This window comes from Aeromonas sp. QDB23, from assembly GCF_027707745.1.
Taxonomy (GTDB): domain Bacteria; phylum Pseudomonadota; class Gammaproteobacteria; order Enterobacterales; family Aeromonadaceae; genus Aeromonas; species Aeromonas allosaccharophila.
Map to the genome: position 1 here is coordinate 1 of NZ_JAPCJA010000032.1, position 56,151 is coordinate 56,151.

Sequence of the window (56,151 nt, forward strand, 5' to 3'; positions counted from 1 at the left end):
CTCCTGCATGGAGACGCGATTAGATCACAGACGATCTGCCTGTTCAAATTTCATTAACAAAGTGCGATCCCGCCCTGCTGGCACCCGCCACCCCGAAGGCGGCGGTAAAGGCCTCGGCGCGGCTGCCGAACAGATCTTTCTTGCCCGCAACGATGGCCACGGTGCGATCCGGGTGCTCACTGAAGATCACCTTCATGTCGCTACCAGTCAGGTTCGCCAGATCGCCGTTACGGGCAATGAAGTTGATGCACCCTTCCACCTTGTTGAGCGGCACCACCCAGGCAGGACCAAAGCTGTCGGCGGTGGCGGGCGTCTTGCTCTTGTCATCCCACCCGGTATTCAGGCCGCTGTCAGCGGTAGCGTTGCAGGCATCTTTGTTCCAAAGATGCAGGCTGTGGCTGTCAAAGGGCGTTTTGGCCCCTTTGGCTGCCGACTGGGTATCCACCAGTGCAATGACCACCTGATTGTCGCCGGCAACCAGCAACTCCTTCGGGGGATCCATCTTGGGCAGACGGGCAACAGGCCCATCAGTGACTTCAGGCGTAGGCGGTGTAGGGGGGACGGGTTTCACACCGGAGGGATCAGAGCTGTTGTCATTACAGCCAGACAAAAGCGCGAGCAGTGAGGCTGTTACCAGCGCCACTTTGGTCTTTTTCATATCCATATTTTTATAATTCCCGCTGTAGTTAGTCTCGATAGTCGAGCACCCGGTCATTGCCAGGCGGTGCCATATTAATCAGCGGCAATCGATTCAAATGTGAGCGGAAGGGCAAAAAAACCATCCAGTTTCAACAAGATAACGTTTTCAGATTGAAACTTCGATCCGGCTCACAGACCTCGCGGCCATTTGGCCTCATATCTGGAAAACGGCAGTCACGGGGTCAGAAAAGCAATGTCTGATCAAGTGGATAGACAAGGAGTAAACAATGAAACGGATTGAAGAGCAGGCACAACGACTCGATCAGGAGTATCAGGCGATCGGGCAGCTGTTCGACCAGTTCTGCCAGCAGGCGGGCGCCCTGGCCGAGCAGTATCACTTCTTCAACTGGCCCGATTATGAAGACTCGCCCCCGCTGAGCCGCGCCTTCACCCTGCTGGGGGAACCCCGCGAACTGCGGCTGCGCTGTCAGCCCGGTGAGCGCTCCGCCCTTCATGGCCTGATCCAGGTGGTCTCGGAGGATGGCACTATCGATGCCAGCCTCGGGTTTCGCGCCGATGGTCAGCTGCTGCTGGAGTCGGGCAAGCTGCTGGACAACCCGCCCGGACTGCTGCTCAAGCTGCTGCTCGGCGCAGTGTGGCAACACAAGCCCCAGGAGGAGCTCACCGGGCAACCGCACTGACATCAGGGAGCCAACGGCACTGAAACCAAGGGGGCCAACGGCCCCCGCTATTTATCCTATTCGCTGGCGATCTCGATGGTCACATGCACCAGCTCTTCATGGATCGCCAGCCGCTCGCGGATCTGCTGCGCCGGCAACGGATTGACCATCAGCAGAGAGAGCACACAGGCATACTGCTGCTGCCCTACCCGCCAGACATGCAGATCGCGGATATCGGTGCCCGGCAGTTCGGCGATGACCTCGCGGATCTCCGCCACCAGCGGGGTATCCATCTCGGCATCCAGCAGCACCCGACCGGAGTCGCGCAGCAGACCCCAGGCCCATACCGCCACCAGTCCGGCGCCGACTATGCCCATCAGCGGGTCGAGCCAGTCTGCCCCCCACAACATGCCCCCCACCAGCGCCAGGATCGCCAGCACCGAGGTGGCTGCATCCGCCAGTACGTGGATATAGGCGGCGCGCAGGTTGAGATCCTGATGACCGTGGTGATCATCATGGTCATGATGATGATCGTGGTCGTGATGATCATGATGGTGGTCATGCCCATGGCCGTGGTGGTGATGGCCATGATCATCCTTGAGCAACCAGGCACAGGCGAGGTTCACCAACAGCCCCACCAGCGCGATGGCGATCGCCTGTTGATAGTGGATCGGACTGGGATCGAGCAGCCGGAACACCGACTCGAACAGCATCAACCCGGCCACCCCCACCAGCAACAGGGCGCTGATGAAGCCACCCAGCACCTCGATCTTCCAGGTGCCGAAGCTGAATCTGTGGTCGCGAGCAAAGTGGCGAGCGGCGCGATAGGCCAGCACCGAGAGACCGAGCGCAAGCGCGTGGGAGCTCATGTGCCAGCCATCCGCCAGCAGTGCCATGGAGTTGTAGAACCAGCCGCCGCCAATCTCCGCCACCATCATGATGACGGTCAGCAATACGGCCCAGCGGGTCTTCTGTTCGGCCAGCGGATTGCCCTGGTGGATGACGGGTTGATGGCAGTGGGATTGAGCGAGGGATGACATGGATTTCTCCTGAGAGCGATGATGCAATATACTATACCCCAGTATAGTTTTATTGATCGAGAGGATCCGTCATGTCCCACACCATTCACGACAAGAAGAAGCTGCTGGCACGGGTGCGCCGCATCAAGGGACAGACCGGTGCGCTGGAGAGCGCGCTGGAGCAGGAGAGCGACTGCGCCGCCATTTTGCAGCAGATCGCCGCCATCCGCGGCGCCGTCAACGGCTTGATGCTGGAGGTGCTGGAGGGACATATGCGCGAGCATCTCGGCGCCCCCGATGCCACCCCGACCGAGCGATTGGAGGATCTGGATCAGGTGGTCAGCGTCCTGCGATCCTATTTGAAGTGATCAAGGTGGCACTGCCTGCCAGTGGCACCATCCCTTCAGGCTCGACTAGCGTCGGGCTTGAGCCACCGTCAGCTTTGCGCCATGATGTCCAGCCCGGCTGACCGCCGGTTTTACTGGACAGTCAATTTCAAGGATCCCCCATGTTTGAACACGTCGATGCCTATGCTGGCGACCCCATCCTGACGCTAGTCGAGACCTTCCACAAAGACACCCGCGAGCAGAAGGTGAACCTGGGGATCGGCCTCTATTACGACGAGCAGGGGCGCATTCCGCTGCTGCCGTCGGTGCAGCAGGCCGAAGCCCAGCGCGCCGCCGCCCCTGCCCCGCGCCCCTACCAGCCGATGGAAGGCGCCGCCAACTACCGCACCGCAGTGCAACACCTGCTGTTTGGTGCCGACCATGAAGCGGTCAAGGCGGGACGTATCGCCACCATCCAGACCATCGGCGGCTCAGGCGCGCTGAAGATCGGCGCCGATCTGCTCAAGCGCTACTTCCCGACCTCCGAGGTATGGGTCAGCAACCCGACCTGGGACAACCACAAGGCGATGTTCGAGGGGGCCGGCATCAAGGTGCACGACTACCCCTACTACGATGCGGCCACCGGCGGCGTACAGTTCGATGCAATGATCGACTGCCTGAGCGTCCTGCCAGCAAAAAGCATCGTGCTGCTGCACCCCTGCTGCCACAACCCGACCGGGGTGGATCTCTCCCGCGCCCAGTGGGATCGGGTGATCGCGCTGGTGGTCGAGAAGAATCTCATTCCTTTCATGGACATCGCCTATCAGGGCTTCGGCGACGGGCTGGAAGAGGATGCCTATGCCATTCGCGCCATGGTGGCTGCGGGGGTCAGCTTCTTCGTCAGCAACTCGTTTTCCAAGAACCTCTCCTTCTACGGCGAGCGCTGCGGCGGCCTGTCGGTCATCTGCAAAGATGCCGAAGAGGCAAGCCGGGTACTGGGCCAGATGAAGGCCACCGTGCGTCGCAACTACTCCAGCCCGCCCACCCACGGTGGCCAGATCACCGCGGCGGTGATGAGCCAGCCGGAGCTGCACGCCCTGTGGGTTGACGAGGTGACCGGGATGCGCACCCGCATCAAGGCGATGCGCGAGAAGCTGTTCGAGGTGCTGAGCGCCAAGGTGCCGGGCCGTGATTTCAGCTACTTCATCAACCAGCGCGGCATGTTCAGCTACACCGGCTTCACGCCGGAGCAAGTTGATCGCCTGCGCGAGGAGTTCGCCGTCTATCTGGTGCGCTCCGGTCGCATGTGCGTGGCGGGCCTCAACAGCCGCAACGTCGACTACGTGGCCGATGCCATGGCCGCGGTGCTCCAGGGCTAATCCGCACCAGCCCCGCTTCGGCGGGGCTTTTTGTCTGTTTCATTCGCTTGTGGAGTCTTTATGGATCTGATCGCTCTCTCTCGGCTGGGAGGTCGCCATCTGGTCACCCTGCACCTGCTGCTCGACAACCAGAGCGTCACCCGCACCGCCGAGCGGCTCTGCACCACCCCCTCCACCGTCAGCAAGACCCTCAACCAGCTGCGGGATCTGCTGGGGGATCAACTGCTCTATCGCCAGGGCAACCAGCTGCTGCTCACCCCCATGGCAGAGCGGCTGGCCCCGACCCTGCACCGGCTGCTGGGGGAGCTGAACGGCCTCACCCGCCAGAACGCCTTCAACCCGCAGCAGTGGCAGGGCAGCTTGCGACTGGGGTTGCGCGAGAGCGTGATGACCTGGCCGGTGGGCCCCATTCTGGGTCAGCTGATGAAAGAGGTGCCGGGCATGGTGCCGGAGATCTGGAACAAGGATGAGCAGGGGCTGGAGGCGCTGGCAGCGGGCAAACTCGACTTCGTGATCCTGCCACATGACCAGAGCCAGCCATTGCCGCGCCAGCCGGGGCTGGTGTGGGAGACCCTGCGGGAAGAAAAACTGGTCTGCCTGCTGCGCAAAGATCACCCGGCGCTGGCCAAGCCCTGGGATCTCGATGCCTACCTGAGCTGGCGCCATATCGCCATCCGGGATCAGGAGCTGGCCAACCCCTTCTTCGAGCAGAGCCTGGCCCAGCAGCAGGTACGTCGCCAGATTGGCGCCACCCTGCCCGATTTTGCCAGCGCGGCGGCCCTGCTGCCCCAGACCGACCTGATCCTCACCGCCATCGGTGGCTGGGCAGCCTGCATGGCCAATCAGCCGGATCTGGTACTGCGTCCGGCACCGTTCGATTACGGTAAGGTGAGCCACAGTCTGGTCTGGTATGGCCCGGCCGGAGACGGTTCGGCCCGTCACTGGTTCCGCCAGCGGATCCTGCAACTGGGTCGCGAATTGATTGAGCCCTGAGCCGGGCGACAGAGAGAAGAAGTTGATGTTTCGCCGCGGCGAAACATCAACGGCATTGAGGGATCAGGGGCGTTTGGTATAGATGGGGCTGGGGAAGGAGGCGACGTTGCTGCCCAGCTCCGTGATGCGAGCCGCCCCCTGCTTTCTGACCTGATCGATGCGCAGCACCTGATGCATGGGGATCAGGGTGTGGCGCACATCGGCAAATTCGCTCTTTAGCTTCTCGTGGCCGGGATCGACGATAAGCGCCGTGTGGTTGTCCCAGACAAAGTCGGCAATCTCGATAAAACCGAACAGCGAGCCCTGATTGACTTCGCGCACATACACTTCGTAGCGCTCGCTGTGGCAAATAAACTGAACCCGATATAACGCCTTGCTTTCACTCATGATTATCTGTCATTGAGGGGGAAGAAGATGGCCATTATTCTAGCCGCCGTTCTCGCCCCCTCCAATAGACAGAAATCACAGTTACGGCCTTTCCATACCGCTCCTCACGCCATAACGGTCACCGGATGACGCAGCCACTCAGCGCATCAGGGCTGGCAGTGAGACCGGCCCCAATCCTGCTGCGCGCAAGCGGCTGGCCAGCTGTTCCAGCTCGGTTTGGCTAGCCTCTGGCCATTGCGCCGCCTCCCCACGTACTCCGTGGTGGCGAAAGCCGTTGAGGCGAATGGGCACAGGCCCAAGCCGCTGCAAAAACGTGGCGAGATCTGCGTCCAGCTCACCATTCGCATCCAGAAAATCGCTCTTGCCCGGCACGTGGAGCAGCCGCAGTTCCGTCAGCTTGCCGTGGCTTGCCAGCAGTTGCAGCGACCCCAGTACCCGCTCGCGACCATAGCCGGTCAGCGAGTGATGCACCGAGTCGCGCCACCCCTTGAGATCGAGCATGGCGCCGTCGAGCACCGGCAGCAGCCGCTGCCAGCCGGTTTCGGCCAGCGAGCCGTTACTGTCGAGCAGGCAAGTGAGATGGGTCAGATCCGGCGCGCCCTTGATGGCGGCAAACAGCGCAACCACGAAGGGGAGCTGGGTGGTCGCCTCACCACCGGAGACGGTAATTCCGCTCAGCAGCGGGCCGTAGCGACGCAGCAGGACCAGCACCTCGGCCACCGTCATGGTGGCGGTCTTGGGATTGGCGCTGCGGGGGCAGGCATCCAGACAAGCATCGCAATCGGTGCAGAGCGCCGCCTGCCAGCGCACGTTGCGTTTGCCAGGGGGGGCCTCATCCAGAGAGAGGGCACCGCTCGGACAGACCGCAAGGCAGTCACCGCAATCGTCGCACAGCCCTATGGTGTGCGGGTTGTGGCAGCCGGGGCAGCGAAAGTTGCAACCCTGCAGAAACAGCACCAGCCGGTTGCCCGGCCCGTCGACACAGGAGAACGGCAGCACCCTGCTTACCAGGGCGCTGCGTGTTGGCAAAACATCAGCCATCAGGGCGAACTCAATACTCGCCGATGGTCGATTCGTGGGCGACCACTCGCGGTGCCCGCTGCCGGATGGCGGTCACTTCACTCGCCTCGGCACCGAGACAGGTGGTCTGCAACCGCGACCCTTCTTCTGCGAAGCGAGCCACGTCGCTCTTGCGGATCATGTAGCCGGTCACCCGCACCAGATCGCTGTCGGCCACGTTGGCGGTGAACTCGCGCATACCGATGGCGAGCGCCCCTTTGCAGAGCTGCAGCAGTGCCTGCGGGTTCTGGCGGATGGTGGGATCCAGGGTCAGGATCTCGCTGATCCCCGAATGGTAATAAGTGTGGTGCGGTGCCAGTGCCAGCACATGGCTGGCCGGATCCGGCTCATGCCCGTAGGGAATGCGCACCCCGGGGGTCACCGCCACATCGATGCTGAGGCCACCCTGTGAGTGCAGCAGGGCGCGACCACCCCAGGCATGGGTTTGCGGCGTCGCAGTGACATATTCCGAGAGCTGGGCCGAGATGCGATAGCCAAGCTGGTTCGCCTCCTCGCCGTGGCCGTAGCGATCCGGCAGGTTCTCTTTATCCATCAGGATATTGACCGCTTCCGCCATGCCGTAGATACCGAACATGGGGACGAAACGATCCTCATCCAGCAGCCCCTCTTTCACCAGGAAGCTGTCGAAGAAACCGGACTCCTGATGCAGGAAAGCGGCTCGCGCCTCGATCAACTGGGAGGCCAGGCGGCAGTAGTGGGGCAGCAGGCAGCCGAGGAAATCATCGATCCCCTGACACTGCTCGGCGACCCGCTTGAGGGAGATGCGCACCAGGGTGTTGGCGCCACCGGCCTGCGGCAGGGCGTTGTAGCAGCTGACGATGCCAAAACCACGCTGGTCGAAGGTATCGCGGTGGATCGGGTAGTTGGCGATGTGCGGCTTGCTGCACTCGGCGATGTTCTTCACCGCTTGCAGCAGCAGGCTGTCCGGGGTCTGCTCCGGATCGTGGAAGAAGGTGAGGTTCGGTGCCACCTGCTTGAGCTCGTTGTCGATGCGCAGGATCAGGCGGCAGATGCGGTTGTCATCCGGCCCGATGTTGACGTGCATGAAGGCGTCCGGCAGCACCCTGTCCAGATAGACCCAGAACCCCTTCAGCTTGCGATAGAGGGTCTCGTCATCCAGTTCGCCGACGAACGGCAGCAACAGATGGTCGAGCCGACCCAGCCAGACCGGCATGCCGGTAACGGAGGGGACATGGTGATAGAGGATGCGCAGGGCGTTGAGCGCCTCGTCGAAATCCTGCGGCGCCGCCAGCTCCAGCCAGGCAGAGCCCTGACTCAGGAATTTTTCATAGTCCGGCAGCACATAGCGCGGCTTGTAGGGGGCATGCCCTTCGAACATGTCGCAGATAAATCCCAGCTCCATCGCCTCGGCGACTGCGGCAGGCAGGTCGGGGTAGGGCAACGCATTCTCGGCGGCCAGCGCCAGCGCATGGCTCTTCTGGGCAGCAGAGAGATGGGGATCGCGCACGATGCGCTGACAGGTTTCGGTCAAAGACATGGGACACTCCTTCACGGACAGAGCCCATATCCTCACCGTTTGCAGGCTTTTTTTGAAGTGACATTCACAACAATACGAATGTCTCAAAAAGACATCCGCAATAGACGATCACACCCCAAACAGAACGGGGGCCTTGTCTGCCGACAAGGCCCCCGTTGTGCGGATCAGGGCTCGATGATGATGGGCGTGCCCGGTTCGATGGCGCTCCACACCTCGTCCAGCTCGTGGTTGAGCATGGCGATACAGCCGTTGGTCCAGTTGGAGGGCTGAACCCTGCGGTTGCCAATGCTGTTGCGCTGGCCGTGGATCATGATCATGCCACCCGGACGCACACCCAGCTCATTGGCTCGCTTGATGTCATCCAGGTTCGGATAGTTGATATGGATGGCTTTGTAGTAGCCGGAATTGGTCTTCTTGTAATCGAGGGTGTAGCGCCCTTCCGGCGTACGCTGATCCCCTTCCTGCTGCTTGTGCCCCTTGGGCGCCGGGCCCAGTGCAATCCAGTAGCGTTTCACCTCTTTGCCATCCTTCATCAGGGTCAGGCTATAGGTCGACTTCTTGACTATCACCATGTCGGCAGACAGGTTGGCAAAACTCAGTGCGGGCCAAAGCCCCAACAAACACAGTAATACGGCTCTCATTCCATCCCTCGACAAGCCTCTGGTGCGGGCTTTTCTTGTTACCAGATCATCTGAACTATGCCCGCCGAGCGGCGAGCGAGCGCCATGATATTGGATCGCCATCAATACTCAATATGCCCGGTAAAACATATCTTGCAACTGCGGCGACACCGGCCCTGAGCGCCGTCATCTGACATTGGTAATTAACAGTTAAAACAACAAGATACAAAATATTATCGCGCTGGCACCCGGGGCAATGATCGGCGAAGATAACACTCCACTCCCCGACAGGTTTATGCCATGCGATCTTCGTGCCGCCTCGCCACCCTGCTGTTCTCTTCGCTACTGTGCTCGCCGCTGCTGCTCTGGCTGCCCGCCAGTGTTGCCGCCGATGCTCTCTGGCTGCGCGAGCCTGCCCTCTCCCCCGATGGCAAGCAGCTTGCCTTCACCTGGCAGGGGCGCATTTTTGTCGCCAGTGCCGAGGGCGGCCCCGCTACAGCGCTCACCGGCAGCGACTACCTGAGCCAGCGGCCAGTCTGGTCGCCGGATGGCAAACGGCTCGCCTTTGCCGCCAATCTCTACGGCAACGAGGATGTGTTCGTGGTACCCGCCAGCGGCGGCGAGATGGTGCGCCTCACCCGCGATTCGCGCACCGATCTGCCGCAAGCCTTCAGCGCCGATGGCAAACGGCTGCTGCTGAGCAGCCAGCGGCCGGGGTCCCCCGATGCCGACCATTTTGTCGCGGAAGGCTACCAATGGGGCGAGCTCTACTGGACTCCGATCAGCGGCGGCACCTTGCAGGCCGATCTGCCGCTGCCTGCGACCCTGGCTCGCCCGCACGGGAAGTTGCTCGCCTATCAGATGCCCGCGGCGGATCAACCCTTTCGCAAGCATCAGCACTCCTTCGCGGTGCCCCGCCTCTGGCTGTTTGATGGCAAGCAGCACAAGCAGCTGACCGAAGATCGGGTCGCCGCCACCGATCCGGTCTGGAGCGACCAGGGGGATACCCTCTTTTACCTGAGCGAGCGCAGCGGCGATTTCAACGTCTGGCGCCGGGATCTCGCCAGTGGCAAGGAGCAGCAGCTGACCCACTATCAGGGCCATCCGGTGCGGGGGCTCAGCGCTTCCCGAGCCGGGGATCTGGTCTGGTCATGGCTGGGTGAACTCTATCGCCTCGATGCCGGTAGCAACGAGCCACGCAAGCTGATCCTCACCCCGCAAGTGGCGAGCGCACCGGATGAGGCGAGCGAGGCCCTGACCCTGGCAGACGAAGCGCTGGTCAGCGAAGAGGCGGACGAGCTGATCCTGGTGAGCGAGGGCAACCTGTTTGCCGTCGACCCCGAGCGGGAGCGGGTGCGCCAGCTAACCCGCGATCCGAGCGAGCAATCCAGCCCCCTCTTCGCCGAGCAGGGGCGCGCCCTCATCTATCTGTCCGAGCAGCGGGGGCACGCCGCCCTCTATCGCCTGCGCAAGGGGGATCCGGATCTGCTGTTCAGCGATCCGGGTACCCTGACCGAGAGCCTGCTGCTGGGCATTCCCGGCAAGGGGATCAGCCGTCCGGTGCTCTCCCCCGACGGCAAGCAGCTCGCCTTCGTGGTGGATGGCCAGGCCATCCATCTGCTGGATCTGGCGAGCAACAAGCAGCGGGAGCTGGTGCCTGCCAGCTTCAACCCGTCGCGCCACGAGGTGCATCTCGCCTTTGCTCCCGACTCCCGCCATCTGGCGATCACCTTCCGCCCCGATGCGGCAGAGCAGGAGATCGCGGTGATCGATACGGCCAATCCCAAGGCCAAACCGGTCAATGTCAGCCTCAACGGCTATCAGGATGGGCAACCTAGCTGGAGTCAGGATGGCGCCATTCTCTACTGGCAATCGACCCGGTTTGGCGCATTGGGGCCCGATGGCGAGCCCCTCGTCACCAACCTGCTCGGCATTTACAGCAGCCGCGCCGCCAGAGCCGATGCGATTGCCGAACTGGAGCCGCCGAAAGGGGGATACGGCTTTGAGAGCGATCGCCTCAACCATCGGGAAGCGCTGCTGTTGCAACCCTCCGGCACCCTGCTCGCCAGCCGCATCATCGGCGACCAGCTGATCTATCTGGTGGAGGAGATGGGGGTCAACAGCGAGAGCGAGATCAAGGGCTACAGCCTGGATCTGCGCAAAGGCAAAACCAGCGAACTGTTTGGTGAACAGCCCGGCCCCGCGCTGGCAAGCCTCAACCAACAAGGCACCCTCGCCACCCTGGTGCGGGATGGGGAGATCACCCGCATCCACCTCGACTCCGGCGAAGCCACCAGCGCCCCCTTCGCCTTGCAGCCCACCGGCCGCTGGCAGGCACGCATGACCGCCGCCTTCGATCAGATCGCCCGGCTCACCCGGGATGAGTTCTATCTGGACGATATGAACGGGGTGAACTGGGACAGCTATGTCGCCGCTTACCGCCGCCTGCTGCCGGGCATCGGCAACCCGCGGGACTTTGGCAACCTGCTGGCGGAGCTGGCTGGTGAGCTCAATGTCTCCCACACCTGGGGCAACGGCCCCGCCCCCTTCCCGCGGATGGCGGACGAGACCGCCAGCCTTGGCGGCTACTGGCAGGATGGCGAGCAAGGAGTGATGCTCACTGCCCTGCTCTCTGGCGGCCCGCTGGATCAGGAGAGCGATATCGCCCCGGGCGCCCGCCTGCTCGCCATCAACGGCAGCCCGATTGCCAATCTGGCCGAGCTGGATCAGGCCCTCAACCATCAGGCCGGTGCTAGGCTCGCCCTCACCTTCCAGCTGGCGGGCAACAAGCAAACTGACGAGGTGGTGCTCACCGCCATCGACAAGCAGCAGGAGTACCAGCTGCAACAGGCTAGCTGGATTGAGAAACGGCGGGAGCAGGTGGCCAGGCTGAGTGGAGGACGGGTCGGCTACGTCTATCTGCCAGCGATGAATAGCGAGGTCTACGATGCGGTGGTGGCGGATGCCCTCGGCAGACAGCGCAATCGCGACGCGCTGATCGTCGATGTCCGCTTCAACAGCGGCGGCTATCTCGCCAATACCCTGGTGGAATTTCTGACCGGCAGTGGCAGCACCAAGGGGATGGCCAGCAGTTGGCCCCGTCAGGGCAAGGGTGAAACCGACGCCGCCACCCGCCAGTGGACCAAGCCGTCGGTGGTGTTGGTGAACGCCGCCAGCTACTCGGAAGGCTCCGCCTTCCCCGAGTACTACCGCGCCCTCAAGGTCGGCCCCATCGTCGGCGATCCGGTGCCCGGCACCGGCACCATGGTCTACAACCACGACTCCCGGCTGATCCCTGGGCTCGCCTACGGCATTCCGACCCTGGGGCTGCGCAAACCGGACGGCACCTTCTACGAAAATCAGGAGCTGATCCCGGACGTTCAGGTGCCACTCACCCCCGCCGACATGGTGGCCGGGCGCGACCCGCAGCTGGAGGCGGCGGTACAAGCCGCCCTCAAGCAGTTGCCAGCCAGCACCCAATAACTGCGCTCAACGAAAGCGAAACAGCTCGCGATGCAGATGCCCGTCCGGCAACAGCCGGGTCAGGGCATCTGCCATCCCCTCCGGCCCACAAAACCACACCTGCTCGGGGGCATCCTGCGCGATGCGGGCCAGATCCAGCCGCCCGGCAGCCTTGTCCAGATGCAGCTGATAGCGCACGCCGGTGCGATGACAGAGCTCGGCCAACCGCCGGTGGTAGACGGCGCCTGCCAGATCCGGCGCACACTGGATCAGGGTGATCCCCTCGCTGCGCTCTCCACGGGCAGCCAACCCCTCCAGCCAGGCCACAAACGGCGTGATGCCGATCCCGGCCCCCAGCCAGAGGGCTCGCCCTCCTCCCTGCGGCGCGACAAAGGCGCCATAGGGCCCGGTCACCACCACCCCATCCCCGGCGCGCGCCTTTGCCACCAGCTGACGGGTATGATCCCCGAGCGCCCGCACCGCGATCACCAGCTGGCGCCGATCCGCTGACACCCGCACCAGGGTAAAGGGGTGCGGCCCCTCCTTGGCGTCAAACTCGAAGAAGGCAAACTGGCCTAGGCGGTAATGGGCGAGCGGCCGCTCCAGCTGCATGGTCAGCTCGCAGGTCTGATCCGCCAGCGCCCGCACCGCAATGACCCGGCCCGGATGGCGATCCCGCGCCCCTACCTGCCCCAACAGGGAGTAGAGGGCGCCAATGGCACCTATCCCGCCGACCAGCCAGATCGACACCCCCACCGGGGTCATGACCCCCACCTGAGGTAACAAGCAGAGCCCGTGACACCAGCCCGCCAGATAGATGAGCGGGGCCAGCCGGTGGATCAGTCGAAAACGGCCATAACTCACCAGCGCCAGCAAACTCAGCACCACCAGCGCGATCAGCAGATAGAAACTCCACTCCCCCAGGGTATTGCCAAGGGCATGGAGCGAGATGCCATTGCCTGCTCCGGCACCCACTTCGGCAGCGCTGGCTCCACGCCGCGCGGGACGACTCAGCCAACCTGCCGAGACCGCCCACTTGGGGGCCTCCACCAGCAGCCAGTGGGCGGTCAGCGCCAATGCACCGCCGATGGCCGTCTGACGGTGCAATCGCAACATCCGATCCAGACCGCCACACCAGAGCTCCAGCTGCGGCAAGCGCAGCGCCAGCAACAGCGAAATCGCCATATAGGTCATCCCCAGCAGGCCGGTCAGCAACAACATCTCATGGCGCCAGGGCCACACCCCGTTGGCATCCCCCGCATAACCCAGCCACCAGACCCCGACCGCCAGCAGTGGCAACAGCCACCAAACCCGTTTATCCGTCATAACATTCTCCCTGGTTCCATCGCTGCAGGGCCCCATCTCCCTGCTCATGGCGCCATTACACTCCCATCCGGTCACAAGACTTTGCCTGAGGGGGAAGGTTGTGTGGCAATGTGTGACAAACGGAAACAAAAGAGGGGCCGACTGGCCCCTTATGATCACGCTTGCTGGCTTGCCTCTCTTCATAGGAGATGGCGCACAATCCACCTCCGCTGTGATTGACGACCTGCCAGCAAAAGGAATCAAATGGGGACACTGCATATCTGCGGCGGAAAACCTGCAGCCCACTCTTCCGGACAAGGAGCCCCCCTTGCTTGCATCCACCGAACAACGCTTCTGCCCCAGCTGTCAGCGCGAGACCACCCATGTCGTGGTGCTGGTCGACAAATCCTTTGGCAAACAACCGACACCGGAGCAAAAGCGCAAAGCGTTTATCAAGGACTTCATTACCGGCTGGGCGGCGGGCCCCTTTCTGGCCAACATGGATCGCTTTGAACGCCACGCCATCTGTGAAAAATGCGGAAATAAAGTCATTGATGAATGACCAATAATGACCAAAAAAGACACGTTACCGTGTACTGCCCGCCTCGCAGTGAGTGACCGGTAATAAAACAGAAAGGGGCCAACCGGCCCCTTATGATGACTTTGTCGCGGTGGATCGCTTTCGCATCAAGCGATACAGCAGCTTGTTGTATTTCGCCCAGGAGTGGATCAGCAGGAAGATGCCGAACAGCAGGGCCAGAAACAGTTGCCCCACCTCGACGGCATCCAGCGAGCCGATAAAGCTCTGATTCTCTTCCGTCTCCAGATAGTTGAGCCAGGGTTGCAGCGCCAGAAACAACCAGCCACTCCAGGTCACCAGCAGAAGCAACAAATCCCGCAGCCGGTACTTCCAACTGCGCCGGGTGCCGTTGCTGATGATCATCTCGTTCGCCAGCTTATGTTTTGTCACGGAACGACTCTCCTCGGTCAGGACTTTCCCACACGGCCAACTGGCCACGGCGACGCAGGATCGCCTTGGGCACTGCCACCACTACGGTCACCAGATTGAGCAGCCAGTAGATGAGCGGATACCAGACGCACCAGATAAAGCTGCGGGCCATGCTCTTGTCGTAGTGGTGGTCGATAAAGATGCTGACCCCGAACTGCAGCAGGCAGATGGCGGTCATCATCACCCCGGTCCACTGGAACAGGTGACCCACCGCCAACCCGCTCAGGTTCGGCTCCATCAGCCAGATCAGCGCCAACAGCAACATGCTGTAGCACCAGGTCACGCTGGAGAGATACTCCAGCAGCAGCAGCCAGAAGCGGCGGTTGCGCCAGCGCATCGCCTGCAACCCGTAGCGCAAAAACACCTCGGCGCCCCCCTGCGCCCAGCGCAGCCGCTGCTTGTAGAGGCCGCGCACCGTCTCCGGCATCAGCACCCAGCAGAGCGCCTGCGGCTGATAGTGGATGAGCCAACCGGCCAGCTGCAGCTTCCAGCTGATGTCGATGTCCTCGGTCACCATGTCATTGCTCCAGCCGCCGACCGCCTCGACAGCCTGCTTGCGAAAGGCCACCACCACCCCGGAGACGGTGAAGACGGTGCCGTAGATCCGCTGAGCCCGCTTGATGAGGCCGATGATGGAGCTGAACTCGCCAGTCTGGATCTTGCCGATGATGGTGGAACGGGTACGCACCCGCGGATTGCCGGTAACCGCCCCGACCCTCGGGCTCTCGATGAAGTGCTTCACCATCCAGCGCACCGCGTCATAGTCCAGCACCGCATCCCCGTCGATGCCGACCAAGATCTCCCCGCTGGCCACGGCCAGCCCGTTGTTGAGTGCCATCGCCTTGCCCTGGTTGTGCTGATGGATCACGGTCAGGCGCGGATCCTGCTGCGCCAGCCGATCCAGCCGCGCGCCGGTGTCATCCTTGCTGCCATCGTTGATGGCCAGCACCTCGAAATCGGGATAACGCTGGCGCAGCAGGTGGCCGATGGTCTCCTCGACGTTGGCTCCCTCGTTGTAGCAGGGCACCATTAACGTCACTTTGGGGTAATAGGGGAGCTCCAGCCCCTGCTTGGCCAGCGCGATATCCCGCCGCTCCCACTGAAAGTAGTAATAGAGGCCGCCACAGACCCACACCATCGCCATCAGGCTGGGATAGGCCAGGGTAAAGATGGCGATGCCTTCCAGAAGATCCTTCACCGTAGCGCCTCCCCGTGGGTCGCCGTGGCGGCGCTGGCTGCAACCGGCGTGGCTGGCAGCTGGGTCGGCTGAGGCTGGGTCTGCACCGAGAAGACCGGCTTGAGCACGGCCGGATCCGGCTGATTGTTGTGAAAATCATCCGGGTAGTAACCAAAGTTGGTCACCCCCTTGCGCTGAATGATCTCCATCCAGCGCGCCAGCTCGGCATCGGGGATGGGCTGGTCGGTGCGCCAGTTGCGGCTCTGCAGCTCGAACACCAGCCGATTGGCCGGCACCTGTGCCAGTGAATCTTCCGCCAGCCTGGCCAGCCACTCATCGGGGTTTTCTGCCTGCTCCATATAGGGCATGGCCATCACGGCGGTGTAGTCATAGGCCTTGGCAAACGCCGCCATGCTCTGGGCAAACCACTGCTGGGATTGCGGCTCGGTCACCAGCGCCGCATAGATGTTGCGGGCGGTCTTGAGCCCGTCGGCGCCCCCCTGCCGATAGCGGGCGGCGGCATCGCGCAGCGCCATGGTGAAGTCGATCAACAGATCGGTCTTCTGCTCCCCCTGCGCCTGCAGCGCGTCAGGAGTACGCGCCAGCGGCATCGGCCCCTCGTAGTCACTGAGGAAGGCGTCATCGTGGAACAGCAGACCATCAAACTTGGTGTAAAAGCCGAGATCCTCATAGATATCCAGCAACAGCTGACGGCTGGCAGGATCCCAGGGTGAGAGGCGCAGATACTGCCCCTTGGCGGGGGCGCCGGTACGGCTGTCGGTGACATAGGCGTGGTTTGGTCCCATGTCGTAGGCCATCACCGGCATCCAGGCGAACACCTTGACCCCGGCCCGGGTCTTGAGCTGCCAGGCCACCCGGTTGAAGAGATCCGCCTTGACCGGCATATGACGGTTGGGGAAATAGAGCGCCTCCGCCACCCCGTCGCCATTGTCATCGGCATAGGCCTGCAGATAGACGGTGGTGATGCCGTAGCCCTTGATCCGATCCAGCAGCATGTCGATGTTCTTGTTCATCTGCAGCGGATCCTTGTCGTAGACATAGTCCAGATCCACATGCACCAGCCGCTCCACCTGCCGCTCCCAGGTATTGCCTCCCATGATCTCGTCCAGGGTTTCGAGGCTGGTGTCCTCCTCCAGCAGATAGCGGCGCACCGTGCTGCCCGAGTCACTCAGCTTGTTGAGCCCTTCGGCCAGCGTGAAGGTGTAGGGCATCCCGGCCGCACTGGCCAGCTCCAGCGCAGTCTGGTTGAAGGCGCCGTAGGGCCAGACCAGGATCCGTGGTGCCCGACCGGTCTGCTCCCTGAGCTGACTGGCCGATGCATCGAAGTCGGCTTTTATCCGGGCCCGGTAGTCGGCCATGCTCTCGTAGCCATGCTGGCTCCAGCCTGCGGTGGTCACCGCCGGCTGCACGTTGCCCTGCGGGTTGGCGAGCAACCCGTAGTGGGAGGTGAAGGTGTGGGAAGCCAGCTCCACCAGCCCGGAATCCTGCATCTCGCGGATCTGCGGCCAGCCGACGAAGTAGCTGCGCGGCAGCTTGTCATTGCCGTACGGGACCATCTGGTCATCCGCCACATCCAGCCAGCTGCCCACCAGCGCAAACACTGCCGGGTAGTTGTAAAGCTTGAGCAGCGGATAGACCAGCCGGTAGAAGCTCTCGTAGCCATCATCGAAGCTGAGCAGGATCGCCTTCTCCGGCAGCGGTGCCTTGCCCGCTTTGGCATCCAGGATCTGCTGGAAGCTGACCGGGTGATAACCCTGCTGCTTGATCCAGTTGAAGTGGCGGATCAGGGTGTCGCGCCGGATGGTCTGGGGATAGAGCTTGAGGTTGGGGGTCAATTTCAGATCGACGATATCGTGGTAGCAGAGCACCACATAGTCGTCGGGTTGCCGGGCCGCCTGCGTCAGCGAAGGCAGCAGTGCAAGCAGCACAACAAAAGGAGCAAGCCAGCGTCTCATCACATGAAACTCCATTGCAGATTGGCGAAGATGAAATTTCCGAACTCGGGATTGCCGTCATAGATGGCCTGACGGCGGCCAAGGCCATAACCCAGGCTGAGGGCGGGAGAGAGTATCCAGTCGTGGCGATAGCTGAGCTGCCACCCCTGATCGCTGCCATAGCCCTGTTGCCAGTACTGATTGCCACTGATGATCAGGCTCTGCAGCAGGGAGCGACGCCCATCCAGCGGCAGCCGGTAGCGCCCCGCCAGCTCCAGCTCCAGATTGCGATCCTGCAGGGGATTGAAGTAGTCGACCTCCACCGCCTCGTTGCGGGAGGTGGCGCCACGCAAGGTGGTATCGAACCACCAGCGATCCCGGCGCCAGAGATCCTGACGCAGCCAGCCGGAGGCGGTCAGCCGCCGGTTACCATCGCTGATATCCATCCGCTCCAGCCGCAGCGCCCCCTCGCGGGTCTCATCCTGACGCCAGCCCAGATCGAGTTGGTATTGATCGGCGTAGTTGCCGCGCGCCAGTGCCCGCAACGGAGTGTCGGCACTATTGAGGTTGATGGCAGTGCCCAGCGTCCAGCGATCGTCCAGCCGCCAGTCGAGGCGACTCCACAGATAGCCTTTGTGGTTGAGCTCGCTACCCGTGCCACCCTCCAGCGTCAGTTGCAGCGGGTAGAAGGAGAGCTCGGCCCCCAGCCCGGTATAGGCGGCGCGCTCGGGCTGTTGATCGAACTCACCAAAGCTGCCCTGACGGCGGACAAACAGCCGATCGCCACCATCAGTGCGAGCGCTGTAGAGGCGGCTGTCGTAGCTCCAGTCACGGCTGGCCTGCACCGAGCCCCCTTCGTTGCGGCCGTGGGTAACCTCGGTGACCAATTGCGGGGCCTGCTCCAGAGTCAGCCGCTGCTGCAACTCTTGACGATCACGGGTCAGGTTGCCCAGGGAGCGCACGGCCTGCGGCGTGCCCTGCCAATCGCCCTTGTCGAGCCGGGCATTGAGGCGACCGGGCTCGGCCAGCACGGTGCGACCGGCAGGTAGCCAGCGCACCGCCTGCTGATAAGCCTGCTCGGCCCCGTCGGGATGACCACGCCAACGGCGGATATCCCCCAGTTGCAACCAGAGCCAGGGGTTGGCTGGCGCGGTTTGCAGCCACCCTTCCAACTGCGCCTCTGCGGCACCTGCCTCACCACGCCAGGCCTGCAGCAGGGTTTTCAGCTGCAACACCTTCTCGTAGTCGTCGTTGGCCATCCGCATATTGCCGGTGAAATCCCAGCGCGTCGGTGGCTCCTGCCAACCGTCCAGCAGCCCCTGCGCCGCGCCATAGCGCTCGCCGTCGCTGTAGGCGTAGAAGCGCCTCTCCAGCAGCCGCTTGTCTTTGGCGCGGGCCGGCGTCGCCAGTTGCTGGTAAATCACGGAGGCCTCATCCACCCGTCCCAGCCCGGCCAGCGCATCGGCGCGCGCCTCCAGTACATAGTCAGGCAATGGCCCCTCGGCCTGCAGCGCGGCGGACTCCTGCTCGGCCCGGACAAAATCACCGAGGGCTACCAGCGTCACCACCACATCGCGGCGGGCACTGATGTAGAGCACATGATCGTGTGGCGCGCGGGCCAGGATCCTGTCTTGCAACGCCAGCGTGCGAGTCAGGGAACGACGTGCCAGCACCGGATCCTCGGTCTGGGCCGAGATCCGCAGCAGGTTGACCGCCTGGTAGTAGTCGAGCCAGAGCCGGTCGACCGGTTTGAACAGCTTGGGGTAACGGTCCATCAGCTCCGCCGCCGCAGGCCCCGCCCCCAGGCTCACCGCCACCCGATAGAGCGCCAGCACCTGCTCGGGGTTGTCCGGCTCCAGCTCCAGCCACTGCTGGCGGGCCAGCAGCTCACCCATAGGATCGTCACCCTGACGGGCGGCATAGATGCGGGCTTCGAGGATCGCCTGATCGCGGCCGAAACGGGCTTCATAATCAGCCGCTGCGCTGCGGGCCAGCTCGCGGTTGCCCTGATCGCTGGCGGTGAGAAACAGCCCGAGCCAGCCATTGGGGTTGGCGGGATCACGCCCCTGCAGGATGCGGTAATAGCTGATTGCCTCGGAGTAGCGCTTCTCGTCGCGGGCGGCGCGAGCCACCCCTTCCAGCGTACTGTTGCTGATGGGGCTGAACTCGCACGGCTCACAGGCGGCCAGTGCCCCCTTGCGATCCCCCCGCCACAGTTGCACGGCGATCAGGTCATCGAGCACCTTGCCATCACCACTCTGGCGATAGAGGCCGCTCAGCCCGTGCGCCGCCGCATCCAGCTCTCCCGCCCGGGCCTTGATCACCCAGGCTTCGCGCGCCCTGTCCACCTCACTGGCACACACCAGCAGGGGCAACAGCGCAAACATCAAAAAGATGCGATTCATTCGCAACATACCACCCATAACAAACGCTGGTCGTATCGTCCCTGCACGGCCATACGGATATACACACCCGTCCGCTCCTGCCTGATGAGCAAGAGGGCTTCCTGACTTGTGTGCTGATTTCGAGGGTGAAAGGCGGGCAGTGGGCCAGCACCTTTCCTATGTGCGGCCCAGCCATCTCCGGGCGGAGATCTGAGGCTTTCCGAACCCGATTCACATCGGGAGTGGCAAGACGGGCGATTCTGCCGTTGTGGACAATTTAGTCAATCCGGAAAAATGGGAATGGTTATCAAATGGATTGGTCTGCTTGATATTTATGCACAAAGATAGCTACAAAAAACACTATTGATAAATTAGGCAAAACCGTGTGGATTGCGGGCTCCATGACAGTGCCACCCACTATTCGTATTCATGTTCATACGAATACATATCTGATGAAAAGATTGCAGTCCCAATCTACAAAGCGACAGGGCACGTCGCAACCTACCCGCAAAATGGCAACACCAGACGCTGTTGCGACAACAAATAGCCACGAAAAGCGATGCTCCCGACCAGATCGCCGGGAGCACCGTGAATTACGCAGCTGACGCTCGTCGGTAATGGTTAACGATCCACGCTTCGAAATCGGCCAGCATGCGGGTTTCTGATTCGCTGTTGTCGGCGATAAGCTCCGCGCCGTGTACCACCCGGATATGGGCGTCGAGCGGGGAACCCTCACCGGCGGCGGGGCGCTGCTGCGCGGCGGCCATGCAGGCTTGTGCCAGCTGCCATGCGTCGGCGGCGCTCAGGTTGCATGCCTCGGCCAGCGGCACCGCGCTGAATCCCTCACCAGTCAGGCTGCGCAGGGTCTCATCGTGGCTCATGCCGTTACCCGGCCCCCAGTAATGGGCGGCCAGATCCGGCCCGATGCGCGGGTTGTCAGTGAGGTAGCCATCACGCTTGAGGAAAAAGGCGCGGGTCTGCTCCACCGCCATCAGCGCCAGCAGGTAGCCGTGATAGGCACAGGCCGACTCCTGATTAAGCAGGTGCGGAATGGCCAGCAGCGGGCGCGGGCTCTCTACCCCGACAATCTTGCGCTCCCACTGGCGGGCCAGTGCCAGCACTGCCTCGGGGGTGCGTTTGGCCTCATCCATGGCGTAGAGATCCCGCTCGAAGTAGGCCACCAGCGCAATCTGGCGTTCGTTGAAGGCCCGAAACGGCTGGCGGGCGGCGATCATCTCCTTGATGAGGGCATCGGGGATCGCCTCTCCCGCCGCATTTCTGGCGTAGCGTTTGAGCCAGTCGGCATCGTCCAGCAGGCTGTCGCAGAACATCGACTGGGTCTCGGCATAGGCCATGGAGGTGGGCGGAAACTCCTGTGAGAAGCAGGGGGCGTTGCCGGTGACATTGGCAAAATGCGCGGCATGCCCTCCCTCGTGGAACAGGGTGTTGAGGCCGTTCCAGCCGCTGCCCACCTGCGCCGGGTCGGCCAGGCTGGTGAAGTTGACCACCGCCGGCACCCACTCCCCCTGCTGGAAGAAGCTCGGCACCGGGCCGTGGCAGAAGCCGTTCTCGTATTTCCCCTCCCGCGTCAGCAAGTCCAGCGTCAGGGTCGCCCCGCGATACTGGATGCCGAGACGGCGGAAGCTCTCGACCCAATCCTTCAGCGCCCGCGAGAAGGGCACATAGGGGTCGAGCTGACGGGTCACATCGCCGCTGATGGCATAGCGCAGGTTGTGGGGCAGCAGTGCAGCCTCACCCTTGGCGGCCTTCAGCTCGGCGAGGCTCTGTTGCAGCCGGACGTCGGTGCGGGCGATGAAGTCGTCGAGGATGGCGAACAGCTGCTCCGGGCTCATCTGCTCGTTCTTGCGCACCTTGTAGTCGAAGTAGTCGCGATAGCCCATGGCGCGGGCAAAGCGGTTGCGGATCGCCACCACCTCGAGAAAACCGTTGTCGACCACCCACTGCTCCAGAGTGTGGAACATGGCGAGCGCGCTCTGGCGCACCGCCTCGTTCGGGCTGGCGGCAAGGGAGGTGCTGGCGGCGGGCAGGCTACCGGCCACCTGCTGGCCCTGCTCATCCAACAGGGTCAGTTTCAGCCCCTTGCGGCGGGCGAACAGCTCCGCCTCGGCGGCCACCAGCTCGTCCATCAGGGCGGCGGCGGCCGGATCCTCGATGACATTGCATTCGAAGAAGGCGATCCAGCCTTGCAGACCGTGCTTGAGATCATCCTCATCGGCCTGCGCCAGCATCTCCCGCAATGCGGGCAGGCGGGCCGGATTGGCACAGAACGCCTTGTAGGTCTGCTCGGCCGCAGTGAAACCGGCCTGATCATCGCTGGTGCCCATATAGGTGGACCAGAACAGATCCTCCTTGCGCCTGTGTACCTGCAGGTAGTCGGCGTTGAGCTGGTTGAAGTAATTCCTGGCAATGGAACTCATAAATTCCCTCTTGTGATGGGATCACCCAGAGCGGGGCCCACTCCTTTTTTTGATGAAATGCCAAATCATTCACACTCTTCGGCAAAAATTGCGCAGGGATGCGCATGAACACGCTACCAAAAAGTGGGGCGCTCTGTCTGCTGGCTATACTGTTGTTCAAACGCTCATTAGAAAAGGTCGGCAAACGGCTGAAAGTAAATGAGTTGTTAACTTTGACAAACTGGCTGCAGCGGTACAGAGCCACCATAAAACGGGATAACGAGGGTTTAATCATGTTCAAGCTCGGTGATATCACCGTGAGCCGCAAATTGATCTTGCTGCTCACGTTGGCGTTTGTCGGTTTTGTCTCGCTGCTGTTCATCTCGGCCAACGCGCTCAAACTCAATCTGATGAGTGAGCGGGAGGCGCGGCTCAATGCGGTGTTGGGCCAGGCCATGAGCCAGATCCAGTTTCTGGCCAGCACCCTGCCGGCGGAGCAGGCCCAGCAGGAGGCGCGCAAGCTGCTGACCCACATGCGCTTTGATGGCAACAACTATTTGTTTGTCATCGACGAGAACCGCACCATGCTGGTTCACCCCATCCGCCCCGAACTGGTCGGTCAGAAAATGGGAGAAGGTGGCGCGGCCACCGCCGGGCAGTTCTGGTTCCAGATGGTGGATATCGCCAAGGGGGGCAAACAGGGCACCCTGCAATATGTCTGGACCGGCCCGTCGGGCGAAACCGCTGACAAGCTCTCCATGGTCTCCGGTTATCAGCCCTGGGGCTGGATCCTCGGCTCCGGCATGTTGCTGCAAGATATTCAGCAGACCATCTGGGCTCAATACATGAAGATGGGCACCGCCACTGCCATCGCCATCCTGCTGATGGGGCTGCTGGGCTGGCGCATCACCCACTCGATCGTCGCCCCTCTCGGCCAGATCAACGACGCCATGCAGCGGGTCGCCAAGGGCGACCTGATGGTGAGCATTCCGGTACAGGGCAAGGATGAGCTGGGGGTGGTCGCCCGCTGCACCAACCAGAGTCTCGATGCCATCCGCCATGCCCTGCTGGAGGCCAGTCTGGGGGCTCGCAACGTGGCCGATGCCGCCCTGCGCATCGCCGCCTCTGCCGAGCAGACCAATCAGGCGGTGACCAGCCAGCGGGATCAGTTGGCCCAGCTCGCCACCGCCATGAACGAGATGAGCACCACCATCTCCGATGTGGCCGGTCACGCCGAAAATACCGCGCGGGATACTCAAGAGGCCACCGGTGAAGCCGGGCTCGGCAACCGCGACGTTCACGCCAGCGTGCACGGCATCAGGGCGCTGGCCACCGAGGTGGAACAGGCCACCGTGCAGGTCAATCAGCTCAAGGAGGGGGTGATGCAGATCAGCGAGGTAACCGCCGTCATCAGCGCCATCTCCGAGCAGACCAACCTGCTGGCCCTCAACGCCGCCATCGAGGCAGCCCGGGCTGGCGAACAGGGCCGCGGCTTTGCCGTGGTGGCCGACGAGGTGCGCCAACTGGCCAGCCGCACTCGCCAGTCTACCGAAGAGATCCAGAGCACCATCGCCCAACTGCAGCAACGGGCCGTCACCGCCGCCAACGCCATGGATACCAGCCGCAAACTGGCGGAGAGCAGCGTCAACCAGTCGCAGCAGGCGGGGCAGGATCTCACCCTGATCGTCAACCGCATCCAGCATGTGAGCGACATGGCGACCCAGATTGCCACCGCCGCCGAACAGCAGAGCATGGTCGCCGAGGATATGAACCGCAACGTCAGCGGTATCAATGACTCGGCGCTGGAGATGTCCCAATCCGCCTCGCAACTGGCGCAGGAGAGCGAGCTGCTGGCCGGTCTCTCTCGCAGCCTGGATGAGCGGCTTGCGGTATTCAAACTGGGCAAGGCGTCAACCGCAGCCCCGATGATGGCGCCCGTACCTCACACCTCAGGCGAGCAGCGCGCCCGTCACTGACGGCGTCAACCCGTGTCGCCTTGTCACCCGACCTGCCAGCCCGACTGGCAGGTTTTTTTGCGCCAACAACACGCAATCAGCATGCATCTTATCGCCATATTCAACGGGGATCGGCACAGTTCACCAACAAGAGAACGATTTAAAAACAACTGGTTAGGATTGGCTGCACTCCGTTTGACGGTGTATTTAAACATTTAACTTCAAATAATTAATCAATGAGGTGCACAATGCTGATGGCCGAACATGTGGCCCATCAATACCCATCCAGTCATTTGGCAAACCGACCGAAAGGTCGGGACGCAAAGCCTCCGGTCTACAGACATGTTGTCCAGGATAGCGGGGTTGCCACACGCCAGTGTGCATCGGGGAACTCCCCGGCCAACTGACTGCCCACATCTGTCGAACAGAGGAATGTATGGCAGCAAAAATCCAACTCAATCACATCGCCGCAGTGCTAGCCCTGCTGGCCAGCGGCAGCGCCCTTGCGCATGGCTACATCAAGCAGCCCGAGAGCCGCAACTACCTGTGCAACACCGGCGGCAACAGCCAGTGTGGCGGCGTGCAGTGGGAACCGCAAAGCGTAGAGGGTCCCTCCGGCTTTCCGCAGAGCGGCCCGCAGGATGGTCAAATCGCCTCGGCGGGCAGCCCGCGCTGGAGCGAGCTGAACATCCAGACCAGCGATCGCTGGACCAAGCGCGAAGTACAACCCGGCCCCTTCGCCATCAGCTGGACCTTCACCGCCAACCACGTCACCCGCAACTGGCGCTACTACCTCACCAAGCAGGATTGGAACCCCAACCAGCCGCTCACCCGCGCCTCGTTCGACCTGACCCCCTTCTGCGTCATCGACGGCAACATGGTGCAACCGCCCAAGCAGGTGACCCACAACTGTACCCTGCCGGAGCGCAGCGGTTATCAACTGATCCTCGGCGTGTGGGAAGTGGGCGACACCAGCAACAGCTTCTACAACATCATCGATGCCAAGTTCAAAGATGGCAGCCAGCCGCCGCTGGAGTGGAGCCAGGCAGGCACTATCTACCCCTCCATCGACCTCGCGGTGGGTGACAAGGCGATGACCCGGGTATTCGATGCCAACGGCGAGCGCCCCGAGTTGCAAACCGTGTTGACCATCGCCACTGCCGAGCAGGGCCAGAAGAACAACTGGGCCCACGCCCTCGCCAGCAAGATCAACGCCGAACAGAGCCAGATCCGCGCCGGTCAGCAAGGGGCCGATGGCCAGTTCAATCCTGTCTACGGCATGAACCCCGTCTATCTGAAGCGTGACAGCAAACTGGAGCGAGTCGAGATTGACCTGCAACAGCTGCAACCGCCTGTGGTGGACAGCATCAGCGTCAGCGGTCTGGCCAGCGACTATGTGCTGGACAACGGCAAGGCAACCCTCGACTTTACCGTCACTGCACAGGGCGATCTGGCCGTTTCCAACACCCTCTATGATCACGGCGGCGTCGCCAAGGGTGAAAGCCGTGCAGATATCAAAGACAGCAGCCACACCTTCAGCATGGCGCTGGAAGGGCTCACGGCAGGTCACCACCAGCTGGTGATCAAGGCCACCCCGAAAGCGGGCGGCGAGACCCTCCAGCAGACCATGGATCTGATGTTCAAGGAGCAGAGCAGTGGCGGCGACTACCAGTTCCGCTTCCCGAACGACATCAAGTCCTACACCGCCGGTACCAGGGTGTTGCAGCCGAAAAACGGCAAGATCTATCAGTGCAAGCCCTTCCCCTACAGTGGCTACTGCCAGCAGTGGACCACCACCGCGACCCAGTACGAGCCGGGCATCGGCTCCCACTGGCAGATGGCGTGGGATGAAGTGCACTAATCCACGCTTGGGCACATAAAAAAGGGCGTCCTCTCTAGCAGGGGACGCCCGGAAAAATCAAACCTTGCGGTTTGCATACCAACGGAACCAAGACCTCACTCTTCACTTACTTCACACACTCAACACACTCTTCGAAACAGGGTTTGTCCATTAACCCTGCCATTTTCCTCCTTCGACTATCACATCATTCGGATCGGTATCAGGGCTGAGCTTGTCACGCACATACTGGTCATAGAGTTTCAGCAGGTACTTCTCTTCCCCCAGCTTGGCGAGACGATCGTTGACCCAGTCACGCAGCTCGATATTGCCCTTCTTCACCGCCGGGGCGATGGGATCTTCCGAGCCCAGTTTTTCGGGCAGCACCCGGTAGCCCGGATTCTCCTTGGCCCAGCTGAACAGTACCAGGTTGTCCTGGGCATAGGCATCGCCACGACCCTGGGCCAGCGCCTGCAAGGATTCGGTATTCTTCTCGAACTTGAGCACCTTCCACTCCGGGTGGTTGCGGGTCAGCCAGATGTCGGCCGTGGTGCCGGTGGTCACGATCAGGGTCTTGCTGGCCAGATCGTCGAGCTTCTTGGCCGGACTCCCTTCCGGCACCAGCACCTGTACCGCCACTCGCAGGTTCGGGTTGGTGAAATCCACCACCTCGCGCCGCTCCGGGGTCACCGTCATATTGGCGAGGATCAGATCCACCTTGTCGCTCTGCAGGAAGGGGATGCGACTGGCGGGCTCCACCGCCACGAACTCGATCTTGTTCTCGTCCCCCAGCAGGTCCTTGGCGAAGCGGCGACCCAGATCCGTGTCAAAACCGACGTAGTTCCCCTTCTCGTCCACATAGCCAAACGGTGGTTTGTCGGTGAAGACGCCGACGATGAGCTTGTCCCGCGCCTTGATCTTGTCGAGGGAACCGTCCGCCGCATGGGCAGCGCCGCTGGCGAGACCCAGCCCCAATAAGGCACTAAGCAGAACCGAGGTGATTTTTTTCATGCTGACTCCTTTCGTTTGATGACATTTGTATAAGAAAACTTGGCGAGGAACTGGCGCGCACGCTGGCTCCCGGGATTGTCGAAAAATTGGTGGGGTGCGGCCTGCTCCAAAATGTGGCCGCCATCCATGAAGACGATGCGATCCGCCACCGCCCGGGCGAAGGCCAGCTCGTGGGTGACGATGAGCAGGGTCATGCCGCTGCCGGCGAGATCGCGGATCACCTCCAGCACCTCCTGCACCATCTCGGGATCCAGCGCAGCGGTCACCTCATCAAACAACATCACCTGCGGGTTCATGCACAGCGCCCGCACGATGGCGATGCGCTGCTGCTGACCACCGGAGAGCTGGCGCGGATAGTCATGGCGCCGCTCCCACAGGCCGATGCGGGTCAGCAGCTGCTCGGCTTGCAGCAGCGCCTCTGCCCGCTCCCGCTTTTGCACCTGCAGGGGGCCAAGCAGCACGTTTTCCAGCACCGTCAGGTTGGGGAAGAGGTGATAGCTCTGGAACACCATGCCGATCCGCTGGCGCACCCGCTGCCAGTCGGTGGCACCATCCAGCAGCACACCATCGAAGCGGATCTCGCCCCCCTGAATGGGTTCGAGCCCGTTGAGAGTGCGCAGCAGTGTGCTCTTGCCACAACCGCTCGGCCCCAGGATGACGATCACCTCCCCGGCGCGCACGCTGAGGCTGATCCGATCCAGCACCCGATTCGGGCCGAACTGTTTACTGACAGAACCGAGTTCAAGCAGAGGTGTCATACCGCATTACCCCATTGTTGCTCCAGCCAGCGCGAGGCGAGCGAGAGCGGATAACAGACCAGAAAAAAGAACAGAAACAGCAGACCGTAAATAAGCACCGAGCCATAGGTACGCTCGATGATCTGCTGGCCCACCTTGATCACCTCTACCACCCCGATCAACACCGCCAGCGAACTGGTCTTGATGATGCGGGTGTAGATGTTGATGGTCGGCGGCGTCAGCCGCTGCAACGCCTGCGGCAGCAACACATGGCGATAGAGCTGCCAGGTCGAGAGCCCGAGCGCCAGCCCGGCCTCCTGCTGACCACGGGCGAGGGACCCCAGACCACCACGCACCACCTCCCCCACCTCGCTGGCCCCCCACAGGGCGAGCACCAGCACGGCGCACCAGAAGGCCGGCATATCGAGGCCGAAAAAGATCGGCAACCCGAAGAAAAAGAGATAGAGCCACACCAGCACCGGCACCACCCGAAACAGCTCGAGATAGAGACGCAGCAGCCCCCGCACCAACCGACCGCCCTGTTGCGCCAGCACGCCGTAAGCAACTCCGCCGAGGGTGGCAAACAGGATGGCCAGCAGCGAGATGGTGAGGGTCTGGCCTGCGCCCACCGCCAGCAGTGGCAGTGCCTGCATTAGCAGCTCAGTGACCGAACTGACCATGTTGCAGCCTCCTTTCAACGACTCGCAGAGCAAGCGACAGCGGCAGAAAAATCAGCACGCACATCAATGTCAGTACCGCCAGCATCTCGTAGGTCTTGTAGTAGAGGGCGATGTAATTCTTGGTGGTGTAGAGCAGCTCTGGCACCGCCACTGCCGAAGCCACCGTCGTCTCCTTGAGCAGGAAGATGAAGTTGGCAAACAGCGCGGGCAGAGTGGCGAGCCAGGCCTGAGGCAGTTGCACGTAGCGCAGCAGTTGCCAGCGAGAGAGGCCGATGGCTCGGCCAGCCTCCAGCTGACTGGCGGGCACCGCCTGAATGCCTGCACGCAGCGCTTCGGTCAGATAACCCCCGCCGAGGAAGGTCATGGCGATCACCGCAGTGGCAAATCCGGAGAGCGACAAGCCCAGCGCAGGCAGTCCGAAATAGAGAAAGAACAGCTGGGTCAGCAGCGGCGTGTTGCGGGCCAGCTCGACATACCCGCGGATCAGCGCGCTGAGCGGCCGCTTGTGCAGGCTCAACAGCACCACATTGAGCAGGGCGACCGCCAGCGAGGTGAGGATCACCAGGGTTCCCAGTTGCAAGGTGACCCAGACCGCCTTGCCGAAGGCGGGCAGCGTCGTAAGGATGAAAGGCAAGTCCAGATTCATGCCGGGATCCTCCCGTCACGCTGCAGACGCTGGGGCAGCACAGTGATCGCATCCGGGTACTTGATACCGGCACCGGTATTGAGCACCACTACCTGCTCTCCCCCACGGATCCAGCCAGCCTCGCGCAGTTGACGCGCGGCAGCAAACGCAGCGGCCCCCTCCGGGCAGACAAAGCTCCCTTCACGAGAGGCAAGCTGGCGGATCTCGCTCTGGATGGCCTTGTCATCCACCGCAATGGCGCAACCCTCGGTGCGATAGAGGGCATCCAGCACCAGAAAATCCCCCAGCGCCTTGGGTACATTGATGCCGAACGCCAGCGTTTGGGAGTCGGGCCAGAAGCTCGATTCGGTGGCTCTCTGTTGCCACGCCTGCACAATAGGCGCGCAGCCGCTCGCCTGTACCGCGACCAGTCTGGGCAACGCCCCCTTGACCCAACCCAACTCCTGCAGCTCGCGCAGCGCCTTGTAGATACCGATAAGGCCGACCCCGCCGCCGGTGGGATAGAGGATCACATCCGGCAGGGTCCAGCCCAGCTGTTCGGCAATCTCCAGCCCCATGGTCTTCTTGCCCTCAATCCGGTAGGGCTCCTTCAGGGTTGAGGCGTCAAACAGGGATTGCTCCGCTACCGCCTGCGCCACCTGACGACCGGCGTCGCTGATAAGGCCATCCACCAGATATAGACGGGAACCGGCGAGAGAGGTCTCCAGTCGAGTGATGGAGGGGGCTGCCTGCGGCATAACGATGGTGCTGCGCAGTCCGGCACGGGCACCGTAGAGCGCCCATGCAGCGCCTGCGTTGCCGTTGGTCGGCATGGCGAAGTGAGTGACGCCGAGTTCACGCGCGCGGGAGATGCCCACCGCTGCACCACGAGCCTTGAAAGATCCGGTGGGGATGACGCTCTCATCCTTCATCCAGAGATCCGGAATACCGATCTGCTTGCCCAGCGTAGGCAGCCGTAGCAGTGGGGTGAATCCCTCCCCCAGCGTCACAACGTGGGCGGGATCCCGTACCGGCAGCAACTCGTGATAACGCCACAGGCTGGCCGGGCGCCCCAGCAATGCCGCCGGGTGCCATGCTCGCTTCAGCGCATCGAGATCGTAGCTGGCCAGCAGTGGCGCACCTGCCCGGCTCAGTTGCCAAGGCTGGTCAGCCTCATGGATCTCGCCACTTTCTTGCTGCAACGCAGATGTGATAGGTAGCTATACGGCATGCTTTATCCTGAATGGATCGACTTTGGTCAGTCACTTATTCCATCCTGCAACCCAAGTACCGGATAACAAACAAAATTAACTGGCAAACCTAAGTGAAAAAATTCATATGAAGCCGTCTGTTTTCGCTGGCAATCTCATCTGCCAGCAATAAGGAAGGGGAGCCATTGGCTCCCCTTCTGTCATCTCTTCCGATTCAAATCTGGAAGTCGAGGGCGGGCTCGCTGCCCATGGCGCGGGCCTGAATATCCGCCAGCGCCAGCTCGGGGTTGCAGAGCTGGATAAACTGCCAGGCAAAGTTGTGCTGGAACTGCCCCTGCTTGAGGCCAATCCAGGCGGTGTGGGGGGCAAACAGATGGCTGCCATCGAGCTGCACCAGCCCCTGATCGCGCTGGGTGTCGAACGCCATGTCGGCCAGTATGCCGACCCCCATCTCCAGCTCGACATAGGTCTTGATGACATCGGAGTCCTGCGCCGTCAGCAGGATCTGCGGCTCGATGCCAGCCGCAGCAAAGGCTTCATCCACCCGCACCCGCCCGGTCAGCCCGGCTTGATAGGTGACGATGGGCCAGTTGGCCAGCGCCGCCAACGTCAGATCCCGCTCGCCAGCCAGCGGATGTTGCTCGGGCACCACGATATTGTGGTGCCAGCGGTAGTAGGGGAATGCCACCACCCCTTCGCTCTTGTCGAGCTGCTCGCTGCTGATGCCGATATCCACCTCGCCGGTCTGCACCAGCCGCACTATCTCCTCCGGGCTGCCCTGACGAAGCTCCAGCTGCACCAGCGGAAACTGCTCGCGAAACGCCTTCACCACCCGCGGCAGGGCATAGCGGGCCTGGGTATGGGTGGTCGCCACCAGCAAGCGGCCCGAGTCGCGGTTGGCAAAGGTGCTGGCCAGTTTGCGGATGTTGTTGGCGTCATTGAGAATGCGCTCGGCAATCACCAGCAGCTCCTTGCCAGGCTCGGTCATACCGAGCAGCCGCTTGCCGTAGCGGATAAAGAGCTCGATGCCGAGCTCTTCCTCCAGCTCGCGGATATGGCGACTCACCCCGGATTGCGAGGTAAAAAGGGCATTGGCCACCTCGGTCAGGTTGTAATCCCGACGCGCTGCCTCCCGGATAATGCGTAACTGCTGAAAATTCACCTTGTCGCCTCCTGCGAAGAGTGGGCGACACAATCTGCTCGCCCTCTCATTTTTGTTATTTGGCCGGATCATGCCCCGGCAGAGCGCCTGAACCGGGCGGCCACACCGCCCGCAACACAGCATCAAATCTGATAATCAGGATAGAACTGCGCCTGTCTGGCCACCAGCTTCACCCCCTGACCCGGGACAAACAGCTTGGCCGCCTCCTTGCTCAGCTCCGCCTCGTAGTGGGCCCCTTTGGTCTCTCCATCGCCACGCAGCTCCACCCTAATGCGTGGTCCCATGGGCAGCAGACGGGTAATGGTGGCGCGGATCCCGCCCGGCGCATCGGCTGGCAAGATCTCCAGCTCATGGGGACGGACATAGGCGATGGCGGCACTGCCGTGGGCCAGATGGGAAGCCGACGGCCCGCCGAGCAGCTGCTCGCCGACTCCGAATCCCTGCTCCGCCACCCGACCGCGGAACTGGTTCACGCTGCCGAGGAAACTGTGGACGAAAGAGCTGGCGGGCTGGTCGTAGACCTCGGCCGGGGTGCCGATCTGCTCGACCCGTCCGGCATTCATCAGCACAACCCGATCCGCTACCTCCAGCGCCTCTTCCTGATCGTGAGTCACGAACAGACTGGTGACGTGCAGCTCGTCGTGCAGCTCGTCGTGCAGCTCGCGCAGCCAGCGGCGCAGCTCCTTGCGCACCTGCGCATCGAGGGCGCCGAAGGGCTCGTCCAAGAGCAGTACCTTGGGCTGCACCGCCAGCGCGCGGGCCAGCGCGACCCGCTGACGCTGGCCGCCGGAGAGCTGGGTAGGGTAGCGCTCGGCCACGTGGCTGAGCTGCACCAGATCCAGCAGCTCCTTGACCCGGGCGCGAATGGCCGCCTCGGCCGGGCGCTCACTGCGCGGCTTGACCCTAAGGCCAAACGCCACGTTCTCGAAGACTGTCATATGGCGAAACAGGGCATAGTGCTGGAACACGAAGCCGACATTGCGCTCGCGCACATGGAGATCCGAGGCATCCTCGCCACGGATGATGACGCTGCCACTGTCGGCCTGCTCCAGCCCGGCGATGATCCGCAGCAGGGTGGTCTTGCCACAGCCGGAGGGGCCGAGCAGCGCCACCAGCTCACCGTCGTGAAAGTCGAGGTTGATGTCTGCCAGCGCCGCGTACTGATTGAAATGCTTGTTGAGTTGTTGAACCTGAATGCTCATGGCTGCCTCTTTAAAACGGTGATCAGTGAGATTTGGTGGGCTGGGCACGCAGCCGGGCCAACAGGGTTTCCCCGAGCAGGGTGAAGATCCCGAACAGAGCCAAGAGGCTTGCCACTGCAAAGGCGGCGCCGGTCTGGTACTCGTTGTAGAGGATCTCGATATGCAGCGGCAGGGTATTGGTCTGGCCGCGAATATGGCCGGAGACCACCGACACCGCGCCAAACTCCCCGACCGCGCGGGCGGTACAGAGCAGCAGGCCATACATCAGGCTCCAGCGAATGCCGGGCAGGGTGACGCGCCAGAACATCTGCAGACCGCTCGCCCCCAGCATGATGGCGGCTTCTTCCTCTTCCGGGCCGCGTGCCTCCATCTGGGGCAGCAGCTCGCGCACCACGAAGGGCACGGTAATGAAGGTGGTGGCCAGGATGATCCCCGGGGTGGCGAAGATGATCTTGATGTCGTGCTCGCTCAGCCAGTCACCAAACCAGCCGCGGCTGCCGAACATCAACACCAGCATCAGACCGGCGATCACCGGCGACACCGAGAAGGGCAGATCGATGATGGTGATGAGCAGCTGCCGACCGGGGAAGCGGAAACGGGCGATAGCCCAGGCCGCCGCAATCCCGAACAGCAGATTTAGTGGAACCGCACAGAGGGTCACCAACGCGGTGAGACCGAGGGCGCTCAAGGCATCCGGCTCGCTGATGGCGTGCCAGAAGAAGGCGAGCCCCGGCGTCAGCGCCTGAATAAAGACGGTAGCCAACGGCAGCAGCAACAGGGCGGCAAACCAGCCCAAACCGACTGTGATGAGCAGCCACTTGACCCACTGGGGTTCACGGATCACGACCGGCGCCTTGCGAGCGGGGGTCGCCTCCACAGAGGCCGCCTCAATGGCGATAGCAGATGAACTCATATCCGGCTCCCTCCGATGCGAGACCAGCTCCAGGCCTGCAACTTGTTGATTAGCAGTAACAAAATGAACGAAATCAGCAGCATCACCACGGCGATGGCGGAGGCACCGGCGTAGTCATACTCCTCCAGGTGGCTCATGATCATCAGCGGCGCGATTTCCGAGACCATCGGCAGGTTGCCGGCGATGAAGATGACGGAGCCGTACTCCCCCACCCCACGGGCAAACGCCAGCGCAAAACCGGTGAGCAGGGCAGGCACCAGGGTCGGCCAGAGCACCCGCAGAAAGGTCTGCCAGCGATCGGCGCCGAGGCTGGCGGCCGCCTCCTCTTGCTCGGTTTCAGCCTCCCGCAGCACCGGCTGCAGGGTACGCACCACAAACGGCAATCCGATAAAGGTGAGTGCGATGACCACCCCGATAGGGTTGTAGGCGAGCTGAATGCCGAGCGGCGCCAGCAACTGGCCGATCCAGCCGTTGGGGGCGAAGATGGCGCACAGGGCGATGCCGGAAACGGCGGTCGGCATGGCAAATGGCAGGTCGATCAGCGCATCCACCAGACGACGACCGGGGAAGGTGTAACGCACCAGGATCCAGGCCAGGATCAGGCCAAACAGGCTGTTGAGCAGCGCCGCGACAAAGGCCGCACCGAAGCTCAGGCGAAAGGAGGCGAGCACCCGGGGTGAACCGATCACCTGCCAGAACTCGGCGGCGGTCAGGTTGTTGATCGCAAACAGCACCAGGGCCGAGAGCGGCAACAGCACCAGCAGGCCCAGATAGAGCAGGCTGAACCCCAAGGTGGGGCCAAAACCGGGCAGGACAGAATAAGAACCAAATCGCATAACACATCCATCTGTTATGAAGAATTTTCGATATGGTGATTCTGCTCACTCCCCTCATCGGCAACAAACACCATTTGCGACTTTGCTAATTACTTTTTTATCTAACAACGGTGGGACAAGGCTTTTAGAGCGATCCAAATAAAAAAAGGTCTTTTATATAAATAAAAGACCTAAGAAATGGAGCAATACGGAGCGGAGCATTCAAAGAACGGGGGCATGGAGTAGCCAGCGAACAGCGCGCTCGCCAACCCTCCAACCACTTCACAGATACCTAGCGAAAGCCCAGTACGACCGGCCGGGGCGATGCGGTCTTGACCGGTGCCACCACCAGCTCACCACGGCGGTAGAGAGCCCCCAGCAAATGCAGCCCCTGATGCCAGTCCCCATGACCGGACTGGGCATTGATATGGCCCGCCTCACCGGCATCGAACAGCGGCACCTGCCACTGGCGACTCCAGTATTCGGCCCGTTCAAAGCTCATCCAGGGATCGTTGCGGCTGGCCACCAGCTGGGCCGACACCTGCAGCGGCCCGGCCAAGGCCTCATCCACAATGCCAAAACGGGCAGGATCGGCGGGCGCCACCAGAAAGATCGAGGCCACCTTCTCCGGCTGCAAGCGGGCCGCCGCGATGGCAGTCAGGGCGCCGAAAGAGTGGGCCACCAGATGGACCCGGCTGCGGCGACGTTTCAGCTTGCTCGCCAGCTTGGCACTCCAGACCCTGAGGTCCGGCTTGTCCCAAGGTAGCCCGGTCATCCGCTGCCATTGGGGAAAATGATCGTGCCAGCGGCTCTGCCAGTGATCCTGCCCACTGATGTGCAGACCGGGAACCAGGAGGATCTTGTTCATCTTGGTGCTCCTATCGGCTGGCACAGGGGCCAGTGCTAAAGATGGGGTAAGAGCTTGTCAGCCTCAGCCACCCGGTTGATAAATCTGGTCAAACAGACCGCCCTGGGCGAAGTGTTTCTTCTGGGCCTTCTCCCAATCCCCTTCCAGATCCTTGACGGTAAAGAGAGCAAGCTGCGGGAACTGCGCCGCCGTCTCCTTCAGGATCGCCGGGTTGCTAGGGCGATAGTGATGTTTGGCGACAATATGCTGCCCCTCGTCAGAGTAGAGATAATCGAGATAGGCCTTGGAGACCGCCTCGGTACCGTGCTTCCTGGCCACCTTGTCCACCACCGCAACCGGCGGCTCCGCCAGAATGGAGACCGAAGGCACCACCAGTTCGAACTTGTCGCTGGCACCCGTCTGACCGAGCACCAGCAGGGCTTCGTTCTCCCACGCCAGCAGCACGTCACCAAGACCGCGCTCGGTAAAGCTGGTGGTGGCGCCACGAGCGCCGGAGTCCAGCACCTTCACGTTCTTGTAGAGATCGCCGACAAACTGCTTGGCCCCCTCTTCACTGCCGCTCTTCTTCAGGGCGTAACCCCAGGCGGCCAGATAGTTCCAGCGAGCCCCGCCGGAGGTCTTGGGGTTGGGGGTGACAATGGCGACATCCTTGCGCACCAGATCGTCCCAATCCTTGATCTGCTTGGGATTGCCCTTGCGCACCAGGAAGACGATGGTAGAGGTATAGGGCGCAGCGTTGTTGCCAAGGCGGCTCTGCCAGTCGGTGGCGGTCAATCCCGCCTTGGCGACGGCATTGACGTCGTAGGCGAGCGCCAGCGACACCACGTCAGCTTCCAGCCCATCCACCACGGCGCGGGCCTGTTTGCCGGAGCCACCGTGAGACTGGCTCACCACCACGTCGTCGCCGGTCTTCGCCTTCCACTCCTTGGCAAAGGCGGCGTTGTACTCCTGAAACAGCTCGCGGGTCGGATCGTAGGAGACGTTGAGCAAACGGATCTCGGCGGCATTGGCCTGGCCAAATGCCAGCAGGGAGAGCAGGGTCAGGGCGGTCATTCGCAGTTTCATGGTGATTCTCCATATCTTGTTGGGTTGAGAACAGCATGCCGTGGAGTTGTTATGCCCAGAAGGAAGAAATAACTCTTTGCTTATCTCTTTTGCTCATATCAGCCACTTGCACCGGGAGCCGGACGCAGACTCTGTGAGCCACGCCCCTCTGCCTCCTTACGCCCTGTGCCATCATGGGATCAGGCAGCAACAACGCGAAAAGGAAGCCGCCATGTGGATCAACGCCGAACCCGTCAATGGAGCCCTGGTCTCGCTGGCCATCGGTCTTATCATCGGGCTGGAGCGGGGCTGGCAGGTGCGCCAGCTGGGGGATAACCAGCGCATCGCCGGGATGCGGACCTACGGCCTTATCGGCCTGCTTGGCGGGGTGTGCGGTTTGCTGTTGCCCACCCTGGGCCCCTGGCTACCGCTGCTCGGCCTGCTGGCGGTGGTGGCCGGCTGCGGCCTCTCGGTCTGGCTGGCCCAGCGCTGGCAGGGGGAGTTCGGCCTCACCAGCTCGGTGGCCATGCTGCTCACCTACCTGCTCGGCCTGATGTCGGTGCTGCTCAGCCCGAGCGAGGCGGTCGCCTGCGCCGTACTGGCCGCCCTGTTGATGGGCTTGAAGGGGCAGATCCAGCAGGGGATGCTGTTTCTGAGTGAAACCGAATTCCACGCCACCCTGCGTTTTCTGCTTATCTCGCTGGTGCTGCTGCCGGTGCTGCCCAACGAGGAGATGGGGCCCCTCGATGCCTTCAACCCCTTCAAGATCTGGCTGATGGTGGTGGTGATCGCCGGCATCTCGTTTTGTGGCCACTTCGCGGTGCGGCTGCTCGGCACCCGCTCCGGGCTGGTGCTCACCAGCATACTGGCCGGGCTGGCCTCCTCCACCGCCCTCACCCTGCAGTTTGCCCGCCTTAACAAGGAGCAGGGCGGGCTGGAGCGACTGCTGGCCACCGGCATCCTGCTGGCAGGGGCCACCATGTGGTTGCGGCTGCTGGTGCTGGTGCTGCTCATTCACAGCGAACTGGCTATGCGCCTCGTCGCCCCCCTGTTGCTGCTGGCCACCACAGTCTACGGCTTTGCCTTCTGGTTCTGGCGTCAGCGCGAGGAGCTGACCGACGGCCCGGTAAAACCGGAAACCAGCAACCCGCTCGATCTGGCCACCGCCATCAAGTTCGGTCTGCTGCTGGCACTGATCGGCTTTATGGCCACCCTGCTGCAAGACAAGGTGGGCAACTCCGGGGTCTATCTGCTGGCGCTGGTGTCGGGGATCACCGACGTGGACGCCATCACGCTGTCGCTCTCCCAGCTATCCCACAAGGAGCTGGCGCTGGAGGTGGCCGCTCGCGGCATCCTGCTGGCCGGACTGGTCAACTCGCTGGTGAAGGGGTTGCTGGCGCTCGGCATTGGCGGCCGCAGTCTCGGGCTGCGGGTGTTGCTCCCCTACTTCATCTCGGCCCTGCTGATCCTGCCCCTCGTCTGGCCCGCAGGTTGACGAGGATCACCTGCAACAAGTGACAGACTGACGACCCCCTGACTGTCACGTATACTGCCTGCTCTTGCAGCATGAGGAGGTAGCAATGGCGAGCGACTGGGACAAGGTACTGGCAGGTGGGGCACTGGATAGCCAGAGCGAGGAGATAGCCAACGACCGGATCCGCGGTCAGGCGCTGCTGGCCAAGCTCAACGGTTCATCGGCGGGCGATGCTCCTCTGCGCCAGCAGATCTGCCGCGAGCTGTTCGGCCACTGCCCGGACTCCTGCTGGATCAGCACGCCGTTTACCTGCGAATTTGGCCGCAACATCCACATCGGCGAGAAGACCTTCTTCAACTTCAACGTCACCATTCTCGACGTGGGCGAAGTGCACATCGGCAGCCATGTGCTGCTGGCCCCCAACGTGCAGATCTACACCGCCACCCACACCATGAACTATCTGGAACGACGCAACTGGACCGCCTACAACAAGCCGGTGCGGATCGGCGATGACTGCTGGATTGGCGGCGGAGCCATCATCTGCCCCGGCGTCACCATAGGACCACGCTCCATCGTTGGTGCGGGCGCCGTGGTGACCCGCGACATCCCGGCCGACTCGGTGGCGGTGGGCAATCCGGCCAAGGTGATCCGCACCCTCAAGCAGGACGAGGAGCGCTGCTGGGAGTTGGCCCAATGATGGCGCTGGCGCTGCTGCCACTGGGCGCTGCCCTCTGGCTCGGCCTCGGCGAGCAGCAGTGGTGGCCGCTGGCCGTGTTGCTCACCATGAGCCTGCTCACGGTGGCCGCCTACGCCTGGGACAAGCGGCAGGCGGTACGGGGTGAATGGCGCATTCCCGAATCTAGGCTCCATCTGCTGGAGCTGTGCGGCGGCTGGCCGGGCGCTCTGGTGGCCCGCCAGTGGCTGCGTCACAAGACCCAGAAGCGCAGCTACCGGCTGGTCTTCTGGTTTATCGTGCTGCTGCACCTCACCCTGTGGGCGCTCTGGGTCGGGCGGCCACTCTGGCAGCAATAGCTGTCTGCGTCACAAAGGGACAATGGGCCCCATTGCGGCCGCCCGGCGGCTGTGAGAAAACAGAGCAGATCTCATCAGCGTTTTCGCCGTCTATAGACGACAAGGAGTCGTGACATGACCATGTGGACAGGCATAGTCCTGATCGTATTTATCAGCGTATTGTTCGGATATCTCGGCAAACGGGCACGCTATCAGATGGGGGATGCCCGCATCACCGACCGCCTAGGCAAGCAGGATATGATCATTCGTGAGCTGCAAGAACGGATCGCCAATCTGGAGGCGATCGTCATCGAAGAGGAGAAACGGCGCCCGTTTCGGGAGCTGTGATTTTTCGCCAGCAGGCGTCAGATAACCAAAATTCAAATCAAAGAAAGAGGGCTGCATGATACAGCCCTCTCTCGTTTCAGCAAATTCAGATTACCAGCGGCAGCAACTCGGCATAGTCGCGGATCGCCGGAAAAGCGGTGATGCTCTGCTCCGGCTTGCAGCTATCCGGATTCTGGATCGCCAGCTGGTAGCCGATACCGTAGTCGGCGGCAGCCCGCAGGATCCGCTCGCTGTCATCCACAAACAGGGTACGGGCCGGATCGAACGCCAGCCGCTCGGCCAGTGCCTGCCAGCAGTATTGGCTCTCCTTCGACCAGCCCAGCTCGTGGGTACTCACCATCAAATCCAGATGGTTGCTTAGTCCCAACTGCGCATCCTTCACCGACAGGCTGGCTGGGTGGGCATTGGTAAAGAGCACCAACTGCTTGCCCGCGGCGCGCAGCTCGGCCAGAAAGGGGATGGCGTGAGGACGCCACTGGATCTTCGCCAGCAGCTCCTGCTTGAGGGCACGAATATCGAGCCCCAGGGTCTCGCTCCAGTAATCCACGCAGTACCAGTTGAGGGTGCCGTTGACGGCGTGATAGTGGACGTCGATCTGCGCTTTGGCTTCATCCAGCGGCAGGCCGAGCCGCTCGGCGTAACGCTCCGGCACCAGCTGCTGCCAGAGGTGGTTGTCAAAATGGAGATCGATCAGGGTGCCATCCATATCGAGCAAGACGGTATCTATCTGGTGCCAGGGCAAAGTGGTGGAGCGGAAGTGTGGCATCGGGCCTCTTGATCGCGGATCTCGGAAAACGGGGCGGCAGTATAACGGATTTTTCCTCCCCCTTTGCCATCCCTGGCCCGTGGTGTTCGGTGTGAGAGTCGTTTACTCTTGAAGCACGATTTTTTAACGAGCAGCCAGCGTCCGATGAGCGACCCCCACAAGAGCAAACCAGAGCACATCTCAGCCGACCAACTGGATCACCCCAAGAGCAAACCGGAGATCCTCAAGGCCGATATCGTGGCCGAGAGCCGACTGTTCAAGGTGGAATCGCTACACCTCAAATTCTCCAACGGCGAAGAGCGGGTCTACGAGCGGATGCGCGGCGGCAATCGTGGCGCCGTCATGGTGGTGCCACTGTTCGATGCCCACACCCTGCTGCTGGTGCGCGAATATGCCGCTGGCACCCACTCCTACGAGCTGGGCTTTCCCAAGGGGCTGATCGACCCGGGCGAGAACGCCTTCGAGGCGGGCAACCGGGAGCTGATGGAGGAGGCGGGCTTTGGCGCCAACAGCCTGACCTTGCTCAAGCAGGTGTCGCTGGCGCCCGGTTACTTCTCCAGCCGGATGGATATTTTGCTGGCCCGGGATCTCTTCCCCGAGCAGCGGATCGGCGACGAGCCCGAACCGCTGGAAGTGATCCCCTGGCCGCTGAACCGGATCGACGAATTGCTGGCGCGGCCAGACTTCACCGAGTCGCGCAGCATCAGTGCCCTGCTCTTGGCCCAGAAGTGGCTGGCGGAGCAGGCAGAGTAGCCCGCAGACGGGCAGTTAACAGACAGAGGATAACGAGATGCAGGAGTTGTTGGCCTGGGTGCCGGGGGTCAAGGAGATTGCCCGCGAAGCCGGAAGGATCCTTCACGACATCTATCATGGCGGTCAGTTCGAGCGTCAGCTGAAGGAGGATGCCACTCCGGTCACCAGTGCCGATCTTGCTGCCGATGCCTACCTCAAACAGGCGCTCTCGGCGCTCACCCCCCATGTGCCGGTGCTAACCGAAGAGGCGGCCGATGTCCCCTTCAGCCAGCGATCCAACTGGCGACAGTACTGGCTGGTGGATCCCCTCGACGGCACCGGTGAGTTCATTGCGGGCAGCGGCGACTTCGCCACCCTGATCGCCCTGGTACGGGACAATGTGCCGGTGCTCGGAGTCATCTACGCCCCCGAGTCTGACGTGCTCTACTGGGCGGTGCGCGGCTACGGCGCCTTCAAGGAGGTGAATGGCGAGGTGTTGCCCATCAGCGCCATGCACCACGAGCATGAACAGCCCGACTCGCTGGTGGTGGCCATCAGCCGCCGCCAGAAGCTGGAAAACCTCACCCGCCGCCTCAACCCGGCCATCAACTACGAGCTGATCCCGCTCGGCTCCAGCTCCCTCAAATCCTGTCTGGTGGCGGAAGGGGCTGCCGATTGCTACGTGCGGCTCGGCCCCACCGGCGAGTGGGACACCGCCGCCGCCCAGTGCATCGTCGAGGCGGCCGGTGGCCGCATCCTCAGCCTGGCGTTGCAGCCGCTCAGTTACAACGAAACCGAGTCGCTGGAGAACCCGGACTTTATCGTGATGGGGGATCCGGATCTCGCCTGGGGCAGCATTCTAGCCCACTAGGCGGATAGAGCTATCATCACACCAGACAAGCAGGCGGCCCGATGGCCGCCTGCTTTTTCAGAGTCGTGGTCCGGGGTGATGGCCGGTGTGATCCGCTACCCAAGGCGCTTTTGAACAGCGTGATACGCTGGCAAAGCAGCGAAATGATAGTGAAACATCACAACCAGGCGGTGAGAAATGGTGCTATTTTTCATGTAATCCTGAAAACACCTAATTAGCCAAAATAAAAAAATGAGACCAGATCAAATTTTGGTTTTATATTTTGCAAAATAGATGAGTTTTAGTTTTGTTGAATTCCGTGATCCAGATTCCATTCCCAATCTCACTGGCTAAAGCCTGCAATGGCAGTGATATGTTTCAGTCTCGCTTTTTGAGAATTAAATCCCGATAAACCACAATGAACTCAGATTAAAACACTGACAAAAAGTGAATTAGTAATGAGTTTATCTGTAGAGGCTACCAAGGAGCTATCCGGTTCCTGCTCCACCACGGCCAGCACCACCCGCTGGCGCCGTCACGACACCCACTGGGTTATCAGTCTGTTTGGTACCGCCGTTGGCGCTGGCATCCTGTTCCTGCCCATCAACCTGGGTCTGGGCGGGATCTGGCCCCTCGTCATCGTCGCGGTACTGGCAGGCCCCATGACCTTCCTCGCCCACCGCGGGCTGGCGCGCTTCGTGCTCTCCTCTTCACGTCCCCACGCCGACTTCACTGAAGTGGCGGAGGAGCATTTCGGCAAGATGGCCGGTCGCCTCATCTCAGCGCTCTACTTCCTCTCCATCTTCCCGATCCTGCTCATCTACGGGGTCGGACTGACCAACACGGTGGAGAGCTTTATGGTCAACCAGCTCGGCATGGCGGCTCCGGATCGGGTGATGCTCTCCGGCGTGCTGGTGTTCGCCATGATCGCCGTGATGCTGGCGGGTGAGAAAGCGATGCTGCGCGCCTTCGCCTTTATGGTCTATCCGCTGGCGGCCATTCTGGCGGCGCTCTCCTGCTACCTCATTCCCCAGTGGCAGTGGCCGGAAGTGACCGCGTTTGAAGGGGTCAGCTTCCTCAATACCGTCTGGCTGGCGCTGCCGGTCACCGTGTTCGCCTTCAGCCACGCCGCCGCCATCTCCGGCTTTGCCAACGTGCAGCGCCGTGAATATGGCGAGCAAGCCGAAGCCAAGAGCGGCCTGATCCTGCGCAACACCACAGTGATGCTGGTGGGCTTCGTGCTGTTCTTCGTCTTCTCCTGCGTGCTGAGCCTCTCGCCGGCACAGCTGGCTGAAGCCAAAACCCAGAACGTCTCGGTGCTCTCCTATCTCGCCAACATCACCGACAACCCGGTGATCGTGACTCTGGGGCCGCTGATCGCCTTTATCGCCATCAGCTCCTCCTTCCTCGGCCACTTCCTCGGTGCCCGCGAAAGCCTGAAAAGCCTGATCGCCAAGCCCACCGGCCTGCCGCTGGCCAAGGCGGACAAGCTGGGCATCGCCCTGATGTTCTTCGCCATCTGGGGTGCCGCCGTGATCAACCCGGGCATTCTGGGGCTGATGGAGACCCTCTCCGGCCCGGTCATCGCCATGATCCTGTTCATCATGCCGGTGATTGCGATCTACAAGGTGGAGGCGCTGGCCCGCTTCCGTCACGGCTGGACCAACGGCTTTATCCTGCTGACCGGTTCGCTGGCGGTATCGGCGCTGATCTTCAGCCTGCTGAAATAAGCACCACCCCGCGAACGGGGCTGCTGAAACGACAAGAGGCGACCCTAAGGTCGCCTCTTGTGCATGGCAAATCGCTTACTCTTTGTCGAAATCTTCGATCTCTTTGCCCAGCGCTTCCATGATGGCGCGCGCTTCGGCAGGGACGCTGTCCGGATGATCCTTGCGCAAGTCTTCGTCGCAAGGGAGCGGCTGGCCGGTGAAAGCGTGCAGGAAGGCTTCACAGAGCAGCTCGCTGTTGGTCGCATGACGCAGGTTGTTCACCTGACGGCGGGTGCGCTCATCGGTCAACACTTTCAACACCTTGAGCGGGATCGAGACGGTAATCTTCTTGACCTGTTCGCTCTTCTTACCGTGTTCCGCGTAGGGGCTGACGTAGTCGCCGTTCCACTCTGTTCCCATGACTCACCTGTTCTCATTTAGCCGTGAGCGCGGATTTTAACCCTTAAGGAAATTAATGGCAATCCAACAGCAAAGCCATTTAGACGTCTGGAAGTGTTGACGGCTTTTTTGTGCTGGCGTAAGGTGGTTCACCATAGGCCAGTAATGGCAGGATCGCCGTGGCGCAGGCAACGCAGCCATCGCCCAGAGACAGTTCAAGGAGAGAGTGACATGACCCACAAGGCCACCCTGGCGGTTCGCACCGGGATTGAGACAGACCAGCAACACGGTGCCGTGGTGCCCCCCATCTATCTCTCCAGCAACTACACCTTTGCCGACTTTGGCGAGCCCCGTCAATACGATTATGCCCGCTCCGGCAATCCGACCCGCACCAATCTGGCGGACGCGCTGGCGGCACTGGAAGGGGGCGCAGGCGCCGTGGTCACCGGCACCGGCATGGGTGCCGTCCATCTGGTCACCACAGCACTGCTCAAGGCGGGGGATCTGCTGATCGCCCCCCACGACTGCTACGGCGGCACCTGGCGTCTGTTCGAGTATCTGGCGGCCAAGGGCCACTACCGGGTGCAGTTTGTCGATCAGGGTGACGAGGCCGCACTGGCCGCCGCACTGGCACAAAAGCCGACACTGGTGTGGGTCGAGACCCCCTCCAACCCGCTACTGCGGGTGGTGGATATCAGCGCCATCGCCAGCGCCGCCCACGAGGTGGGTGCGCAAGTTGTAGTGGACAACACCTTCCTCTCCCCCCTGTTGCAACAGCCGCTGGCCCTCGGTGCCGATGTGGTGGTGCACTCCACCACCAAGTACATCAACGGCCACTCAGACGTGGTGGGCGGGGTGGCGATTGCCAAAGAGGCCGCGCAGGCCGAATCCCTGGTGTGGTGGGCCAACTGTCTGGGGCTCACCTCCGGGGCGTTCGACTCCTACCTCACCCTGCGCGGTCTGCGCACTCTGGCCCCCAGATTGCGCACCCATCAGGAGAACACCGATCGCATCCTCGCCTTCCTGCAACAGCAGCCGCTGGTAAAACGCATCTATCACCCCAGCCTGCCGAGCCATCCGGGCCACGATATTGCGCGCCGTCAACAGTCCGGCTTCGGCGCCATGCTAAGTTTTGAACTCGATTGCAGCGAGGCAGGCATCCGCGCCTTCTTCGCGGCCCTCACCCTCTTCTCGGTGGCCGAGTCCCTCGGCGGGGTGGAGAGTCTGGTGGCCCATCCGGCCAGCATGACCCACAGGGCCATGACCCCGGCAGCGCAGCAGGCGGCAGGCATCAGCGCCCAGCTGCTGCGGTTGTCGGTCGGTATTGAACACGGTGAAGACCTGGTGGCCGATCTGGCTCAGGCTTTTGAACAGGCGCAGCAGGCAGAACAGGTAGCGAAGTAATGGAACAGCAGCAACAAGGAGAGATCGCGGTGGCAGCAGAAGCAGGATTGAAGCGACGTCACGTCCACAAGTTTGGTGGCAGCAGTCTGGCGGATCCGGTCTGTTATCGCCGGGTCGCCAGTATCGTTGAACAACAGGTGGGCGGGGATGAACTGATCGTGGTCTCCGCCGCCGGCAAGACTACCAACCGGCTGATCCAGCTGGTGGAGCTGGCCGAAGCCGGAGATGAAGCCGCTGGCGAGGCCATCTCGGCCCTGCAGGCCTATCAACAGAGCCTGATCGACGGCCTGCTGGAAGGTGAACTGCAGCTCGACCTGAGCAAGCAGCTGGCCGACGACATGCAGCTGATCGCCAAGACGCTGGAGGGGCAGTTTGACCGCTTCGCCCGCAACGGCCTGCTCGCCTTTGGCGAGGTGTGGTCGGCGCGCCTGCTGGCGGCCCTGCTCACCAGCCGCGGCGACAAGGCCATCTGGCTGGATGCCCGCAGCTTCCTGCGCGCCGAGGATGGTGCCCTGGTCAAGGTGGATACTGCGCTTTCCAGCGAGCTGCTCAAGGCGCGGCTGGCCGAACATGCTGGGCGCATTGTGGTAACCGGCTTTATTGCCGCCGACATGGAGGGGCGCTCCCTGCTGCTCGGTCGCAATGGCTCCGACTACAGCGCCAGCCTGTTGGCGCTGCTGGCGGACGGCGAATCCACCACCATCTGGAGCGACGTGGCAGGTGTCTACAGCGCCGACCCGCGCCGGGTGAAGGAGGCGCGCCTGCTGGAGCGCCTGAGCCTCGCCGAAGCGAACGAGCTGGCCCGCCTTGGCTCATCGGTATTGCACTCACGCACCCTGCAACCGGTGGCTGACAGCCGCCAGCGCCTCACCTTGCGCTGCAGCTACAACCCGGATGAGGGCTGTACCCATATTCTGCGTCGTGCGCCGCGCTCCGGCGGCGCCCGCATCGTCTCCTCGGTGGATCAGATTGCCCTGATCGAGCTGAAAGTGCTGCCGCAGACCAACTACGAGCAAACCGTGGCCACCATCGAGGCTTATCTCGCCCGCCACCGCCTGAACCCGCTCACCCTGCAACGCCAGCCTGATCGCCGGATCCTGCGCCTCGCCTACACCCTGGAAGTGGCACAGGGCGCTTTCGAGCTGCTGCGCGACTTCCAGTTGCAAGGGAGCTTCACCGGCCTGATCCAGAAAGAGGGGTACAGTCTGGTGGCGCTGGTGGGGGCCGGTGTCACCGACAACGCCGAGCAGTGTCACCGCTTCTATCAGCTGCTGGCAGATCAGCCGCTGGAGTTTGTCCAGGTGGCCCGAGATGGCCTGAGTCTGGTGGCCGTGCTGCGTCAGGTGGTGCTGGAGCCGCTGCTGATCGCCCTGCACAGCGCCCTGTTCAGCCGCCCGACCCGGGTCGGTCTGGTGCTGTTCGGCAAGGGCAATATCGGCGGCCACTGGCTGAGCCTCTACGCCCGGGAAAAGTCACGGCTCGAGCATGAACTCAATCTGGCACTCACCCTCTACGGGGTGTTCAGCTCGGAAGGGGGCCTGCTGGATGAAGAGGGGCTCAACCCCCTCAAGATACAGGACAACTTCAACCCCAAACCGCTGATCTGGCCGGAGTTGCTCTCCCAGCTTGAGCAGCACGGCTTCGATGCGCTGATTGCGCTGGACATGACCGCCAGCGAGACGGTGAGCCGCTACTACCCGGACTTTGCCCAGCTCGGCATTCACATCATCGCCGCCAACAAGTTTGCCGGTGCCGCCGACAGCGAGTTCTACCAGCGCATCAAGCAAACCTGCCGCGACCATCAGGTGCAGTGGCGCTACAACGCCACCGTGGGCGCCGGTCTGCCGATCCAGTCCAGCATCCAGATGCTGCGCCAGAGCGGCGACCGCATTCAGGGGGTCTCGGGTATTTTCTCCGGCACCCTCTCCTGGCTGTTCCAGCAGTATGACGGCACCCGCCCCTTCTCCGAGCTGGTGGATGAGGCGTGGCAGCACGGCCTGACCGAGCCGGATCCCCGCGAAGATCTCTCCGGTCAGGATGTGCGCCGCAAGCTGCTCATTCTGGCGCGGGAAGCGGGCTTCGAACTCGACTCCGCCGATATCGAGCTGGAGAATCTGGTGCCCGTCCCGCTGCGCAAGGTGACCGCCGATCAGTTCATGGACCGGCTGAAAGAGCTGGATGGCCCGATCCAGACCGCCTTCGAAGGGGCCAGGCGGCTTGGCAAGGTGCTGCGCTACGTGGCCCGTTTTGAACATGACGGCAAGGCGCGGGTCGGACTGGAGGCGCTGGAGCCCCACCACCCGTTCGCCAACCTCTTGCCCTGCGACAACATCTTCGCCATCGAGAGCGACAGCTACCGCACCAACCCGCTGGTGATCCAGGGACCGGGGGCGGGTCGCGAAGTGACCGCAGCAGCTATCCAGTACGATCTGTGGCAGATCTGCGCCAGCCTCTAAGGCAGATAATGCAAAGGGAGCAGCTCAGCTCCCGCGCACAATAAAAAAGCCCGAGTCGATGACTCGGGCTTTTTGCTGAATGGCGCTTCGATTAGGAGAAGCAGGCCTGCAGCACGTAGAAGATGACGATGGCCAGAATGGCGCCGGCCGGCAGAGTGATGACCCAGGAGACCACGATGTTGCGCAGAACACCCAGATTCAGCGCCGCAATACCGCGCGCCAGACCGACCCCCATCACCGCACCGACCAGGGTCTGGGTGGTAGAGATGGGCAGACCTGTGCCGGAGGCAATCACCACGGTCGCGGCAGTCGCCAGCTGGGCGGCGAAACCACGGCTCGGGGTCAGGTGAGTGATGCCGGTACCGACCGTTGCCATCACCTTCTCGCCCATGGTCGCCAGACCGATCACGATACCGATACCGCCCAGCGGCAGGATCCACCAGGCGATGTGGGAGCTGCCGCCGATCTCGCCACCGGAAGCCACGATAGAGGCCACCGCAGAGAGCGGGCCAATGGCGTTGGCCACGTCGTTGGAGCCGTGGGCAAAAGCCATGGCACAGGCAGTGATCACCATCAGGATGCCGAACACCTTCTCCACGTTGGCGAAGTGCATCTTGCTGTCATCCTGCGGGTTGTACTTCTGACCGCGAATGTAGATCCAGCCGGCAAAGGCCACTGCGATGGAGATGGCAACGGAGAGCAGAATGCCCTCGCCATCGGTCAGGTGCAGACCAACGTGGGTCAGCCCCTTCTTGATGGTCACCAGACAGATCACCAGCGCAGTCAGGAACATGTAGAACGGCACATAGCGCTTGGCATTGTTCAGGGGATCATCAGTGTTGAAGATAAGCTTCTGCACGCTGATGAACATGAAGTAGGCGATGACACCGGAGATGGCCGGGGTGATGACCCAGGAGCCGACGATGCCGCCGAACTTGCTCCACTGCACCGCTTCCGGGCCAATGCTCACTACCGCAAAACCGACGATGGCGCCGATGATGGAGTGAGTGGTCGAGACCGGCCAGCCGAAGTAGGAGGCCAGGATCAACCAGGCGCCCGCCGCCAGCAGGGAGGCGATCATACCGAGCACCAGCAGATCCGGGCTGTCGACAAACGCATTGCTGTCGATGATGCCGTTACGGATGGTGGCCGTCACTTCGCCACCGGCCAGATAGGCACCGGCAAACTCGAAGATCATGGCAATGATGATCGCCTGACGGATGGTCAGGGATTTGGTGCCGACCGATGTGCCCATGGCGTTGGCAACGTCATTCGCGCCAATGCCCCAGGCCATCAAAAAGCCGAACAAGGCCGCCACGAGCACCAGAGTGGTGCCGTAATTCGCGATAATGTCCATTAATAGTGTTTACCCAGTCAGTCGATTACGAACGAGCCAGCATCAGTTCCAGACGGGCGCCTACACGCTCGGCCTGATCTGCCAGGTCACCTACCCATTCGAGGATCTTGTAAAGGAACATCACATCAATCGGATTGTACTTCTGCTCAACCGCTTGCAGCTGTTGGCGCAGACCGATCTGCATGGTGTCTGTATCGTCCTCGATCAGATCCAGCTGGTGGATCATCTCGGCAACCATTTCCACTTCCCGTCCTTTGAAGCCGGTCTCGAGCAGCTCGTCGAGCTCCCCGATCGCTTTCTCGGCCTGAGCGGTCGCATCAATACAACGTTTGAGGTAAGCCATGAAATCCGCCCGCATTTCTGAGGGGAACTCCATGCGACGGCCAAGCATGCGGCCGGAGATATCCTTGGCACGGTTGGCAATCTTGTCTTGCTGGGTCAACAGCTCCAGCAGGTCGGTACGCGCAACCGGCAGAAACAGGCCACGAGGCAGTTTCAGACGAATTTCACGCTTGAGGATGTCCGCCTCTTTCTCCAGCTGGGCAATCTGCTGCCGGATCTGCTCGGCATCTTCCCAACGGTCTTCGGCAACGGCATCAAAGAAAGGAACCAACTGCTGGGAGCACTGGTGAACCTTGACGATATGCTTCTGCAGCGGCTTGATGGGGGACTTGGCAAAAAGCCCCAAAATAGTATTTACTGGCATGGCCAAACCTGTGTCGGTGAAAAAACACTCGATACGATTTTATGAGGCGCGCAGGATAACCGAACTGCGCACTCAATTAAACCGCGAATTAATCTGGTTGTATCGCGGGCATTATATCCCCGCGACCCGAATCCTGCCCCCCAAAGTTGCCTGCCAGCCCGGAATGACTATGCAAACTGAGATCGAGATAAAGTTTTTTGTCGCCAGCGACATTCAAACCGCGTTATCCAACCTGCTGAATTCTCTTGAAATTAAGGAATCGTCCCGACAGCAGCTCGGCAACGTCTATTTCGATACGCCGACCCTTGCCCTGCGCCAGCTGGAGATGGGGTTGCGGATCCGCCGCTGCGATGCCTTCGCCGAACAGACCATCAAATGCCGCGGCCAGGTAGTGGGCGGCCTGCACGCCAGACCCGAGTACAACGCCCCCGTCAGCGGCGATCTGCCGACTCTCTCGTCCTTTCCCGATGAGATTTGGCCGACCCTGACCGAGCGCGACTGTATCCAGCAGCAGCTGGTCGCCCAGTTTCGCACCGACTTCCTGCGTCGCCACTGGTTGATCGCCTTCGAGAACGCCGAGATTGAGCTGGCCTGGGATCAGGGAGAAATAGTCGGCAGTCAGGGCCGCACCACCATCAACGAACTGGAACTGGAGCTCAAGTCCGGCGCCACCACAGCCCTGTTTGCACTGGCCCTGCGCCTCGCCAAGCTCGGCGGGTTGCGCCTCGGCGCCCAATCCAAAGCCCAGCGCGGCTATCGACTGGCAGGCCTTGGCAAACCGCTGGCCCTGCAAGCGCTGGTCGAGCATGAAGGTATGGATGGCATAACGGGGGTAAGCGAGGGGCTGCGCCACTGGCAACATCACGAGCAGCTCTGGCTGGAGCATCCGCAGGATGAAGACGTTCAACGGCAGGCACTCGCGGCCCTGTGTCAGGGGATCGATCTGGTCGCCCGCAGTGCGGCCACGCTGCCACAAGCCGCGCCCTGGCTGCCAGCTCTGACCAGCCTGCACGCACATCTGCAAGCCCAATCGGGCGAGCATGACGAGTGGCCTGCCAAGCTGGCCGATCTCTTCCTCTATCCGGCGTATGTCGAGTTGCAGCTGGCCATCGCAGCCTGGCTGCATCACACCGCCTGAGCGGGGCTATGTAGGAACCCAAGGTCGGAACTAAAGACCAGAAACAAAACGGGTGAGCCTTGGCTCACCCGTTTTGCATTACAGCAGGTTGAGCTGCTGCATGGCGCTGCGAATGCGCTCGCGGGTTGCGTCCGACAGCGGCATCACCGGCAAGCGGCACTCCTCGCTACAGAAACCGAGCAGGGAAGCGGCATATTTGGCACCGGCCGGGCTCGGCTCGGCAAACATCGCCTGATGAAGCGGAATGAGCTGGTCTTGCAGTTCACGCGCGGCTTGCCACTTGCCCGCCAGCGTGAGGTTCTGCACCTCGGCCACCAGCTTGGGGGCTACGTTGGCGGTCACCGAGATACAGCCCTGACCGCCGCCGATGTTGTAGGCGACGGCGGTGGCATCTTCACCGGAGAGCCAGGCGAAGGGCTTTTTGATCAGCTGGCGCTCGGTCCAGGGACGAGCCAGATCGCCGGTGGCATCTTTCACCCCGGCAATGCGCGGCAGTTCGGCCAGACGGGCCAGGGTCGCCGGTTGCACGTCGACAATGGCGCGCGGCGGAATGTTGTAGACGATGATCGGCTTGGCGGTGGCGTCGTGGACGGCCTTGAAGTGGTGGTAGAGCCCCTCCTGATTGGGACGGTTGTAGTAACCGGCCACATGCAGGGTGGCATCGGCGCCGACCCGCTCGGCATGGAGGGTGTACTCGATGGCCTCGACCGGGTTGTTGGAACCGGCCCCGGCAATCACCGGCACGCGCCCCGCCACCTGCTTGACCACCAGCTCCACCACCCGGCAGTGCTCGTCATGGGTCAGGGTCGGGCTTTCACCCGTGGTACCGACCGGCACAATGCCGTGGGTGCCCTGCTCGATATGCCACTCCACCAGACGCAGCAGCGCCTCTTCATCCAGCTTTCCCTGTCGAAACGGGGTGATCAACGCAACGATTGAACCTTGAAACATGGGATCTCCTTCTCCTAAATGACGCGCATATGGCAATAAAAAACCCCGGTACGATGTGCGCAACCGGGGTTTGAAGCTTCTCAGGGATGAGAGGTTACGCGCGAACGTCGGCAGGCCCGAATTTCAGGCTTTTTTTGTGCTTTCGTTTCAACCCGTTGAACCGCATTTCGTCATCTCTGGTCAAAAAATGGTGTCTGGGCATATTTCGGGAACACGGCATAAATGTCAAGGCGAAAGGGGCTATGTATAATGGCCGCCCAAAATTGCGTGGAGAGACCCGATGAGCAGCCCTATCAGTGCCGTCAGCCAGATGCTGGAACGAAACCAAGCCCTCTTTGTCGGCAAGCGGCTACTTGTCTGTGGCGCGCTGGAGGATGACTACCCCCGCCAGCTGGCGACCCTGGCCCAGACCCTGACCGTCTTTACCACCGATTACTGCTACTACCGCAGCCAGCAGGCCGCCCTCGGCGAGGCCATCCTGTTCGACCACCAGCTCGCTGGCGCCCCCCGCTTCGATGCCCTGCTACTGCTGATGCCCAAGGCCAAGGCCGAGGCGCAATATCTGCTGGCCATGATGACTCCCTTGCTGGAGGCGGGTGCCGACCTGTTCCTGGCCGGTGACAACCGCGGCGGCATCAATGGCGCCGACAAGCTGCTGGCCCCTTATGGCGAGAAGCCAGTCAAACGTGACTCGGCGCGCCGCTGCTCCCTCTATCACGGTGAACTGAGCAAACCGGTCGCCCCGTTCGAGCTGGATAGCTGGTTTGGCCGCTACCAGTGCAAGGCCGGTGATACCGAACTGACCGTGCTGGCACTGCCCGGCGTCTTCAGCGCCGCCGAGCTGGATCTCGGCACCCAGATGCTGCTGGCCGCAGTGCCGCCGATGAAGGGCGAGCTGCTCGATTTCGGCTGCGGCGCCGGGGTGATTGGATCTGTGCTGGCCAAGCGCAATCCGGATCTCAAGGTCAACATGGTGGATATCAGTGCGCTGGCGCTGGAATCGAGCCGCCGCACCCTCGCGATCAATGGGTTAGAGGGCAAGGTTTTCCCTTCCGATGTCTATTCCGATGTCGCCACCCGCTTCCAGCACATCGTCTCCAACCCGCCATTCCATGCGGGTCTCAAAACCTTCTATGCGGCGACCGAGCAGTTCCTGGCCAAGGCGCCGGAATTTTTGCTGCCAACTGGCTCGCTGACCATTGTTGCCAACGCCTTCTTGCGCTACCAGCCTATACTGGAGACACACTTCAAACGGACTGAGGTGATCAGCAGTGATGCCAAATTCAAGGTCTATCTGAGCAAAGTGTAAATAAGTGTAAGCCGCACAATAAAACAGCTAGAGAGCGCCATACGGGATCTGATAAGGTACTAAGAGCACTATAAAAACCACCCCTTAAGGGGTGTTTTTATACCGGATGTTGAAAACCTTTTCATGTGGTTCATTCAGGGAGAGAAATACGATGGCAGGCATTTTGACCATGATCCTGGCTGGTGGCGAAGGTACTCGCCTGCAGCCTCTGACCACCACCCGCAGCAAGCCCTCCGTCCCTTTCGGTGGCAGCTACCGGCTGATCGACTTTGTCCTCAACAACTTCGTCAACGCAGACTTTCTGCGCATCTATGTACTGACCCAATTCAAATCCCAATCCCTCTATCTGCACATGAAGAAGGGCTGGAATATCGTTGGCATCACCGACCGCTTCATCGACCCCATCCCGGCCCAGATGCGGATGGGCAAACGCTGGTATGACGGCACCGCCGACGCCATCTACCAGAACCTCGGCTTTATCGAGCGGGCCGAACCGGATCACGTCTGCATCTTCGGCTCCGACCACATCTACAAGATGGATGTGAGCCAGATGGTGACCTTCCATAAGCAGAAGAACGCCGCCATGACGGTCGCCGCCCTGCGCATGCCCATCGAAGAGGCGAGTGCATTCGGGGTGATCGAGGTGGATACCGAAGGACGGATGATCGGTTTTCAGGAAAAGCCGAAGCAGCCCAAGCACATCCCCGGCGATCCGACCCAGGCGCTGGTCTCCATGGGCAACTACATCTTCGAGACCGATGCCCTCTGCCGCGAGCTGAAGCGGGATGCCGCCGAGGAGAACTCCAGCCACGATTTTGGCAAGGATGTGATCCCGAGCCTCTACCCGCGCGCCCCCGTCTATGTCTACGACTACAGCACCAACGTCATCCCCGGTGAAAGACCGAGCGTCTACTGGCGAGATGTGGGGACTCTGGACTCCTATTGGCAGGCGCACATGGATTTGGTAGCCGACAATCCCCCCTTCTCCCTCTATAACCGCAAGTGGCCGCTACACACCCACTATCCGGCGCTGCCCCCCGCCACCTTCATCGACAGTGACGAGTGCAAGGTGAAGATCGCCAACTCCCTGATCTCCGCCGGTTGCTTCATTCAGGGCAGCCAGATCCAGCGCTCCATCCTCGGTTTCCGCTGCAATATCGGCCCCTGCAGCCACATCAGTGAATCCGTGCTGCTGGGGGATGTGAAGATTGGTGAAGGGTGCTCCATCCGGCGCGCGATCATAGATAAAAACGTTGAAATTGCGCCCGGCACCGTTATCGGTGAAAATCTCGACCACGATAGAGAGCGATTTACCGTATCCGAAGGCGGTATCGTGGTGGTACCTAAGGGAGCAAGAGTTGGCTATTAACCCACTGAAAATCCTGTTTGTTGCCTCGGAAGTTGAGGGGCTGGTCAAGACCGGGGGCCTGGCAGACGTTGCCAGAGCCCTGCCGATGTACCTGGCCCAGAAGGGACATGATGTCAGGATCATGCTGCCCTTCTACAAGACGATAAAGCGACGGGATGAGGCCAAACTGGTCGCGTCCCGCTGGCTGCCCACCCATCCGGGGCTGCCGGATATCGGTTATCGCATTTACCAGATGGAGCTGGATGGCGTCTGCGTCTATCTGCTCGACTGCCCGCAGTATTTCGATCGTCCCCAGCTCTACGCCGAGAACAATCAGGCCTATCCGGATAACGGCGAGCGCTTTGCCTTCTTCTCGGCGGCGGCCCTCCATGCCTGCGAGCAGCTCGGCTTCGCCTCGGACATCGTCCACTGCAACGACTGGCACACCGGCCTGCTGCCGCTGCTGCTGAAAACCCGCCATGCTCAGAACCCCTTCTTCCAGCAGACCCGCAGCGTGATCAGTATTCACAACGCGGCGTTTCAGGGAGTGTTCGGCCGCGAGCAGTTTTGGGCCATGCCCGAAATCGCCGACTACGAACGCCGCATCAACTATGACTACGGCCACGTCAATCTGCTCAAATGCGGGGTGCTCTACGCCGACAAGATCAATGCGGTCAGCCCCAACTATGCCCAGGAGCTGCTGACTCACCTCGGCGCCCACGGCATGGCCAGCATCTTCCAGCAGCGGGCGGCCGATCTGTGCGGCATCCTCAACGGCTGCGACTATAAAGACTGGGATCCGGAGTTCGACGAGTTCCTGCCTGCGACCTACAGCATCGACAACATGGCTGGCAAACAGATCTGCAAGCAGAGTCTGCAGCAGGAAGCGGGACTGGCCGTGGCAGATCTGCCGATCTACGGCATGGTTTGCCGCCTGACCGAGCAGAAGGGTGTCCCTCTGCTGCTCCCTGCGCTGGAGAAATTCCTCCACCATCAAGTGCAAGTGGTGATCGTCGGCTCTGGCGATCCTGCGCTCGCCACGCAACTGCAAACCATGGCCCGGGATTATCCGGACAAGCTCGCCTTCATCAACACCTATGACGATCGGCTGGCTCATCTGGTCGAAGCGGGTGCCGACTTCTTCCTGATGCCCTCACTGTTCGAGCCTTGCGGCCTCAACCAGATGTACAGCCTCGCCTACGGCACCCTGCCGCTGGTGCGCGCCGTAGGGGGTCTGAAAGATACCGTGGTGGATTGGGATGCCGATCCCGAGCGGGCCACCGGTTTCTGCTTCAACGATCCGACAGCCGCCATCCTGCTCGATACCATGCGCCGCAGCTTGCTCTATTTCCTGCAGGACAAGGAGCGTTTTGCCAAGGTGCAGCACAATGCCATGAAGACCCGCTTCAACTGGCCTGACTCTGTCACCCAGTATGAGCTGATGTATCAGAGCGCATTGGGCCGTTACTGAGCACCAAACGTCGGCTAATTGCTGAAGTTTTGTACCCTTGGCGCCACTTTGGGCGTCAACAGCGAAAAAAGTCCCCTTTGGCTGTTGACGCTCCCCCAAAACTCTATAGAATCCCCCTCCGCAGTGATGCGAAGGTGGCGGAATTGGTAGACGCGCTAGCTTCAGGTGTTAGTGTCCCACGGATGTGAGGGTTCGAGTCCCTCTCTTCGCACCAATACTGCCATGCTGATTCAGCAGCATGTAAATCCAACTAGAAAACCCGAATGTGCGAAGGTGGCGGAATTGGTAGACGCGCTAGCTTCAGGTGTTAGTGCCCCCCGGGTGTGAGGGTT

The 56,151-nt window shown here is 61.8% G+C and carries 47 protein-coding genes, 1 tRNA gene, 2 pseudogenes and 1 riboswitch; of the genes and pseudogenes, 22 read left to right on the forward strand and 28 right to left on the reverse strand.

The window, feature by feature from the left end; genetic code table 11:
* Positions 1-76: 76 nt before the first annotated feature.
* A pseudogene (locus PG888_RS14080) lies at positions 77-664 on the reverse strand (pullulanase-associated domain-containing protein); the annotation flags it as partial.
* 262 nt (positions 665-926) lie between these two features.
* Between PG888_RS14080 and PG888_RS14085 the strand changes: the two are divergent.
* Entirely contained in the window at positions 927-1,340 is a 414-nt protein-coding gene (locus PG888_RS14085) for a hypothetical protein (protein WP_042063201.1), read from the forward strand.
* 56 nt (positions 1,341-1,396) lie between these two features.
* Here the strand turns inward: PG888_RS14085 and dmeF are convergent, their stop codons facing one another.
* On the reverse strand, positions 1,397-2,359 hold the full coding sequence (gene dmeF, locus PG888_RS14090; RefSeq protein WP_182938739.1) for a CDF family Co(II)/Ni(II) efflux transporter DmeF: 963 nt from the start codon (positions 2,357-2,359) through the stop codon (positions 1,397-1,399).
* A gap of 71 nt (positions 2,360-2,430) precedes the next feature.
* Between dmeF and PG888_RS14095 the strand changes: the two genes are divergently transcribed.
* The 3 genes from PG888_RS14095 to PG888_RS14105 all read left to right on the forward strand — a co-directional run bounded on the left by PG888_RS14095 (position 2,431) and on the right by PG888_RS14105 (position 5,036).
* On the forward strand, positions 2,431-2,706 hold the full coding sequence (locus PG888_RS14095; protein ID WP_182938738.1) for a metal/formaldehyde-sensitive transcriptional repressor: 276 nt from the start codon (positions 2,431-2,433) through the stop codon (positions 2,704-2,706).
* A 140-nt stretch (positions 2,707-2,846) separates the two neighbouring features.
* Positions 2,847-4,043 (forward strand): amino acid aminotransferase, encoded by a 1,197-nt coding sequence (locus PG888_RS14100; protein WP_182938737.1) that lies wholly within the window; start codon positions 2,847-2,849, stop codon positions 4,041-4,043.
* Between the two features lie 60 nt (positions 4,044-4,103).
* A complete protein-coding gene (locus PG888_RS14105; RefSeq protein ID WP_182938736.1) occupies positions 4,104-5,036 on the forward strand; it encodes a LysR family transcriptional regulator in 933 nt (310 codons plus the stop codon).
* A gap of 63 nt (positions 5,037-5,099) precedes the next feature.
* Here the strand turns inward: PG888_RS14105 and PG888_RS14110 are convergent, their stop codons facing one another.
* The 4 genes from PG888_RS14110 to PG888_RS14125 all read right to left on the reverse strand — a co-directional run bounded on the left by PG888_RS14110 (position 5,100) and on the right by PG888_RS14125 (position 8,642).
* On the reverse strand, positions 5,100-5,423 hold the full coding sequence (locus PG888_RS14110) for a DUF1820 family protein (protein ID WP_042059647.1): 324 nt from the start codon (positions 5,421-5,423) through the stop codon (positions 5,100-5,102).
* Between the two features lie 138 nt (positions 5,424-5,561).
* The gene (locus PG888_RS14115; RefSeq protein ID WP_182938735.1) at positions 5,562-6,464 is read right to left on the reverse strand and encodes a YjjW family glycine radical enzyme activase; all 903 of its coding nucleotides are present in this window, start codon (positions 6,462-6,464) and stop codon (positions 5,562-5,564) included.
* 10 nt (positions 6,465-6,474) lie between these two features.
* Complete coding sequence (locus tag PG888_RS14120; RefSeq protein ID WP_182938734.1) at positions 6,475-8,001, reverse strand: YjjI family glycine radical enzyme; 1,527 nt, start codon at positions 7,999-8,001, stop codon at positions 6,475-6,477.
* A gap of 164 nt (positions 8,002-8,165) precedes the next feature.
* Positions 8,166-8,642 carry a L,D-transpeptidase family protein gene (locus PG888_RS14125; RefSeq protein ID WP_042059638.1) on the reverse strand — a complete coding sequence of 159 codons (477 nt, stop codon included), beginning with the start codon at positions 8,640-8,642 and terminating at the stop codon, positions 8,166-8,168.
* A gap of 279 nt (positions 8,643-8,921) precedes the next feature.
* Here PG888_RS14125 and PG888_RS14130 point away from each other — a divergent pair, with 279 nt between their 5' ends.
* Complete coding sequence (locus tag PG888_RS14130; protein WP_182938733.1) at positions 8,922-12,104, forward strand: S41 family peptidase; 3,183 nt, start codon at positions 8,922-8,924, stop codon at positions 12,102-12,104.
* 6 nt (positions 12,105-12,110) lie between these two features.
* On the opposite strand, the gene PG888_RS14135 is transcribed toward PG888_RS14130, so the two are convergent.
* A complete protein-coding gene (locus tag PG888_RS14135) occupies positions 12,111-13,409 on the reverse strand; it encodes a ferredoxin reductase family protein (RefSeq protein ID WP_182938732.1) in 1,299 nt (432 codons plus the stop codon).
* A 151-nt stretch (positions 13,410-13,560) separates the two neighbouring features.
* On the opposite strand from PG888_RS14135, the gene PG888_RS14140 reads away from it, so the two are divergent.
* A complete protein-coding gene (locus PG888_RS14140; RefSeq protein ID WP_232093600.1) occupies positions 13,561-13,950 on the forward strand; it encodes a hypothetical protein in 390 nt (129 codons plus the stop codon).
* Positions 13,951-14,040: 90 nt separating this feature from the next.
* Here PG888_RS14140 and PG888_RS14145 read toward each other — a convergent pair whose 3' ends face one another.
* From PG888_RS14145 to PG888_RS14165, 5 genes are all read right to left on the reverse strand, one after another.
* Positions 14,041-14,358, reverse strand: a complete 318-nt coding sequence (locus PG888_RS14145) for a hypothetical protein (protein WP_182938731.1) — start codon at positions 14,356-14,358, stop codon at positions 14,041-14,043.
* Positions 14,345-15,595, reverse strand: a complete 1,251-nt coding sequence (gene pgaC / locus PG888_RS14150; protein WP_182938730.1) for a poly-beta-1,6-N-acetyl-D-glucosamine synthase — start codon at positions 15,593-15,595, stop codon at positions 14,345-14,347. Before pgaC ends, PG888_RS14145 begins: the two co-directional genes overlap by 14 nt.
* Complete coding sequence (gene pgaB, locus PG888_RS14155; protein WP_182938729.1) at positions 15,592-17,550, reverse strand: poly-beta-1,6-N-acetyl-D-glucosamine N-deacetylase PgaB; 1,959 nt, start codon at positions 17,548-17,550, stop codon at positions 15,592-15,594. The genes pgaC and pgaB overlap by 4 nt, the downstream gene beginning before the upstream one ends.
* Positions 17,550-19,934: a poly-beta-1,6 N-acetyl-D-glucosamine export porin PgaA gene (gene pgaA, locus PG888_RS14160; RefSeq protein WP_232093599.1), complete on the reverse strand. Its 2,385-nt coding sequence runs from the start codon at positions 19,932-19,934 to the stop codon at positions 17,550-17,552. Before pgaA ends, pgaB begins: the two co-directional genes overlap by 1 nt.
* Before the next feature lie 572 nt (positions 19,935-20,506).
* Positions 20,507-22,351, reverse strand: a complete 1,845-nt coding sequence (locus tag PG888_RS14165; RefSeq protein ID WP_182938727.1) for a M3 family metallopeptidase — start codon at positions 22,349-22,351, stop codon at positions 20,507-20,509.
* Between the two features lie 272 nt (positions 22,352-22,623).
* Here PG888_RS14165 and PG888_RS14170 point away from each other — a divergent pair, with 272 nt between their 5' ends.
* Entirely contained in the window at positions 22,624-24,306 is a 1,683-nt protein-coding gene (locus PG888_RS14170; protein ID WP_182938726.1) for a methyl-accepting chemotaxis protein, read from the forward strand.
* Positions 24,307-24,570: 264 nt separating this feature from the next.
* Positions 24,571-24,656: riboswitch (cyclic di-GMP riboswitch) on the forward strand.
* Between the two features lie 65 nt (positions 24,657-24,721).
* The gene (gene gbpA, locus PG888_RS14175) at positions 24,722-26,146 is read left to right on the forward strand and encodes an N-acetylglucosamine-binding protein GbpA (RefSeq protein WP_182938725.1); all 1,425 of its coding nucleotides are present in this window, start codon (positions 24,722-24,724) and stop codon (positions 26,144-26,146) included.
* Between the two features lie 150 nt (positions 26,147-26,296).
* On the opposite strand, the gene PG888_RS14180 is transcribed toward gbpA, so the two are convergent.
* The 11 genes and pseudogenes from PG888_RS14180 to PG888_RS14230 form a co-directional block, all read right to left on the reverse strand.
* Complete coding sequence (locus tag PG888_RS14180; protein ID WP_182938724.1) at positions 26,297-27,133, reverse strand: transporter substrate-binding domain-containing protein; 837 nt, start codon at positions 27,131-27,133, stop codon at positions 26,297-26,299.
* Positions 27,130-27,891 carry an amino acid ABC transporter ATP-binding protein gene (locus PG888_RS14185; protein ID WP_058053905.1) on the reverse strand — a complete coding sequence of 254 codons (762 nt, stop codon included), beginning with the start codon at positions 27,889-27,891 and terminating at the stop codon, positions 27,130-27,132. The genes PG888_RS14180 and PG888_RS14185 overlap by 4 nt, the downstream gene beginning before the upstream one ends.
* Positions 27,888-28,550, reverse strand: coding sequence for an amino acid ABC transporter permease (locus PG888_RS14190; protein ID WP_182938723.1), 663 nt, complete (start codon positions 28,548-28,550; stop codon positions 27,888-27,890). The genes PG888_RS14185 and PG888_RS14190 overlap by 4 nt, the downstream gene beginning before the upstream one ends.
* The gene (locus tag PG888_RS14195) at positions 28,531-29,196 is read right to left on the reverse strand and encodes an amino acid ABC transporter permease (RefSeq protein ID WP_182938722.1); all 666 of its coding nucleotides are present in this window, start codon (positions 29,194-29,196) and stop codon (positions 28,531-28,533) included. The genes PG888_RS14190 and PG888_RS14195 overlap by 20 nt, the downstream gene beginning before the upstream one ends.
* A pseudogene (locus PG888_RS14200) lies at positions 29,193-30,406 on the reverse strand (threonine synthase). The gene PG888_RS14195 and the pseudogene PG888_RS14200 overlap by 4 nt, the downstream one beginning before the upstream one ends.
* A 194-nt stretch (positions 30,407-30,600) precedes the next feature.
* Entirely contained in the window at positions 30,601-31,548 is a 948-nt protein-coding gene (gene cbl / locus PG888_RS14205; protein WP_040096707.1) for an HTH-type transcriptional regulator Cbl, read from the reverse strand.
* A gap of 122 nt (positions 31,549-31,670) precedes the next feature.
* Positions 31,671-32,750, reverse strand: a complete 1,080-nt coding sequence (locus tag PG888_RS14210) for a sulfate/molybdate ABC transporter ATP-binding protein (RefSeq protein WP_182938721.1) — start codon at positions 32,748-32,750, stop codon at positions 31,671-31,673.
* A gap of 22 nt (positions 32,751-32,772) precedes the next feature.
* Entirely contained in the window at positions 32,773-33,663 is an 891-nt protein-coding gene (gene cysW, locus PG888_RS14215) for a sulfate ABC transporter permease subunit CysW (protein ID WP_005343065.1), read from the reverse strand.
* Positions 33,660-34,499, reverse strand: a complete 840-nt coding sequence (gene cysT / locus PG888_RS14220) for a sulfate ABC transporter permease subunit CysT (protein WP_040067348.1) — start codon at positions 34,497-34,499, stop codon at positions 33,660-33,662. The genes cysW and cysT overlap by 4 nt, the downstream gene beginning before the upstream one ends.
* Positions 34,500-34,770: 271 nt before the next feature.
* Positions 34,771-35,346 (reverse strand): RBBP9/YdeN family alpha/beta hydrolase, encoded by a 576-nt coding sequence (locus tag PG888_RS14225; protein ID WP_182938720.1) that lies wholly within the window; start codon positions 35,344-35,346, stop codon positions 34,771-34,773.
* Between the two features lie 63 nt (positions 35,347-35,409).
* Positions 35,410-36,411, reverse strand: coding sequence for a sulfate ABC transporter substrate-binding protein (locus PG888_RS14230; protein ID WP_075113855.1), 1,002 nt, complete (start codon positions 36,409-36,411; stop codon positions 35,410-35,412).
* A gap of 211 nt (positions 36,412-36,622) precedes the next feature.
* Here PG888_RS14230 and PG888_RS14235 point away from each other — a divergent pair, with 211 nt between their 5' ends.
* From PG888_RS14235 to PG888_RS14250, 4 genes are all read left to right on the forward strand, one after another.
* On the forward strand, positions 36,623-37,885 hold the full coding sequence (locus PG888_RS14235; protein ID WP_182938718.1) for an MgtC/SapB family protein: 1,263 nt from the start codon (positions 36,623-36,625) through the stop codon (positions 37,883-37,885).
* Between the two features lie 85 nt (positions 37,886-37,970).
* Complete coding sequence (locus PG888_RS14240) at positions 37,971-38,561, forward strand: sugar O-acetyltransferase (RefSeq protein WP_021230902.1); 591 nt, start codon at positions 37,971-37,973, stop codon at positions 38,559-38,561.
* The gene (locus PG888_RS14245) at positions 38,558-38,896 is read left to right on the forward strand and encodes a DUF1294 domain-containing protein (protein ID WP_076494508.1); all 339 of its coding nucleotides are present in this window, start codon (positions 38,558-38,560) and stop codon (positions 38,894-38,896) included. Before PG888_RS14240 ends, PG888_RS14245 begins: the two co-directional genes overlap by 4 nt.
* A gap of 114 nt (positions 38,897-39,010) precedes the next feature.
* Positions 39,011-39,223 carry a hypothetical protein gene (locus tag PG888_RS14250; protein WP_005340264.1) on the forward strand — a complete coding sequence of 71 codons (213 nt, stop codon included), beginning with the start codon at positions 39,011-39,013 and terminating at the stop codon, positions 39,221-39,223.
* Positions 39,224-39,308: 85 nt separating this feature from the next.
* Here the strand turns inward: PG888_RS14250 and yrfG are convergent, their stop codons facing one another.
* On the reverse strand, positions 39,309-39,989 hold the full coding sequence (gene yrfG, locus PG888_RS14255; RefSeq protein WP_182938717.1) for a GMP/IMP nucleotidase: 681 nt from the start codon (positions 39,987-39,989) through the stop codon (positions 39,309-39,311).
* Between the two features lie 144 nt (positions 39,990-40,133).
* On the opposite strand from yrfG, the gene nudE reads away from it, so the two are divergent.
* From nudE to PG888_RS14270, 3 genes are all read left to right on the forward strand, one after another.
* Positions 40,134-40,742, forward strand: coding sequence for an ADP compounds hydrolase NudE (gene nudE, locus PG888_RS14260; RefSeq protein ID WP_075115963.1), 609 nt, complete (start codon positions 40,134-40,136; stop codon positions 40,740-40,742).
* Between the two features lie 37 nt (positions 40,743-40,779).
* Entirely contained in the window at positions 40,780-41,592 is an 813-nt protein-coding gene (gene cysQ, locus PG888_RS14265; protein ID WP_182938716.1) for a 3'(2'),5'-bisphosphate nucleotidase CysQ, read from the forward strand.
* A 437-nt stretch (positions 41,593-42,029) separates the two neighbouring features.
* Positions 42,030-43,301, forward strand: a complete 1,272-nt coding sequence (locus PG888_RS14270) for an aromatic amino acid transport family protein (RefSeq protein ID WP_111805985.1) — start codon at positions 42,030-42,032, stop codon at positions 43,299-43,301.
* Positions 43,302-43,376: 75 nt separating this feature from the next.
* On the opposite strand, the gene metJ is transcribed toward PG888_RS14270, so the two are convergent.
* On the reverse strand, positions 43,377-43,700 hold the full coding sequence (gene metJ, locus PG888_RS14275) for a met regulon transcriptional regulator MetJ (RefSeq protein WP_005343046.1): 324 nt from the start codon (positions 43,698-43,700) through the stop codon (positions 43,377-43,379).
* Positions 43,701-43,910: 210 nt separating this feature from the next.
* On the opposite strand from metJ, the gene metB reads away from it, so the two are divergent.
* Both metB and PG888_RS14285 read left to right on the forward strand, forming a co-directional pair.
* A complete protein-coding gene (gene metB / locus PG888_RS14280) occupies positions 43,911-45,083 on the forward strand; it encodes a cystathionine gamma-synthase (protein ID WP_182938715.1) in 1,173 nt (390 codons plus the stop codon).
* Positions 45,083-47,539 carry a bifunctional aspartate kinase/homoserine dehydrogenase II gene (locus tag PG888_RS14285; protein WP_182938714.1) on the forward strand — a complete coding sequence of 819 codons (2,457 nt, stop codon included), beginning with the start codon at positions 45,083-45,085 and terminating at the stop codon, positions 47,537-47,539. Before metB ends, PG888_RS14285 begins: the two co-directional genes overlap by 1 nt.
* Positions 47,540-47,630: 91 nt before the next feature.
* Here the strand turns inward: PG888_RS14285 and PG888_RS14290 are convergent, their stop codons facing one another.
* Together PG888_RS14290 and PG888_RS14295 are read right to left on the reverse strand one after the other, a co-directional pair.
* Positions 47,631-48,896, reverse strand: a complete 1,266-nt coding sequence (locus PG888_RS14290) for an inorganic phosphate transporter (RefSeq protein ID WP_042658053.1) — start codon at positions 48,894-48,896, stop codon at positions 47,631-47,633.
* A 25-nt stretch (positions 48,897-48,921) separates the two neighbouring features.
* Positions 48,922-49,602 carry a TIGR00153 family protein gene (locus PG888_RS14295; RefSeq protein ID WP_042059563.1) on the reverse strand — a complete coding sequence of 227 codons (681 nt, stop codon included), beginning with the start codon at positions 49,600-49,602 and terminating at the stop codon, positions 48,922-48,924.
* Between the two features lie 169 nt (positions 49,603-49,771).
* On the opposite strand from PG888_RS14295, the gene PG888_RS14300 reads away from it, so the two are divergent.
* Positions 49,772-50,740, forward strand: coding sequence for a CYTH domain-containing protein (locus PG888_RS14300; protein WP_182938713.1), 969 nt, complete (start codon positions 49,772-49,774; stop codon positions 50,738-50,740).
* Positions 50,741-50,818: 78 nt separating this feature from the next.
* On the opposite strand, the gene dapA is transcribed toward PG888_RS14300, so the two are convergent.
* Positions 50,819-51,691 carry a 4-hydroxy-tetrahydrodipicolinate synthase gene (gene dapA / locus PG888_RS14305; protein ID WP_182938712.1) on the reverse strand — a complete coding sequence of 291 codons (873 nt, stop codon included), beginning with the start codon at positions 51,689-51,691 and terminating at the stop codon, positions 50,819-50,821.
* A gap of 280 nt (positions 51,692-51,971) precedes the next feature.
* Here dapA and rsmC point away from each other — a divergent pair, with 280 nt between their 5' ends.
* The 4 genes from rsmC to PG888_RS14325 all read left to right on the forward strand — a co-directional run bounded on the left by rsmC (position 51,972) and on the right by PG888_RS14325 (position 56,033).
* Positions 51,972-53,000, forward strand: a complete 1,029-nt coding sequence (rsmC, locus tag PG888_RS14310) for a 16S rRNA (guanine(1207)-N(2))-methyltransferase RsmC (protein WP_182938711.1) — start codon at positions 51,972-51,974, stop codon at positions 52,998-53,000.
* Between the two features lie 151 nt (positions 53,001-53,151).
* The gene (gene glgC, locus PG888_RS14315) at positions 53,152-54,369 is read left to right on the forward strand and encodes a glucose-1-phosphate adenylyltransferase (protein ID WP_042059554.1); all 1,218 of its coding nucleotides are present in this window, start codon (positions 53,152-53,154) and stop codon (positions 54,367-54,369) included.
* Positions 54,359-55,819, forward strand: coding sequence for a glycogen synthase GlgA (gene glgA, locus PG888_RS14320; RefSeq protein WP_182933413.1), 1,461 nt, complete (start codon positions 54,359-54,361; stop codon positions 55,817-55,819). Before glgC ends, glgA begins: the two co-directional genes overlap by 11 nt.
* A gap of 128 nt (positions 55,820-55,947) precedes the next feature.
* Positions 55,948-56,033 (forward strand) — tRNA-Leu (locus tag PG888_RS14325).
* The last annotated feature ends 118 nt before the right edge of the window (positions 56,034-56,151 follow it).

Coding starts and splice junctions, on each gene's coding strand:
- metB (WP_182938715.1), top strand. CDS start 43,911: ATGACCCACAAGGCCACCCTGGCGGTTCGCACCGGGATTGAGACAGAC.
- PG888_RS14190 (WP_182938723.1), bottom strand. CDS start 28,550: ATGGTCAGTTCGGTCACTGAGCTGCTAATGCAGGCACTGCCACTGCTG.
- PG888_RS14240 (WP_021230902.1), top strand. CDS start 37,971: ATGGCGAGCGACTGGGACAAGGTACTGGCAGGTGGGGCACTGGATAGC.
- gbpA (WP_182938725.1), top strand. CDS start 24,722: ATGGCAGCAAAAATCCAACTCAATCACATCGCCGCAGTGCTAGCCCTG.
- PG888_RS14295 (WP_042059563.1), bottom strand. CDS start 49,602: ATGCCAGTAAATACTATTTTGGGGCTTTTTGCCAAGTCCCCCATCAAG.
- PG888_RS14300 (WP_182938713.1), top strand. CDS start 49,772: ATGCAAACTGAGATCGAGATAAAGTTTTTTGTCGCCAGCGACATTCAA.
- cysW (WP_005343065.1), bottom strand. CDS start 33,663: ATGAGTTCATCTGCTATCGCCATTGAGGCGGCCTCTGTGGAGGCGACC.
- PG888_RS14085 (WP_042063201.1), top strand. CDS start 927: ATGAAACGGATTGAAGAGCAGGCACAACGACTCGATCAGGAGTATCAG.
- PG888_RS14120 (WP_182938734.1), bottom strand. CDS start 8,001: ATGTCTTTGACCGAAACCTGTCAGCGCATCGTGCGCGATCCCCATCTC.
- PG888_RS14235 (WP_182938718.1), top strand. CDS start 36,623: ATGTGGATCAACGCCGAACCCGTCAATGGAGCCCTGGTCTCGCTGGCC.
- PG888_RS14140 (WP_232093600.1), top strand. CDS start 13,561: ATGATCACGCTTGCTGGCTTGCCTCTCTTCATAGGAGATGGCGCACAA.
- PG888_RS14225 (WP_182938720.1), bottom strand. CDS start 35,346: ATGAACAAGATCCTCCTGGTTCCCGGTCTGCACATCAGTGGGCAGGAT.
- PG888_RS14115 (WP_182938735.1), bottom strand. CDS start 6,464: ATGGCTGATGTTTTGCCAACACGCAGCGCCCTGGTAAGCAGGGTGCTG.
- PG888_RS14290 (WP_042658053.1), bottom strand. CDS start 48,896: ATGGACATTATCGCGAATTACGGCACCACTCTGGTGCTCGTGGCGGCC.
- PG888_RS14125 (WP_042059638.1), bottom strand. CDS start 8,642: ATGAGAGCCGTATTACTGTGTTTGTTGGGGCTTTGGCCCGCACTGAGT.
- PG888_RS14250 (WP_005340264.1), top strand. CDS start 39,011: ATGACCATGTGGACAGGCATAGTCCTGATCGTATTTATCAGCGTATTG.
- dmeF (WP_182938739.1), bottom strand. CDS start 2,359: ATGTCATCCCTCGCTCAATCCCACTGCCATCAACCCGTCATCCACCAG.
- PG888_RS14135 (WP_182938732.1), bottom strand. CDS start 13,409: ATGACGGATAAACGGGTTTGGTGGCTGTTGCCACTGCTGGCGGTCGGG.
- nudE (WP_075115963.1), top strand. CDS start 40,134: ATGAGCGACCCCCACAAGAGCAAACCAGAGCACATCTCAGCCGACCAA.
- metJ (WP_005343046.1), bottom strand. CDS start 43,700: ATGGGAACAGAGTGGAACGGCGACTACGTCAGCCCCTACGCGGAACAC.
- PG888_RS14165 (WP_182938727.1), bottom strand. CDS start 22,351: ATGAGTTCCATTGCCAGGAATTACTTCAACCAGCTCAACGCCGACTAC.
- PG888_RS14285 (WP_182938714.1), top strand. CDS start 45,083: ATGGAACAGCAGCAACAAGGAGAGATCGCGGTGGCAGCAGAAGCAGGA.
- rsmC (WP_182938711.1), top strand. CDS start 51,972: ATGAGCAGCCCTATCAGTGCCGTCAGCCAGATGCTGGAACGAAACCAA.
- cysQ (WP_182938716.1), top strand. CDS start 40,780: ATGCAGGAGTTGTTGGCCTGGGTGCCGGGGGTCAAGGAGATTGCCCGC.
- glgC (WP_042059554.1), top strand. CDS start 53,152: ATGGCAGGCATTTTGACCATGATCCTGGCTGGTGGCGAAGGTACTCGC.
- PG888_RS14195 (WP_182938722.1), bottom strand. CDS start 29,196: ATGAATCTGGACTTGCCTTTCATCCTTACGACGCTGCCCGCCTTCGGC.
- yrfG (WP_182938717.1), bottom strand. CDS start 39,989: ATGCCACACTTCCGCTCCACCACTTTGCCCTGGCACCAGATAGATACC.
- PG888_RS14210 (WP_182938721.1), bottom strand. CDS start 32,750: ATGAGCATTCAGGTTCAACAACTCAACAAGCATTTCAATCAGTACGCG.
- PG888_RS14110 (WP_042059647.1), bottom strand. CDS start 5,423: ATGAGTGAAAGCAAGGCGTTATATCGGGTTCAGTTTATTTGCCACAGC.
- PG888_RS14170 (WP_182938726.1), top strand. CDS start 22,624: ATGTTCAAGCTCGGTGATATCACCGTGAGCCGCAAATTGATCTTGCTG.
- cysT (WP_040067348.1), bottom strand. CDS start 34,499: ATGCGATTTGGTTCTTATTCTGTCCTGCCCGGTTTTGGCCCCACCTTG.
- PG888_RS14185 (WP_058053905.1), bottom strand. CDS start 27,891: ATGACACCTCTGCTTGAACTCGGTTCTGTCAGTAAACAGTTCGGCCCG.
- PG888_RS14270 (WP_111805985.1), top strand. CDS start 42,030: ATGAGTTTATCTGTAGAGGCTACCAAGGAGCTATCCGGTTCCTGCTCC.
- PG888_RS14130 (WP_182938733.1), top strand. CDS start 8,922: ATGCGATCTTCGTGCCGCCTCGCCACCCTGCTGTTCTCTTCGCTACTG.
- dapA (WP_182938712.1), bottom strand. CDS start 51,691: ATGTTTCAAGGTTCAATCGTTGCGTTGATCACCCCGTTTCGACAGGGA.
- PG888_RS14100 (WP_182938737.1), top strand. CDS start 2,847: ATGTTTGAACACGTCGATGCCTATGCTGGCGACCCCATCCTGACGCTA.
- PG888_RS14105 (WP_182938736.1), top strand. CDS start 4,104: ATGGATCTGATCGCTCTCTCTCGGCTGGGAGGTCGCCATCTGGTCACC.
- PG888_RS14095 (WP_182938738.1), top strand. CDS start 2,431: ATGTCCCACACCATTCACGACAAGAAGAAGCTGCTGGCACGGGTGCGC.
- PG888_RS14245 (WP_076494508.1), top strand. CDS start 38,558: ATGATGGCGCTGGCGCTGCTGCCACTGGGCGCTGCCCTCTGGCTCGGC.
- pgaB (WP_182938729.1), bottom strand. CDS start 17,550: ATGAGACGCTGGCTTGCTCCTTTTGTTGTGCTGCTTGCACTGCTGCCT.
- PG888_RS14180 (WP_182938724.1), bottom strand. CDS start 27,133: ATGAAAAAAATCACCTCGGTTCTGCTTAGTGCCTTATTGGGGCTGGGT.
- PG888_RS14230 (WP_075113855.1), bottom strand. CDS start 36,411: ATGAAACTGCGAATGACCGCCCTGACCCTGCTCTCCCTGCTGGCATTT.
- pgaA (WP_232093599.1), bottom strand. CDS start 19,934: ATGAATCGCATCTTTTTGATGTTTGCGCTGTTGCCCCTGCTGGTGTGT.